The organism is Bradyrhizobium sp. UFLA05-109, from assembly GCF_054185165.1.
The window spans coordinates 57074-112069 of the sequence record NZ_JBBIAR010000029.1 but is presented as its reverse complement, the minus strand read 5'-3'; the positions used below and the strand labels follow the sequence as shown (position 1 = coordinate 112069).

The 54996-nt window shown below is 64.4% G+C and carries 55 protein-coding genes, 1 pseudogene and 1 riboswitch; of the genes and pseudogenes, 28 read left to right on the top strand and 28 right to left on the bottom strand.

The window, feature by feature from the left end:
- Nucleotides 1-90: 90 nt before the first annotated feature.
- Nucleotides 91-474: a RidA family protein gene (locus Q3C01_RS22175; RefSeq protein WP_458147424.1), complete on the bottom strand. Its 384-nt coding sequence runs from the start codon at nucleotides 472-474 to the stop codon at nucleotides 91-93.
- Nucleotides 475-857: 383 nt separating this feature from the next.
- Between Q3C01_RS22175 and Q3C01_RS22170 the strand changes: the two genes are divergently transcribed.
- The gene (locus tag Q3C01_RS22170; protein ID WP_458147423.1) at nucleotides 858-1292 is read left to right on the top strand and encodes a hypothetical protein; all 435 of its coding nucleotides are present in this window, start codon (nucleotides 858-860) and stop codon (nucleotides 1290-1292) included.
- 103 nt (nucleotides 1293-1395) lie between these two features.
- Here Q3C01_RS22170 and Q3C01_RS22165 read toward each other — a convergent pair whose 3' ends face one another.
- Together Q3C01_RS22165 and Q3C01_RS22160 are read right to left on the bottom strand one after the other, a co-directional pair.
- Complete coding sequence (locus tag Q3C01_RS22165; RefSeq protein ID WP_458147422.1) at nucleotides 1396-2088, bottom strand: glutathione S-transferase family protein; 693 nt, start codon at nucleotides 2086-2088, stop codon at nucleotides 1396-1398.
- Between the two features lie 265 nt (nucleotides 2089-2353).
- On the bottom strand, nucleotides 2354-2866 hold the full coding sequence (locus tag Q3C01_RS22160; protein WP_458147421.1) for a mismatch-specific DNA-glycosylase: 513 nt from the start codon (nucleotides 2864-2866) through the stop codon (nucleotides 2354-2356).
- A 201-nt stretch (nucleotides 2867-3067) separates the two neighbouring features.
- Between Q3C01_RS22160 and Q3C01_RS22155 the strand changes: the two genes are divergently transcribed.
- Entirely contained in the window at nucleotides 3068-3613 is a 546-nt protein-coding gene (locus tag Q3C01_RS22155; RefSeq protein WP_458147431.1) for an HD domain-containing protein, read from the top strand.
- Nucleotides 3614-3736: 123 nt separating this feature from the next.
- Here Q3C01_RS22155 and thiC read toward each other — a convergent pair whose 3' ends face one another.
- From thiC to Q3C01_RS22125, 6 genes are all read right to left on the bottom strand, one after another.
- A complete protein-coding gene (gene thiC, locus Q3C01_RS22150) occupies nucleotides 3737-5635 on the bottom strand; it encodes a phosphomethylpyrimidine synthase ThiC (protein WP_458147420.1) in 1899 nt (632 codons plus the stop codon).
- A 230-nt stretch (nucleotides 5636-5865) separates the two neighbouring features.
- On the bottom strand, nucleotides 5866-6495 hold the full coding sequence (locus tag Q3C01_RS22145; protein WP_458147419.1) for a thiamine phosphate synthase: 630 nt from the start codon (nucleotides 6493-6495) through the stop codon (nucleotides 5866-5868).
- On the bottom strand, nucleotides 6482-7264 hold the full coding sequence (locus Q3C01_RS22140; protein WP_458147418.1) for a thiazole synthase: 783 nt from the start codon (nucleotides 7262-7264) through the stop codon (nucleotides 6482-6484). The genes Q3C01_RS22145 and Q3C01_RS22140 overlap by 14 nt, the downstream gene beginning before the upstream one ends.
- A gap of 303 nt (nucleotides 7265-7567) precedes the next feature.
- Nucleotides 7568-7765, bottom strand: a complete 198-nt coding sequence (gene thiS / locus Q3C01_RS22135) for a sulfur carrier protein ThiS (RefSeq protein ID WP_458147417.1) — start codon at nucleotides 7763-7765, stop codon at nucleotides 7568-7570.
- Nucleotides 7766-7772: 7 nt separating this feature from the next.
- Nucleotides 7773-8783, bottom strand: coding sequence for an FAD-dependent oxidoreductase (locus Q3C01_RS22130; protein WP_458147416.1), 1011 nt, complete (start codon nucleotides 8781-8783; stop codon nucleotides 7773-7775).
- Nucleotides 8771-8899: riboswitch (TPP riboswitch) on the bottom strand. It overlaps the preceding gene by 13 nt.
- Nucleotides 8900-9085: 186 nt before the next feature.
- On the bottom strand, nucleotides 9086-9616 hold the full coding sequence (locus Q3C01_RS22125) for a transglycosylase SLT domain-containing protein (protein ID WP_458147415.1): 531 nt from the start codon (nucleotides 9614-9616) through the stop codon (nucleotides 9086-9088).
- 299 nt (nucleotides 9617-9915) lie between these two features.
- On the opposite strand from Q3C01_RS22125, the gene Q3C01_RS22120 reads away from it, so the two are divergent.
- Nucleotides 9916-10113 (top strand): hypothetical protein, encoded by a 198-nt coding sequence (locus Q3C01_RS22120; protein WP_458147430.1) that lies wholly within the window; start codon nucleotides 9916-9918, stop codon nucleotides 10111-10113.
- Between the two features lie 10 nt (nucleotides 10114-10123).
- Here Q3C01_RS22120 and Q3C01_RS22115 read toward each other — a convergent pair whose 3' ends face one another.
- Nucleotides 10124-11452: an ATP-binding protein gene (locus Q3C01_RS22115; RefSeq protein ID WP_458147414.1), complete on the bottom strand. Its 1329-nt coding sequence runs from the start codon at nucleotides 11450-11452 to the stop codon at nucleotides 10124-10126.
- A 16-nt stretch (nucleotides 11453-11468) separates the two neighbouring features.
- Complete coding sequence (locus Q3C01_RS22110; RefSeq protein WP_458147413.1) at nucleotides 11469-12209, bottom strand: response regulator; 741 nt, start codon at nucleotides 12207-12209, stop codon at nucleotides 11469-11471.
- A 181-nt stretch (nucleotides 12210-12390) separates the two neighbouring features.
- Here Q3C01_RS22110 and Q3C01_RS22105 point away from each other — a divergent pair, with 181 nt between their 5' ends.
- Together Q3C01_RS22105 and Q3C01_RS22100 are read left to right on the top strand one after the other, a co-directional pair.
- A complete protein-coding gene (locus Q3C01_RS22105) occupies nucleotides 12391-12981 on the top strand; it encodes a hypothetical protein (protein WP_458147412.1) in 591 nt (196 codons plus the stop codon).
- Nucleotides 12982-13216: 235 nt separating this feature from the next.
- The gene (locus Q3C01_RS22100; protein WP_458147411.1) at nucleotides 13217-13735 is read left to right on the top strand and encodes a PRC-barrel domain-containing protein; all 519 of its coding nucleotides are present in this window, start codon (nucleotides 13217-13219) and stop codon (nucleotides 13733-13735) included.
- Between the two features lie 86 nt (nucleotides 13736-13821).
- Here the strand turns inward: Q3C01_RS22100 and Q3C01_RS22095 are convergent, their stop codons facing one another.
- Nucleotides 13822-15033 carry an ABC transporter substrate-binding protein gene (locus Q3C01_RS22095; RefSeq protein ID WP_458147410.1) on the bottom strand — a complete coding sequence of 404 codons (1212 nt, stop codon included), beginning with the start codon at nucleotides 15031-15033 and terminating at the stop codon, nucleotides 13822-13824.
- Between the two features lie 285 nt (nucleotides 15034-15318).
- Nucleotides 15319-16884, bottom strand: coding sequence for a DUF4403 family protein (locus Q3C01_RS22090; RefSeq protein WP_458147409.1), 1566 nt, complete (start codon nucleotides 16882-16884; stop codon nucleotides 15319-15321).
- Between the two features lie 124 nt (nucleotides 16885-17008).
- On the opposite strand from Q3C01_RS22090, the gene Q3C01_RS22085 reads away from it, so the two are divergent.
- Nucleotides 17009-17293, top strand: a complete 285-nt coding sequence (locus Q3C01_RS22085) for a hypothetical protein (RefSeq protein WP_458147432.1) — start codon at nucleotides 17009-17011, stop codon at nucleotides 17291-17293.
- Nucleotides 17254-17511: an MAPEG family protein gene (locus tag Q3C01_RS22080; protein ID WP_458147408.1), complete on the top strand. Its 258-nt coding sequence runs from the start codon at nucleotides 17254-17256 to the stop codon at nucleotides 17509-17511. Before Q3C01_RS22085 ends, Q3C01_RS22080 begins: the two co-directional genes overlap by 40 nt.
- An 18-nt stretch (nucleotides 17512-17529) precedes the next feature.
- On the opposite strand, the gene Q3C01_RS22075 is transcribed toward Q3C01_RS22080, so the two are convergent.
- Nucleotides 17530-18378: an NAD(P)H-binding protein gene (locus Q3C01_RS22075; protein ID WP_458147407.1), complete on the bottom strand. Its 849-nt coding sequence runs from the start codon at nucleotides 18376-18378 to the stop codon at nucleotides 17530-17532.
- A gap of 125 nt (nucleotides 18379-18503) precedes the next feature.
- Here Q3C01_RS22075 and Q3C01_RS22070 point away from each other — a divergent pair, with 125 nt between their 5' ends.
- Nucleotides 18504-18902 (top strand): winged helix-turn-helix transcriptional regulator, encoded by a 399-nt coding sequence (locus Q3C01_RS22070; RefSeq protein ID WP_458147406.1) that lies wholly within the window; start codon nucleotides 18504-18506, stop codon nucleotides 18900-18902.
- Between the two features lie 87 nt (nucleotides 18903-18989).
- On the opposite strand, the gene Q3C01_RS22065 is transcribed toward Q3C01_RS22070, so the two are convergent.
- Nucleotides 18990-19514, bottom strand: a complete 525-nt coding sequence (locus Q3C01_RS22065; protein ID WP_458147405.1) for a GNAT family N-acetyltransferase — start codon at nucleotides 19512-19514, stop codon at nucleotides 18990-18992.
- Between the two features lie 19 nt (nucleotides 19515-19533).
- The gene (locus Q3C01_RS22060; RefSeq protein ID WP_458147404.1) at nucleotides 19534-20259 is read right to left on the bottom strand and encodes a dienelactone hydrolase family protein; all 726 of its coding nucleotides are present in this window, start codon (nucleotides 20257-20259) and stop codon (nucleotides 19534-19536) included.
- Between the two features lie 129 nt (nucleotides 20260-20388).
- Here Q3C01_RS22060 and pcaB point away from each other — a divergent pair, with 129 nt between their 5' ends.
- Nucleotides 20389-21729, top strand: coding sequence for a 3-carboxy-cis,cis-muconate cycloisomerase (pcaB, locus tag Q3C01_RS22055; protein WP_458147403.1), 1341 nt, complete (start codon nucleotides 20389-20391; stop codon nucleotides 21727-21729).
- A 166-nt stretch (nucleotides 21730-21895) separates the two neighbouring features.
- On the opposite strand, the pseudogene Q3C01_RS22050 reads toward pcaB, so the two are convergent.
- Nucleotides 21896-22616 (bottom strand): annotated as a pseudogene (locus Q3C01_RS22050) (L,D-transpeptidase).
- Nucleotides 22617-22887: 271 nt separating this feature from the next.
- Between Q3C01_RS22050 and Q3C01_RS22045 the strand changes: the two are divergent.
- From Q3C01_RS22045 to Q3C01_RS22035, 3 genes are all read left to right on the top strand, one after another.
- Nucleotides 22888-23940 (top strand): glycosyltransferase family 4 protein, encoded by a 1053-nt coding sequence (locus Q3C01_RS22045; RefSeq protein WP_458147402.1) that lies wholly within the window; start codon nucleotides 22888-22890, stop codon nucleotides 23938-23940.
- Nucleotides 23941-23973: 33 nt separating this feature from the next.
- Nucleotides 23974-24663 carry a class I SAM-dependent methyltransferase gene (locus tag Q3C01_RS22040; RefSeq protein WP_458147401.1) on the top strand — a complete coding sequence of 230 codons (690 nt, stop codon included), beginning with the start codon at nucleotides 23974-23976 and terminating at the stop codon, nucleotides 24661-24663.
- A 124-nt stretch (nucleotides 24664-24787) separates the two neighbouring features.
- Nucleotides 24788-25447, top strand: a complete 660-nt coding sequence (locus Q3C01_RS22035; RefSeq protein ID WP_458147400.1) for a hypothetical protein — start codon at nucleotides 24788-24790, stop codon at nucleotides 25445-25447.
- Nucleotides 25448-25668: 221 nt separating this feature from the next.
- On the opposite strand, the gene Q3C01_RS22030 is transcribed toward Q3C01_RS22035, so the two are convergent.
- Nucleotides 25669-27333 carry an aminotransferase class III-fold pyridoxal phosphate-dependent enzyme gene (locus Q3C01_RS22030; protein WP_458147399.1) on the bottom strand — a complete coding sequence of 555 codons (1665 nt, stop codon included), beginning with the start codon at nucleotides 27331-27333 and terminating at the stop codon, nucleotides 25669-25671.
- 35 nt (nucleotides 27334-27368) lie between these two features.
- Between Q3C01_RS22030 and asd the strand changes: the two genes are divergently transcribed.
- The 9 genes from asd (at nucleotide 27369) to Q3C01_RS21985 (ending at nucleotide 37629) form a co-directional block, all read left to right on the top strand.
- Nucleotides 27369-28304: an archaetidylserine decarboxylase gene (gene asd / locus Q3C01_RS22025; RefSeq protein WP_458147398.1), complete on the top strand. Its 936-nt coding sequence runs from the start codon at nucleotides 27369-27371 to the stop codon at nucleotides 28302-28304.
- Complete coding sequence (locus Q3C01_RS22020; protein ID WP_458147397.1) at nucleotides 28304-28867, top strand: NUDIX hydrolase; 564 nt, start codon at nucleotides 28304-28306, stop codon at nucleotides 28865-28867. Before asd ends, Q3C01_RS22020 begins: the two co-directional genes overlap by 1 nt.
- A 314-nt stretch (nucleotides 28868-29181) precedes the next feature.
- Nucleotides 29182-30657: an FAD-binding oxidoreductase gene (locus Q3C01_RS22015; protein WP_458147396.1), complete on the top strand. Its 1476-nt coding sequence runs from the start codon at nucleotides 29182-29184 to the stop codon at nucleotides 30655-30657.
- A gap of 2 nt (nucleotides 30658-30659) precedes the next feature.
- Nucleotides 30660-31745, top strand: coding sequence for an ABC transporter substrate-binding protein (locus Q3C01_RS22010; RefSeq protein ID WP_458147395.1), 1086 nt, complete (start codon nucleotides 30660-30662; stop codon nucleotides 31743-31745).
- A 21-nt stretch (nucleotides 31746-31766) separates the two neighbouring features.
- Nucleotides 31767-32861 carry an ABC transporter ATP-binding protein gene (locus Q3C01_RS22005; protein WP_458147394.1) on the top strand — a complete coding sequence of 365 codons (1095 nt, stop codon included), beginning with the start codon at nucleotides 31767-31769 and terminating at the stop codon, nucleotides 32859-32861.
- 4 nt (nucleotides 32862-32865) lie between these two features.
- Nucleotides 32866-34674, top strand: a complete 1809-nt coding sequence (locus Q3C01_RS22000; protein ID WP_458147393.1) for an ABC transporter permease subunit — start codon at nucleotides 32866-32868, stop codon at nucleotides 34672-34674.
- A gap of 31 nt (nucleotides 34675-34705) precedes the next feature.
- Nucleotides 34706-35611 carry a 4-hydroxy-tetrahydrodipicolinate synthase gene (gene dapA / locus Q3C01_RS21995; protein ID WP_458147392.1) on the top strand — a complete coding sequence of 302 codons (906 nt, stop codon included), beginning with the start codon at nucleotides 34706-34708 and terminating at the stop codon, nucleotides 35609-35611.
- Between the two features lie 15 nt (nucleotides 35612-35626).
- Nucleotides 35627-36487 carry an IclR family transcriptional regulator gene (locus tag Q3C01_RS21990; RefSeq protein WP_458147391.1) on the top strand — a complete coding sequence of 287 codons (861 nt, stop codon included), beginning with the start codon at nucleotides 35627-35629 and terminating at the stop codon, nucleotides 36485-36487.
- The gene (locus Q3C01_RS21985) at nucleotides 36487-37629 is read left to right on the top strand and encodes an alpha-hydroxy acid oxidase (RefSeq protein ID WP_458147390.1); all 1143 of its coding nucleotides are present in this window, start codon (nucleotides 36487-36489) and stop codon (nucleotides 37627-37629) included. Before Q3C01_RS21990 ends, Q3C01_RS21985 begins: the two co-directional genes overlap by 1 nt.
- Nucleotides 37630-37812: 183 nt before the next feature.
- On the opposite strand, the gene Q3C01_RS21980 is transcribed toward Q3C01_RS21985, so the two are convergent.
- The 6 genes from Q3C01_RS21980 to Q3C01_RS21955 form a co-directional block, all read right to left on the bottom strand.
- A complete protein-coding gene (locus Q3C01_RS21980) occupies nucleotides 37813-38916 on the bottom strand; it encodes an alkene reductase (protein ID WP_458147389.1) in 1104 nt (367 codons plus the stop codon).
- A 196-nt stretch (nucleotides 38917-39112) separates the two neighbouring features.
- Nucleotides 39113-39616, bottom strand: a complete 504-nt coding sequence (locus tag Q3C01_RS21975; protein ID WP_458147388.1) for a DUF1993 domain-containing protein — start codon at nucleotides 39614-39616, stop codon at nucleotides 39113-39115.
- 106 nt (nucleotides 39617-39722) lie between these two features.
- Nucleotides 39723-41021: a lytic murein transglycosylase gene (locus tag Q3C01_RS21970; protein WP_458147387.1), complete on the bottom strand. Its 1299-nt coding sequence runs from the start codon at nucleotides 41019-41021 to the stop codon at nucleotides 39723-39725.
- A gap of 93 nt (nucleotides 41022-41114) precedes the next feature.
- Nucleotides 41115-41678 (bottom strand): hypothetical protein, encoded by a 564-nt coding sequence (locus Q3C01_RS21965; protein WP_458147386.1) that lies wholly within the window; start codon nucleotides 41676-41678, stop codon nucleotides 41115-41117.
- Between the two features lie 168 nt (nucleotides 41679-41846).
- A complete protein-coding gene (locus Q3C01_RS21960) occupies nucleotides 41847-43781 on the bottom strand; it encodes a glycosyltransferase (RefSeq protein ID WP_458147385.1) in 1935 nt (644 codons plus the stop codon).
- Nucleotides 43778-45049 (bottom strand): HlyD family secretion protein, encoded by a 1272-nt coding sequence (locus tag Q3C01_RS21955; protein WP_458147384.1) that lies wholly within the window; start codon nucleotides 45047-45049, stop codon nucleotides 43778-43780. The genes Q3C01_RS21960 and Q3C01_RS21955 overlap by 4 nt, the downstream gene beginning before the upstream one ends.
- A gap of 385 nt (nucleotides 45050-45434) precedes the next feature.
- On the opposite strand from Q3C01_RS21955, the gene htpX reads away from it, so the two are divergent.
- The 3 genes from htpX (at nucleotide 45435) to Q3C01_RS21940 (ending at nucleotide 47579) form a co-directional block, all read left to right on the top strand.
- Nucleotides 45435-46370 (top strand): zinc metalloprotease HtpX, encoded by a 936-nt coding sequence (gene htpX / locus Q3C01_RS21950; protein ID WP_458147383.1) that lies wholly within the window; start codon nucleotides 45435-45437, stop codon nucleotides 46368-46370.
- A 255-nt stretch (nucleotides 46371-46625) separates the two neighbouring features.
- Entirely contained in the window at nucleotides 46626-46802 is a 177-nt protein-coding gene (locus Q3C01_RS21945) for a hypothetical protein (RefSeq protein ID WP_458147382.1), read from the top strand.
- Between the two features lie 135 nt (nucleotides 46803-46937).
- A complete protein-coding gene (locus Q3C01_RS21940) occupies nucleotides 46938-47579 on the top strand; it encodes a tetratricopeptide repeat protein (RefSeq protein WP_458147381.1) in 642 nt (213 codons plus the stop codon).
- A 69-nt stretch (nucleotides 47580-47648) separates the two neighbouring features.
- On the opposite strand, the gene Q3C01_RS21935 is transcribed toward Q3C01_RS21940, so the two are convergent.
- Both Q3C01_RS21935 and Q3C01_RS21930 read right to left on the bottom strand, forming a co-directional pair.
- Nucleotides 47649-48014, bottom strand: a complete 366-nt coding sequence (locus tag Q3C01_RS21935) for a hypothetical protein (RefSeq protein ID WP_458147380.1) — start codon at nucleotides 48012-48014, stop codon at nucleotides 47649-47651.
- A 176-nt stretch (nucleotides 48015-48190) separates the two neighbouring features.
- A complete protein-coding gene (locus tag Q3C01_RS21930) occupies nucleotides 48191-49003 on the bottom strand; it encodes a hypothetical protein (protein ID WP_458147379.1) in 813 nt (270 codons plus the stop codon).
- A 229-nt stretch (nucleotides 49004-49232) separates the two neighbouring features.
- On the opposite strand from Q3C01_RS21930, the gene Q3C01_RS21925 reads away from it, so the two are divergent.
- A complete protein-coding gene (locus Q3C01_RS21925) occupies nucleotides 49233-49526 on the top strand; it encodes an antibiotic biosynthesis monooxygenase (RefSeq protein ID WP_027522803.1) in 294 nt (97 codons plus the stop codon).
- A 141-nt stretch (nucleotides 49527-49667) separates the two neighbouring features.
- Here Q3C01_RS21925 and Q3C01_RS21920 read toward each other — a convergent pair whose 3' ends face one another.
- The gene (locus Q3C01_RS21920) at nucleotides 49668-51113 is read right to left on the bottom strand and encodes a helix-turn-helix domain-containing protein (RefSeq protein WP_458147378.1); all 1446 of its coding nucleotides are present in this window, start codon (nucleotides 51111-51113) and stop codon (nucleotides 49668-49670) included.
- A 235-nt stretch (nucleotides 51114-51348) separates the two neighbouring features.
- On the opposite strand from Q3C01_RS21920, the gene Q3C01_RS21915 reads away from it, so the two are divergent.
- From Q3C01_RS21915 to Q3C01_RS21905, 3 genes are all read left to right on the top strand, one after another.
- A complete protein-coding gene (locus Q3C01_RS21915) occupies nucleotides 51349-52986 on the top strand; it encodes an isocitrate lyase (RefSeq protein ID WP_458147377.1) in 1638 nt (545 codons plus the stop codon).
- A 23-nt stretch (nucleotides 52987-53009) separates the two neighbouring features.
- A complete protein-coding gene (locus Q3C01_RS21910; RefSeq protein WP_283037129.1) occupies nucleotides 53010-53222 on the top strand; it encodes a DUF4170 domain-containing protein in 213 nt (70 codons plus the stop codon).
- A gap of 194 nt (nucleotides 53223-53416) precedes the next feature.
- Nucleotides 53417-53971 (top strand): hypothetical protein, encoded by a 555-nt coding sequence (locus tag Q3C01_RS21905; RefSeq protein ID WP_458147376.1) that lies wholly within the window; start codon nucleotides 53417-53419, stop codon nucleotides 53969-53971.
- Nucleotides 53972-54041: 70 nt separating this feature from the next.
- Here Q3C01_RS21905 and Q3C01_RS21900 read toward each other — a convergent pair whose 3' ends face one another.
- Nucleotides 54042-54926 (bottom strand): metallophosphoesterase family protein, encoded by an 885-nt coding sequence (locus Q3C01_RS21900; protein ID WP_458147429.1) that lies wholly within the window; start codon nucleotides 54924-54926, stop codon nucleotides 54042-54044.
- Between the last annotated feature and the right edge of the window lie 70 nt (nucleotides 54927-54996).

Here is a 54996-nt window from a genome sequence, read left to right as displayed (position 1 = left end):
GTGAAGTGCAAAACTCGTGCGGCAAAAGCGTCCCCGTTGCAAGCCGATGCTGCCATCGTTCACGTATATGTCAGTTGCGATGCGTTCGTGTCACTTCGCCAGCGACGCCACCGCTTCGATCTCGATCAGCATCCTCGGGTCCGGCAGCGCGTGCACCACGCAGGTGGTGCGCGCCGGATAGGGCGGTGGGCCGAACGCGCCGGCATAGAGCGCATTCATCGGTGCGACATCGGAGGCACGGGTCAGCAGCACATTGACCTTGGCGAGATCGTGCACCGTCGCGCCTGCCTCCGTCAGCACCCGCTTGATGTTGATGACGACGTTGGCGAACTGCGCCTCAAAACCCTCGGGCAGCGCGCCATGGGCGTTGAAACCGGGAATGCCCGAGATGAACAGGAGATCGCCGACGCGGGTGGCAAAGGACAGCGGCGGCGCCTTGACGTGCGGCGGCGGTGCGAAATGCTGGATCGGCATGGGTCACCTCGTGTCATGGAGAGTCGCGTAGCCCGCATGAGCGTAGCGACATGCGGGATTTCATCAAGATCCCGGATATCGCTTCGCTCCTCCGGGGGAGGCGGCTCGCCCTGCTCCGACAAAATGTCGAAAACAACCCCATGCAAAGTAGAAATGGACGAAAAGGTGCCATTCGGGAAGACCGAAAAGGCGGTTGACACGTCGGGCAAATCACCAGCACAATTCCACAGTGGCGTTCCGTCCTCCTCTCCCCACCCACGGCGAGAGGGGGCGCACCATGCGCGCTGCTGTCGCCTGCCGAACATTTTGCCGCCGCGATCCATCGGATAGATTCGCGCGTCCTGATTCGCTTATCCCCACCAAACATTTCCGGAGCCGCCCTCATGAAGTTCGCATCCACCCTCCGCGCCGCGCTCGTCGCCGTCATCGCCTTCGCCGGCCTCTCCACCGCCGCGCGGGCCGACAGCGGCTTCGTGACGCTGACGATCTACAAGGCGGGCTGGATCATCGGCGGCTCGGGCGGCTCGGGCGTGCTCAACTTCCGCGGCCGCGCCTATCCGCTCTCGACCGGCGGCCTCGACTACGGCCTCGTGTTCGGCGGCTCCAAGACCGTGCTGCGCGGCCGCGTCTCCAACATCTTCCGCCCCTCCGATGTCGCCGGGGTCTACGGCGCCGCCGGTGCCGGCCTCGCGGTGGGCGCCGGCGCCCGCGCCATCGTGCTGACCAACCAGAAGGGCGCCGTGCTGGAGCTCTCCGGCACGCAAGTAGGCCTGATGGCGAACGCGGACCTCAGCGGTCTTGCGATCACGATGCGGTAGACGAGGTGCGTAGGGTGGGCAAAGGCGCGAAGCGCCGTGCCCACCATCTTTCCTTGACTGAGACAGAAGTGGTGGGCACGCTTTGCTTTGCCCACCCTACGAGCTACGAACCGACCGCCGCATGAATCCGCTCGCAATGCGCGACGAGATTCTCGTGCGCATCGACGAAGGCCTTCAGCGGCGTCGGGATCGGGAAGAAGTGGATGTTGGCGAGAAAGCCGTAGATGCCGGCATCAACGCTGGTCGGCGCCGGCCCGTGCACGAAACCCTGCGCAGGCACGATCTCGGCCAGCACCTCGAGATCGGCGAGCCCCCGCGCATAGGCCTGGTCGGGCGTGTAGCGGCCGATGCCCTGAAAATAATAGCGCTGCGCGTTGTACGCCTTCGCCTTCTCCAGCCCCTCGGCATCCACTTTCGGATGCTGCGTCATGAACGCGTCGCAAAACGCCCCGACATAGCGCTCGTCCTTCCAGCGCGAATAGGACATCACCCAGTAGAGATCATCCAACATGCGCGTGACGAGGAGATTGGTCCGACGCTGTTCCGGTGCGAGGCCGATATCGATCGTCAGGCGATATTTCGCGATTGCGTGCGCGATGATCGTCTCGCTGTCGCCGATCGTCTCGCCGTCGTCGACCACATAGGGTAGCTGCCCCCGCGGCGCGGCGGAGGCATCGAACACATGCTCGTGCACGAACGGCACGCCCGCGAGCTTCAGGAAGGCGTAGACCTTGAGGCCATAGCCGTTGTTGTCGGCGACGCCGAAGAGTTGAGGGTAGGAATAGAGGGTCAGCATGGGTGCAAGCTCTCCATCGATCCGCGGAGCGAGATACACGAGATGCGCAACGCGGGAGCAAAGCTACGTGGCATTTTTGACAGCATTGCGTTGCCAAATCCACAGGTGTCGTCCCGGCGAAGGCCGGGACCCATACCGCGTGATTTATCGACTGCGGGTGGCAGGAGTACCGGGCGACGAATCTTCGCCAAACCGCTCCCTGGGGTTATGGGTCCCGGCCTTCGCCGGGACGACGCCGAGTGTGGGGTGCTATTCCGAACCCACCCTAAGCAGCGATCCACGCCGCAAGCTCGCGCCAAGGCTCCAACGTCCAATGGCCGGATGCGGCGCCGGACGGGGAGGTGAGGACGAACACGTCAGGAAATTGCCCATCAGCCTGCTGCCGCCCGAGCGAGATCATCGCGGACGGCTTTCCGTAGAACAGGCTCGCAGCCTTCTTGCTCGTGAACGCGATCGTCTTCGGACGATACTTCTCCATCTTGCTCCGAAACCCCGCCACGTCGATCGTTTCAGCCTCGATCTGGTAATCCATTCCCGCGCCAGACTTGGAGAGATCGGTGAAGCCGATTCCGAGTTCGAGCAGCGCGGCGAATTCGCCCGGCTGGTAGCGCCGCGGCGTGATGCCGACCTCATGGATCGCGCGCCAGAAGCGGTTGCCGGGATGGGCGTAGTAGTGCCCGAGTTGGGCTGAGCGGGTGCTGGCGGCGGTGCCGACGAAGACCAGGCGGAGGTTGGCGCGAAGCTGGTCGGGGAGGCGGTGGAAGGCGGTCACGGGCAAATCAGAGGTCCATAGGTTTTGTAGCCCGCATGAGCGTCAGCGATATGCGGGGTGGCAGCGAATCCCGGATATCGCTTCGCTCATCCGGGCTACGCTTGCTGTCGGACATCGAAGGGGCCAATGAAACTCGCATGCGGTGGGCGAGCCGGCGGCTCGGACCGACGGCTACCATTTCTACCCTTCGTATCCTATACCTTGGTGATGAACCGTGAAGAATTGGCTGCCGCCTATGCGGCACCCGGCCGCCACTATCACAACCTCGCGCACATAGAGGACTGTCTCGCTGCGCTGGCGCAGGTGGAAGCGCTCTCAGTGCGCGAGCGCGAGATCCTGACGGAGGCGATCTGGTGGCACGACGTCGTCTACGATCCGACCCGATCGGATAACGAAGAGCTCAGCGCCCAACTGGCCGAACGGCACGTCGGCGCCGATATCAGCCTCGAAGTCGGCCGCTTGATCCGCCTGACGAAAACGCACGAGGTCAAGGCGGATGATCGCCTTGGCGCGATCCTGATCGCGATCGACCTCAGCATCCTCGGCGCAGAGCCTGCACGCTACGATGCCTATGCCGCCGCCATCCGGCAGGAGTTCATCCACGTCAGCGATGCCGACTATCGCGCCGGCCGCGCCAGGGTGCTTCGCCGGTTTGCCGCCCGCCCGGTCATCTATCCCGATGCCGGCTTCGCCGCGAAGTACGATCGGCGCGCTCGCGACAATCTCGCGCGTGAATTGGCGTCGTTGAGCTGAAGCAGCGGCGCTCTCACCCGGGTGCATCTCTTTAGGTGGTTAAACAGAAAGCCGGGCTTTCGCCCGGCCTCTTCACTTTCGCTGGATGTTCGGATCAAGCTCGAACACGACGGGCAGAGAGTCTCACAGCGCCCGGTTACTCTCCTTCACCTTCTCCGCATCCAGGTACACGCTCGAGCCCATCTCCTTGAACTTCTCGCTCATCTTGGCCATGCCGTCCTCGATGGTGCCAGCCATCGACATGCCGACATTGTTCGGATCGTTCAGCGTCGCCGCATAGTCGCGCACGTCCTGCGTGATCTTCATCGAGCAGAATTTGGGACCGCACATCGAGCAGAAGTGGGCGACCTTGTGGGCTTCCTTCGGCAGCGTCTCGTCGTGGAAGCTCTTTGCGGTGTCGGGGTCGAGTCCGAGGTTGAACTGGTCGGTCCAGCGGAATTCGAAACGGGCGCGGGAGAGCGCGTCGTCGCGGAGCTGGGCGGCCGGGTGACCCTTGGCGAGATCGGAGGCGTGGGCCGCGATCTTGTAGGTGATGACGCCGGTCTTGACGTCGTTGCGGTCGGGGAGACCCAGATGCTCCTTCGGCGTGACGTAGCAGAGCATGGCGCAGCCGAACCAGCCGATCATGGCGGCGCCAATGCCTGACGTGATGTGGTCATAGCCCGGCGCGATGTCGGTGGTCAGCGGCCCAAGCGTGTAGAACGGCGCCTCGCCGCACTCCTTGAGCTGCTTGTCCATGTTGATCTTGATCTTGTGCATCGGCACGTGGCCGGGGCCCTCGATCATGACCTGGCAGCCCTTGTCCCACGCGATCTTGGTGAGCTCACCCAGCGTCTCGAGCTCGGCAAACTGCGCGCGGTCGTTGGCATCTGCAATCGAGCCCGGACGCAGGCCGTCGCCGAGCGAGAACGAGACGTCGTACTTGCGCATGAGGTCGCAGATCTCGTCGAAATGGGTGTAGAGGAAGCTCTCCTTGTGATGCGCCAGGCACCACTTCGCCATGATCGAACCACCGCGCGACACGATGCCGGTGACGCGGTTGGCGGTGAGGTGGATGTATTGCAGGCGCACGCCGGCGTGGATCGTGAAATAGTCGACGCCCTGCTCGCACTGCTCGATCAGCGTGTCCTTGTAGAGCTCCCAGGTCAGCTTGACGGGGTCGCCGTCGCATTTCTCCAGCGCCTGGTAGATCGGCACGGTGCCGATCGGCACCGGCGCGTTGCGCAGGATCCATTCGCGGGTGGTGTGGATGTTGCGGCCCGTGGAGAGGTCCATCACGGTGTCGGCGCCCCAGCGGATCGCCCACACCATCTTCTCGACCTCTTCCTCGACCGACGAGGTCACCGCCGAGTTGCCGATATTGGCGTTGATCTTGGTCATGAAGTTGCGGCCGATGATCATCGGCTCGAGCTCGCTGTGGTTGATGTTGCTCGGAATGATGGCGCGGCCGCGCGCGATCTCGGAGCGCACGAACTCCGGCGTGATGAAGGCGGGCACCGCGGCGCCGAAGCTTTCGCCGTCGGCAAGCGCCGCTTCCGCGCGCTCGAGCTGCTGCTTGCGGCCGAGGTTTTCACGCGCGGCGACGTAGATCATCTCCTTGGTGATGATGCCGGCGCGGGCAAACTCGAGCTGCGTGATCTTGTGGCCGTCGAGGCCGCGCAGCGGCTTGTGATAGGCACTGAACGCACGGGCGGCCTTCTCGGCGGAGACGCCGCCATTGTCCTCAGGCTTGATCGTGCGGCCCTCATACTCCTCGACGCCGCCGCGCTCCAGCACCCAGGCCTTGCGATTGCGGGAGAGGCCCGCGTTGACGTCGATCGTCACGCTCGGATCGGTGTAGGGGCCCGAGGTGTCGTAGACCGGCAGGTTCGGCTCGCCGGCGCCTTCGGAGAGGATGATCTCGCGCAGCGGCACGCGCAGATCGGGCGCTGCCTCGGGCGAAGCAAAGATCTTGCGCGAGGAGGGCAGCGGGCCGGTGGTGACGGCGGGGATGGTTTTTTCAGGGTTGGAGCGGATGTTCATGAAAGATCCTCCTTACTAATTCGTTGGTATCGCTGCTTCGTTGGTATCGCTGCGCGAAAGACAAATGCCGCTGTCATCCCCGCCACCGGGTCTCGCCTTCGGCGAGCCCGATGACAGGCTCCAGCGGGGATCCAGTATTCCAGAGGCCGTACCGTAATACGGAGAAGCCGCGGCGTACTGGATCGCCCGGTCAAGCCGGGCGATGACGGCGGTGTGTGTAACGAGATGCATCACGCAGCCTCCTTGCTACTAAGCCCGAGCCATTGTTTGACCCGCGCATCCGGGTCGGCATTCTGCGTGACGTCGCTGACGACGGCGATGGAATCCGCGCCCGCTGCAAAGATCTCCGCGGCGTGCTCGAACTTGATGCCGCCGATCGCAACCAGCGGGATGCTGCCGACGCGCTTCTTCCATTCGGTGATCTTTGGAATGCCCTGCGGTTCGAAGCGCATCGATTTCAGCGTGGTGAAGAAGATCGGCCCCAGCGCGACGTAGTCGGGCTCGGCCGCGAGCGCGGTCGCAAGCTCTGCGTCGTCATGGGTGGAGATGCCGAGCGTCAGGCCGGCATCGCGGATGGCCTTGAGGTCGGCGTCGACCAGGTCCTCCTGACCGAGATGCAGATGCTTTGCACCGGCGACGATCGCCGCGCGCCAATAGTCGTTCACGACGAGTTTTGCCGGCGTGCCGTTCGTCACCGCGAGCGCGTCGGTAACGATCTGGAGCGCTTCGGCGTCGTTCAGATTCTTGGCGCGGAGCTGGATCGTGCCGACGCCGAGCTTGGCCAGGCGCTCGACCCAGGCGAGGCTGTCGACGACGGCGTAGAAGGGATCAGGATACGCGTTGCGATCAGGATACGGCATGCCAGAACGGGGTCCCAACGACAGGGGTTGACGGGGAGGCGAAGTCGCGGGCGTCCATCAGCCCGGCCTCGTAAGCGGTGCGGCCGGCCTCGACGCCGAGGCGGAAGGCATTCGCCATCGCGACGGGATCGGCGGCTTTTGCGATTGCAGTGTTGAGCAGCACGGCGTCATAGCCGAGCTCGAGCGCATGGGCGGCGTGGCTCGGAGCGCCGATGCCGGCGTCGACCGCCAGCGTGACGTCGGGCAGTCGCTCGCGCAGCAGTTTCAGGGCATCGCGGTTGATGATGCCCTTGGCGCTGCCGATCGGCGCGGCCCACGGCATCACCACCTTGCAGCCGGCGTCGACCAGCCGGTTCGCGACGGAGAGATCTTCGGTGCAATAGGGGAAGACCTCAAAGCCGTCCTTGATCAGGATGGTGGCGGCTTCGACGAGACCGACGACGTCGGGCTGAAGCGTGTCGTTGTCGGCGATGACTTCGAGCTTGATCCAGGACGTCCCGAACAATTCACGCGCGAGCTTTGCGGTGGTCACAGCCTCGCGCACACTGCGGCAGCCGGCGGTGTTCGGCAGCACGGTGACGTCGAGCTCGCGGATCAGGTTCCAGAAGGTGTCCCCGGTCTTGCCGCCGGCCGCCTCGCGCCGCAGCGATACGGTCACGATGTTCGAGCCAGATGCGCGGATCGCGGCCTGCATGATCGCGGGCGAGGGATAGAGCGCGCTGCCGATGAGCAGGCGGGAGGCGAAGGATTTGCCGTAGAAGGTCACCATGTCTGAGGTGTCTCCTCAATAGACTCTGTCGTCCCGGCGAAGGCCGGGACCCATAACCAAAGGCCGTTGTTGTGACAGTCGATCGTTCCCCTAATGCAGCTGTCATCCCCGCCACCGGGCCTCGCCTTCGGCGAGCCCGATGACAGGCTCCAGCGGGGGTCCAGCATTCCAGAGGCGGCGCGGCTAGAACCGAGAGGCCGCGGCGTACTGGATCGCCCGATCAAGTCGGGCGATGACAGCGGAGTATGTGGCGTGTGCTCGCGCAACATCAGCGGTGTGGCCGGCGTGTGTGCCTTCATCACCTCATCCTCCCTGCCGCGGCGTGATGATCTCGATCTCGTCGCCGTCCCTGAGGCTCGTCTCGGCCCAGCGGCTTTTCGGCACCACGTCGTAGTTGAGCGCGATGGCGAAATGCGTGCCTTCGTAGTCGAGCTCGGTGAGTAGCGCGCCCACGCTCGCCGAATTCACCTCGCGTTGCTCGCCGTTGATTGTCAAACGCATTGGACGTTCACGCGCATTGCATCACCTCATTGTCGATCTGGCCGCGCTCGACGTAAGCGAGCGTCAGCTCGGCGAGCGCCGGCGCGAGCAGGAAGCCGTGGCGGTAGAGGCCGTTGACGGCGATCCAGTCGCCGCGAACGCCGATGCGCGGCAAATTGTCGGGGAAGGCGGGTCGAAGACCGGAGCCGAATTCGACGATGCGGGCTTCGCCGAAAGCGGGGTGCACGGCATAGGCCGCGCCGAGCAGCTCCAGCGCGGAGCGGACGCTGACGCCGGTGTCCTCCGCCTCGATCGAGGTCGCGCCCAGCATGAACAGGCCCGCCTCGCGCGGGATCACGTAGAGCGGCCAGCGCGGATGGATCAGCCGGACCGGGCGGGCAAGCTGGACCTCGCTGGTCTCGATCAGGATCATCTCGCCTTTGACGCCGCGCAGCTCCGATTGTTCCTCTCGTGCGGCAAGCCCGCGGCAGTCGATCACGATGCCATCGAGATCGTTGGCGCTGACGTCGCTGGAAAACTTGATGGTGCCGCCGGCGGCGCGGATGCGCTCGTGCAGCTTCGGCAGCACGCGACGCGGCTCGACATGGCCCTCGGTCGGGAAGAACAGCGCCTCGCGGAAGCGCCCTTCGAGCGACGGCTCGAGCGCCGCAAGGCCGGCGGCATCAAGCCGCCGATGGCCCTGCGTCATCCTCGCAAAACGCTCGAAATCGTTGCGCTCGCGCGGGAGCGCCACGACCAGCGAGCCGTTGAATGGCGTATCCGGCAATTCGCGCCGCCAGATGTCGAGGGAGCGCAGGCCGAGCCGGCTGATGATGGGCTCGGCGACCTCGGCCTCGCAATAGGGCGCGAGCATCCCGCCGGCCCAGTGGCTGGTGGCGTCCGTCATTGCCGCGTCACTGCGCTCGTGCAGAGTGACGGCGTGGCCGGCCTGCGCGAACAGCAGCGCCTGCCAGGCCCCTGCGATGCCTGCGCCGATGATGGAAACCGGTGAATCCGGTCGTTTGGTCGTCTGGTACATCCCTGTCCCTTCGCCGGCATGACCCGGATCAGGTTCAAAGGGTCACCGCGGTCCTGGGCGTTCCCACCCATTTAGCGGTATCTCAGCTCCTCCTCGGAGCACCCCTCGGAACAACGCTAATGTATGCCAGTGACGCTGTGTGTCAACGCGTATCCCCAAATCGTACCCCGGACGCGGCGCAGCGCGATCGCGGTGCGCCGCAGAGCCGGGGCCCAGATAAGGAGACATGAGGTCGGAACCGGCATGGGTCCCGGTTCAGCACTGCGGCACTTCGCGCCGCAATGCGCCCGGGACACGAGAATCTATTTCTGGGCCTGCGCCCTCGCGTTGGCGACGTTTCGCGCCAGCCGCTTGTGCGGCGCGAACATTGGCTGCGGGTTGCCGTTAGGCTCTAGCCAGGCATTGCCGACCGCATCCGCCTGCTGCGCCATCTGCATCCGCTGCTGCTTTGCGGCGTAGTAATAGCCGCCTGCATAATAACGAATAGCTCGGCCGTAATCGCCATTCGCGGCGCGATAGGCGCCGGCGAGGTATTTCACGGCATAGGTGAGGTTGGTCTCGGGATCGCGCAGGCCTGCGGCATCCCCGCCGTAGCCGACCCCGCGGGCGGTCGCGAGCTTGATCTGCATCAGCCCGATCGTGCCGCCATGGCCGATCAGATGCGGCTGATAGCGGCTTTCACGCATGATGACGCGGTGAACAAGCGCTTCCGGCACGCCGTTCGCGCGCGCATGCGCGGCAACCATCTCGGAATACTCCGCTTCGCCCGCGACTGCAGCGTGCGACAATGACACTCCGGCCGTAATTGCGGCGGCAACGATTAAAGCTTTCATCGAATATCTCTCGGTCGAATTGACCTGCCTGTTCGCGTTAGGCCCGTGGAACACGGCGATGATGTGGCGAAACGTCGCCGTCAAAAATTTCCGGGCGCGCCGTCGTCTTTACGACTTAAACATGCGTTAAGTTGGCTCCAGGTGAGGTGCAGCAGGCTGAGGCCGCACGCGACAGCGGGCCTGTCCATTCGCGCATCTGCCGAAGAATGGCTAAAAAAGCACAAATCAAAAAAACACGTATCGGGAGACGTGCCATGACCAGATCAGATTTGATTCAATCAGACCTGACGCACTCTGACCTGATTCAAGCGGACATCGGCGACATCCCCAAGCAAAACCCCTGTGCGCAATGCGGCACGCGGATCGCGCATCCCGACTGGATCGAGCCGGGCAATGGCCGGGTTTCCTATCTGTGGAAATGCCGCGCCTGCGGATATCGCTTCGAGGCGATCGCGATCTACGACGAGCCGGCTCCCGAGCACGCGCTCGCCGCCTGAAGCATTCGCATTACGCCGCCAGGCGGTTCGGTTGCCAGATCGGCAACTGCATGCGCACGATCAGGCCGTTCGGCTGGCGATCGTGCAGCGACAACTCGCCGCCATGGGCGATCGCGATCGCGCGTGCGATGGAAAGGCCGAGCCCGAAGCCGGTGGTGTCGTCCATGTTGCGCGCGTCGTCGCCGCGCACGAATGGCTCCAGCATCTCCTGCTTGCGCTCGTCGGAAATGCCGGGACCGTCGTCTTCGACGTCGATGGTGAGCCTGGTGCCGGCGACGTCGAGGCGGATCGTCACCTCGGCGCCGAAGCGCACCGCGTTCTCGACGAGGTTGGTGATGCCGCGATGCAGATCGTCGGGACGCGCCGCGGCGGTCGCCTGGGCGGGACCATCGTAATGCACGGTGTAGCCCATGTCGGCGAACTGGTCGGCGATCAGTTGCAGCGTGCTTGCGATGTCGACCAGCGTCACCGCTTCCATCCTGCGGTCGTTACGCAGGAGTGAGAGCACCGATTCCAGCATCGACCGCATCTGGTCGAGGTCGATCAGCATGCGCTTGCGATGCGTCTCGTCCTCGATGAACTCCGCGCGCAGGCGCAGCCGCGTGATCGGTGTGCGCAGGTCATGGCTGATCGCCGCCAGCATCCTGGTGCGGTCGGCCATCAGCCCCGCGATCCGCTCCTGCATGCGATTGAGCGCGCGAGCGACGGAACGGATCTCTTCAGGCCCGCGCTCCGGCAAGGGCTCGGCAGTGCCGTCTAGGCTGAAGCCTTCGGCGGCGCGCGCGAACGATGACAGCGGGCGGGCCAGCGCATGTGCGGCCCACAGGCCCAGCATGGTGACGCTGATCAGCGCGAACAGCAGCGTCATCATCCACGGCCCGCCCCAGAACCGCGGCGGCCGCGGTCCCGGCTCGACGCGGCCGGCAATCATCGTGCCGTCGGGCAACTGGATGCCGACCCGGTGCTCGTCGCCGTCGGGCGACAGCGCCATCACCTTGTAGCCGTGACCGAGGTGTCGGCGGATGCCGTGCAGGTGCTGGCCTTCGGTGTCCTCGATCGCAGTGGCCGTGCCTGGCGCGAGCTCGACGATGTCGAGTGAGGGGAACGCGCGGGCGATGTCGGCGATGAGCCGCGGCCGCTCGCTCGCGCCGGAGCTGCCGAGCAGCAGCGCGGCATTGGCCAGTTGATGCGAGCTATCCGGCGGCATCTCGGCGCGGTCCGGCCTGCTGATCAGGAAGCTGGCGGTGAGGATCAGGTGAAGCGCGATGATCGACGCCACGACGAGGGCGGCGATCTGTCCGCCGATGCTCCTGAGATGGAAGAACCCGAACAGATTCATGGCAGGCCGCTTGAGGTCAGCTGTTCAGGGGCGCCGTAACCGCTTCCGTCCTCGGCGTGAACAGATAGCCGCCCGAGCGCACCGTCTTGATGATGGTGGGATCCTGCGGGTTGGGTTCGATCTTGCGGCGGATGCGGCTGACCAGCACGTCGATGGAGCGCTCGAACGAGCCGGTGGCGCGGCCCTGCGTGAGATCCAGCAGACTGTCGCGCGACAGCACGCGGCCGGGTCGCTCGCAGAAGGTGCGCAGCAGGTCGAACTCCGCGCTCGTCATCGCGACGCGCGCGCCGTCGGGGTTGCGCAGCTCGCGCAGTCGCAGGTCGATGCGCCAGCCCTCGAAGGCCAGCGTGCTCGCGCCTTCGATCGAGCTGGCGGCCTGCGCCGCGGCCTGCCGGCGCAGCACCGCGTTGATCCGCGCCAGGAGCTCGCGCGGATTGAACGGTTTCGGCAGGTAGTCGTCCGCGCCCATCTCGAGCCCGACGATGCGATCGACGTCCTCGCCGCGCGCGGTCAGCATGATGATCGGCGTCTGCGCCTCAGAGCGCACCTTGCGGCAGAGGCTCAAGCCGTCCTCGCCGGGCAGCATGACGTCGAGGATGATCAGGTCGACGCGATGGTCGGCCATCGCGCGCGTCATCTCGCGGCCGTCGCTGACGGCGGTGACGTTGCAGGCGTTGTTGCGCAGGTATTTCGCAATCAACGTCCGAGTTTCGCGGTCGTCCTCGACGACCAGGATGTTGGGCGAAGGAATAGCCATGTGCTCTGTTTGTCGGAGATTCGGTTTGAAGGGCGAAGTTTTTTGTTTCCGGATGTTTCTGAAGGCGCTTTCCGCAACGTCCGGTAACGTCCTGAAAGGGTGACGGCAAGGTCTCGTTAAGCCCGTTAACCATACCGTGGCGCCGTAAGTTAAGGAACCCCGCAAAACCCACGGAGCCATCATGACTTCGATCTCGGCGGCCTCCGCCGGCACCTATCAGTCGCCGCTGCAGCGGTTGCAGCAGGAATTGCAGTCGGAGGTCTCGGCCGGCACGATCTCGTCGTCGGATCAATCCGCCCTGTCGACCGCGCTCACCGACATCGATTCGGCGATCCAGCAGAGCCGATCGAGCGATTCGTCCAGCGACACCACATCCTCGCCGGAGGACATGAAGTCGAAGATCGACGACCTCATCGCCAATGAGGTCTCGAACGGTACGCTGACCTCCGACCAGGCCACCGAGCTGAAGGGCGTGTTCCAGTCCACCTTCGCCAACGGCCCAGGCGGCGCCGGTGGCCCGGGAGGCGCAGGCGGACCGCCGCCCGGCCCGCCACCGTCGGACGACAGCTCCTCCACCTCGTCCAGCTCCTCGACGGACTCGACCAGCAGCAGCTCGAGCGACAGCACCACCGCCGAGATCCTCCAGCAATTCCTCCAGGCACTCCAGCAATCGATGTCGTCGTCGACCTCGTCTTACGGCGCTTCCGGAAATGCGAACAGCTCGTCGAGCAGCTCGCAGATCTCCGCATTGCTCATCGACTACAAGACCTGACCGCGACGCCAGGTCGGCGCAGTCCCCGTCGTCTCTCGCGCGTCTCCCAGGACGCGTGACGAGTCGGCGGGGAACTGTGCGCGGCCTTCGCGTTCGATTCAAAATCTCTTCGTTGCGGAACTTGCGTCGCGATGCAACGCGCGCGAAGCGTGCAACGAAATTGCCGCAGGTTTGGAACTGCCGCCCGACATGCGAGGTTCTCTCCGCACGAGTTTTCGATGAAGGAGAGGACATCATGTTGATGAAATCGATCGCGGCCGGCCTTGCCGGTTCCGCGTTGCTTGTAACTGTCGCGTTTGCCCAGAATCCGACGACCACTGACAAGGCATCGAACGCGGCAACCACGACGACGTCGTCGGCATCGGGTGACTGGCGCGCGTCGAAAGTGGTGGGCCTGAAGGTCTACAACGACGCCAACGAGAGCGTCGGTTCGGTCAATGATCTGTTGATGGACAAGAGCGGCAACATCAAGCTCGTCGTGCTGGGCGTCGGCGGCTTCCTCGGCATGGGCGAGCACCTCGTCGCTGTGCCGTTCGACAAGGTGAAATTCTCGACCGAGCCGGTCTCCTATAGCGGCACGGCCAGCAACACCAAGCCGCCTGGCAGCCCGCCATCAAGCACGACCACGGGCGCCGCGCCGAGCACCAGCAAGTCTTCGACCTCGTCTTCGTCGAAGTGGTATCCGGACCACGCCGTGTTCAACGCAACCAAGGACGATCTGAAGAAGATGCCGGAGTTCAAGTACTCGGAGTAATGCGGTTCAATTGACGTTCAAACGCAACGCGCCCGGCTGGTCCGGGCGCGTTGTCGTGTCTTCGTCATTGCGGAGCTTGTGAAAGCTCAATGCCCCACCAGCGGGCAGCCACCCTTGTCGAGCGGACGGAATGCCTCGTCGCCGGGCACGGTGGCGATCAGCTTGTAGAGGTCCCACTCGCCCTTGGACTCCTCGGGCTTCTTGACCTCGAACAGATACATGTCGTGCACCATGCGGCCGTCGATGCGGATCTTGCCATTCTTGGCGAAGAAGTCGTTGATCGGGGTGGCGCGCATCTGCTCCATCACCTTCGGCGCCTCGTCGGTCTTGATGGCCTCGATCGCCTTCAGATAGTGCATGGTCGCCGAATAGAGCCCGGCCTGGATCATGGTCGGCATGTGTCCGACCTTGTCGTTGAAGCGCTTTGAGAAGGCGCGCGTCTCGTCGTTCATGTCCCAATAGAAAGCATCGGTGACGATCAGGCCCTGCGTCGCCTTGATGCCGAGCGAATGCGTGTCGGTGATCTCCTGGAGCAGCGCGATCATCTTCTGCCCGCCTTGCGTGAGGCCGAACTCGGACGCCTGCTTCAGCGCGTTGGTGGTATCGCCGCCGGCATTCGCCAGCGCCACGACCTTGGCCTTGGAGGCCTGTGCCTGGAGCAGGAAGGATGAGAAGTCGGAGGAGTTGAGCGGATGGCGGACGTCGCCGAGCACCTTGCCGCCGCTCTCCTTCACGACGTTGGCGGCGTCGCGCTCCAGCGCCTGGCCGAAGGCGTAGTCGGCGGTGACGAAGTACCAGGTGTCCTCGCCGCGCTTCACCATCGCCTTGCCTGCGACGTTCGACAGCGCATAAGTGTCGTAGGTCCAGTGCACCGTGTTGGGCGAGCATTGGGCGCCCGTGATGTCGGACGAGCCGCCGCCGGAATTGATGTTGATCTTGTTCTTCTCGCGCGTCAGCGCCGAGATCGGCAGCGCCACCGACGAGGTCGGCACATCGAAGATCGCGTCGACCTTCTCGTTGTCGTACCAGTTCCGCGCGATATTGACGCCGACGTCGGGCTTGTTCTGATGGTCGGCAGCGACCACCTCGACCGGCTTGCCGGCGACCTTGCCACCATAATCGGCTACTGCCATCTGCACCGCGGCGAGCGAGCCCTTGCCGGTGGCGTCGGCGTAGAGGCTCGACATGTCCGTGAGCACGCCGATCTTGACGACGTCGTCGGAAATCTGCGCCTGCGCCGCGCTGCCACTGGCCGCAACAGCAAGACCCGCCGCGACGGCGGCAAACAGTTTATGCATGGTTTGTTCTCTCCCTGGGCGTTGTTTCTTTGGGCTTCGTTACGGGAATGGTTCTAGCGGCAATCGGTGGCCGCAGCTAAGCGATCCCCGTCATAGCGGAATGCAAAAAGGGAAGGGGCGGGCGCTGTTCCTTCGCCTCTCCCCGTAGGAACGGAAAGAGGAGCAGCGCCTGGATTAGTAGCCCGCATGCAGCGTAGCGGAATGCGGGACCGGTGGTCCCGGATTGCGCTGCGCTCCATCCGGGCTACTGCAGTTGCGCATGTGAGAAGCTTCGAGACGAACTTCTCACATCCCCGATAGCTTCGTCACGTACACGTTCAGCGAGCCGCCGGCTTCCGCGATGATGCGGAGCGTCTTGGAATCGAACGCGATGTCGGCGAGCGTCAGGCTGTCGATATTCGCCTCGACGCGCAGGCCGTCCTCGGTCTTCTGGTAATCGGCGATCGCGGCCGCGATCTTGTCGCGTGCGTTGGCGGCGATCGGCTTGAGGTCGAGCGTCGCCTTCTGCACCAGCGCCTGCTGCAAATGCGGCACCACGGCGCGCGCCGCGGCGCCAAGGAGCCCGAATGCGGCCTCGGACTCCACCGCGAGCTGGATGTCAGCGAGCCGCAGCGTCTGCTGCGCCTGGTCGAGCATCGGCCGCCCCCAGATGTGCACGGTTGCCTCGGCACCGAGGCCGAACCAACTCTTCTTCTCCTTGGCGCGCACCAGAAGCGAGATCAGCAGCCGGTCGCCCGAGGGAACCACGTTGACGCTCTTCACGGTCACGTCGACCGGACCCGAGCCGTCTTCCGGATAGGTATGGCCGACCATCTGAGCAGCGATGAGCTTGTTGATCTCGGTGAAGGGCACGTCGATCGGCACGCCGATGTTCACGCCGGTGCCGGTCGGCGGCACGATCGAGATCTTTTCGGGGAAGGGGCACTCGGGCTTGGTCTGGGTCGTGGTGACGCGGGTCTCGGCCTCGATGCCAAGCAGGAGTGTCACGGCCTGCGCATCGACGCGCGGCTGCGCCGCGATCGCACGGATCGGCTTCATCTCCAGCCACAGCGGCGGCAGTGCGGCCGAGGATCCCGAGCCCAGCGGCATCGAGCGGCAGGCCTTGATCCACTGCGCTTTCGCATTCTCGCGCAGGCTCGGATCGTTGCGGATACGTTCGGCGACCACGTTGAGCTGATCGCCAACGGTTTTGTCGATCAGCGGATTGACCTGCGCCGGCACGTTGACCTTGGCGCCGGCGACCGAGAGGTTGGTGTCGCCGAGATTGACCTGCGCCCCGAGATTCGGCTCGAGGTGCCAGTTGGTGGCAAGTTTCGGGCGCGAGGTGATGACCACGTTGCCCTTGATCTCGGCGCTGGCATTCAGGTTCTTGATGTTGACGGCGCCAATCTGCTTGGCGGCGTTGTTGCCGAGCACGCTGCCGAGCGCCTCGCCGAGCGCGCCGGTCGCTTTCGAGGACAGCGATCCCGTGACGTTGAGCTTGCCGCTGATCGGCGTCGACAGCGTCAGCACGTCCTTGTCGCCGCTCGCGGCAATCGGCCCGCGCGAAGCCGTCCAGCCGATATCGGCGTCCTGCAGGATCTGCGAGACCGGATTGTCGGCCTTGCCGGTGAAATTGCGCGCCGCGCTCTTGTCGGCAGCCTCGCGGATCGCCGACAGCGAGATCGCAACCGGCGCCACCACGATCGAGCTCTTCGAAACCGGTGGCAGCGGCGGCAACTGCGTGACCGCGGGCGCTGTTCCTGCGCCGCGCGGCGACAGCCAGTCCATGGCCTTCAGGCTCGCGAAAAACGACACCGCGATCACCGCGATCGCGACCAGAATAGTCTTCAAGTTCAACGTCAGACCCATCAATCCCCCAAACCGGCCCCGGCTTGCGAGTCTACAGGGCGGGGGAACGCGGCGCCAGAGTGGCCGAAACCGGGCGGAGATGCACCGCGGCGGCGGGATCGACCTCACTGTTGCGCACGATCGAGTGATCAAGAAAACCGCCCGGCGCTGTCGAACCGGCGCCGGCCCGTACGTCTGGATAGGGCCGACCGGCCACATCGCGCGGCTGGCGGCATCCTTCCAGGAGGCGCAGATGACGACCGACCTCAAATATCTCGTGTTGACGGCGATGCTGACCGCCGCCTTGTGGATTCCCTATATCGTCTGCCAGGTTAGACCAACGGCCCGCTCGAGCCGAAGAATTATGCCGATCCTGCTCTGCCGCGGCCGGTGCCCGCATGGGGCCAGCGTGCGAACCGCGCCCACCTGAATGCGATCGAGGTGTTCGCGCCGTTTGCAACATTGGTCATCGTCGCGCAACTTGCGGGCCAGGCCAATGCAACGACCGCGTTCTGTGCCGCAAGCTTCTTCTATCTGCGGCTTGCCCACGCCGTCGTCTACCTGGCCGGCGTTCCCTATGTGCGAACCATCCTGTTCACGCTCGCATTCGTGGCGGAGGTCGTGATCTTCTGGGAGGTGATCAGGTAGCCTGTTTGGTGCGGTCCGTTATCGGAGGGTGGCGGTAAGGACCTCGCGCAACAACCGCGGTTCGCGGCCTGACAGACGTTCCACGTCGCCGGTCACGATATTGAAGTCGCCCGCCGCGAACCGCCTTTCGATATCGACCATGGCGTCAATGTACTCCGGGGGGATACCTGCCTGCAAAAGCCCGCCGCGAAGTTGCGCTTCGTCCAGCACCAAGAAGCGTAAGGGCGTTCCCGTGATTTCAGATATAAGGGCGGCGCGTTCCGCGCCGGTCAGTGCCGCGCGACCCGTCGTACTGTAAATGGCTCCGGCGTGACCCTCACCAAGCAGCGCGCCTGCTGCTGCGGCCGCGACGTCCTCCCGGGACACGAAGGCGACGCGGTTCTCGCCGAGGCCTGGCAGGCCCCCCGATCCGAGCGCCATCGCTGCCACCTGCGCAAACGACTCGGCGTAATAGTTCATCCGCAGAATGGTCCAGCGCGGCGCCGTCCTCATCAAGTGCTGCTCACCCGCCCAATAGGCAGCGTACATCTCGCGTGCAGGCGCCTCGCGGGTGGCGGCCGAGGACATCAACACGATATGCTTGACTCCGGCGCCCACCGCAGTGTCGATGGCCGTAATGAAATGACGATCGCGCAGGCCCGGGCGGACGTCGGCGCTTGGGATGATGAGCAGTCGCTCGATCCCTTCATAGGCTTTGATGAGCGTTTCCGGCCGATCGTAGTCGCCGAGGCGCCCTGCCGCGGGAGGCTGTACAGTCTCCGGGGTACGCGAGATGCCCACGAGCTCCTGGTGCGGGTCCCTTGCCAGCAGTTCTGCCAGGACGGACCTTCCGAGCTGTCCGCTAGCGCCGCTGATTCCGATCTTCATTGCGATACCTTTCCTATCGTTACGCACATTATGTTCGTGACGATATGTTCGATATCGATTAGCTTCGCAAGAACGCACAATTTGGTGCGTTCGCGATCATCTTTGTTCGCGGTCAGTGAGATGAGATGAAAGCGTCAGCGAAGAAAGCCGAATGGGTCGAGCCGGGCTGGGAAGACCACGATGATTGTCGCGCGGTCTTGCAGGTTCTGGATCGCGTCGGCGACAAGTGGACGGTGATGGTCGTCGGTGTATTGTCGAAGGGGCCAATGCGCTTCAACGCGACGATGCGCCTCATCGACGGCATATCGCATCGGATGTTGACGTTGACGCTCCGCGGCCTCGAACGCGATGGGCTGGTCAAGCGCACGGCCCATGCAACGATTCCGCCGAAGGTCGAATATGAGCTGACAAGGCTCGGGCGTTCCCTGATCGAGCCGCTGAAGACGGTTGCCGCCTGGGCCAGGCGAAATCGCAGGACGATAGAGGCAGCGCGAGTGCAGTTCGATGTGAGAAAACCGGGGTAACGCCGGGCAATTTTTTTGATTGACCGGGCATGGAGCTTGAGTACGGCGGGATGCGGCCCGTTGCTGGTGCGGTTAGTTGCGGTTCACTCATTCGCTGCTCCCGTCCAGGAACAGCTTCATCAGGATCTCATCGAAATATTGGCCGTCCTGCTTGAGCGCCTTCGGTTCGCGACCGTATTCGATGAACCCGGCGCTGAAATAGAGACGCAAGGCGGGTTCGTTGTCGCTGACGACTGACAACTGAAGCTGTTCGACTCGTTGCGCCGCATGCGCCACGACGGCGTCGACGAGACGACGTCCCACACCGAAGCGGCGCGCCGCTGGCCGCACATACATGCCCCAGAGCATTGCCTTGTGCCCGGTCTTTGTCCCCTCCTGCCGGCGAAAGCCGGCGACGCCGCATAACTCCTGTTCGATGAAGGCGCCAAAAACGTCAGAGGCCGCGAGGCGCTCCTCGAACCAGGAAAGTGCCATCTCGTTCTCGCGCACAAACACGCTGGCGTAGGCCCCCGGATGCGCCTCGAGCGCCTCCAGCCTGATCTGTCGATAACTCGCCGCATCGGCCGGCGTGAGCAGTCTGACGGCGGCAGTGTTGTGGTCAACTGAAGGCATGTCCTGCTTCGTCTCCAATTCAACGCATCGCCGTTGCAAAGACGTCCTCGAACAGGTCGAGCATTGCGGCCCAGGAGCGACGATCCGCGTCGGCATGATAGGCGTGGTTCGGTACGCTTTCGCCAATGAGCTCGGGGTTGGTGAAGCCATGCGCCGCACCGCCATAGACATGGGCCTGCCAGTCGACGCTGGTCGCGCGCATCTCGCGCGCGAAATCCGCAAGCTGCGTCAGCGAAACCAGCGTGTCGGCGGCACCGTGACACACCAGGACTCTCGCCTTGATGTTCGCGGCATCCTCCGGCCGCTCGCTCGGGAAGCCGCCATGAAAGCTCACGACGGCCGCAAGGTCCGCACCAGTCCGCGCCAGCTCCAACGCCGTGCTGCCGCCGAAGCAATAGCCGATCGCGGCGAGCCTGGTGGCATCGACCATGTCATGCCCGGCAAGGGCCAGGCGCGCCGCCTCCGCCCGCTCGCGCCAGCGCGCAGTGTCCGCGCGCAAGGCATTCATCAGCTCGATCGCCTGCGGCACGTCAGGGGCCGTCTTGCCGTTGCCGTAGAGATCGGCCACGAGCACGACAAAGCCAAGCGCGGCCAGTTGCTCCGCGCGCGCGATCGCATGCGTGCCGATGCCGCGCGCGTCGGGGAACAGCACCACGCCGGGGCGGAGGCTGGCGGCTTCATCGGCAACGAGAATGCCCTGAAGCTCGGAGGCGCGATCGCGATATCCAAGAACAGTCTTTTTCATCCTGATGCTCCTCGTCGGACAAACTGACCACACGGATTGCACCTGGACAACCCTTGATTGTCACTCGTTTCGCTGGATGCCACTATGTTGAATGTATAAGTCCATGCACGAACACAATGAAGGAAACTCATGGCGAGCACCGTCTTCGATTCCGCGCTGTTCCGCGACATGTTTGGCACCGCCGAGATGCGCGCGGTGTTTTCAGATGACGCGCTGGTCGGCCGCTACCTGGAAACCGAGGCGGCGCTCGCCCGTGCCCAGGCTCGCGCCGGCGTGGTGCCGAAGGACGCCGCGGCCGCGATCGACGCCGCCTCGCGCAACATCAAGCTCGATTTCGACAAGCTCCGTCACCAGACCGAGATCGTGGGCTATCCGATCCTGCCGCTGGTCCATCAGCTCTCCGAGGCCGCCGGCGAGGCCGGCCGCTATGTCCATTGGGGCGCGACCACGCAGGACATCATGGACACCGCCAACGTGCTCCAGATCCGCGCGGCGCTCGACATCGTCGCGCGCGACCTGAAGGAGTTGCGCACGATCCTCGCCGACCTCGCGCGCAGGCATCGTGATACGCCGATGGCCGGCCGCACCCATCTCCAGCAGGCGCTGCCGGTGACCTTCGGCTACAAGGTCGCGATCTGGCTGTCCTCGATCGACCGGCACATCGAGCGCGTCGACCAGTCGCGGCCGCGCATCCTGCTCGGCGAGTTTTCGGGCGCGGCCGGCACGCTCGCCTCGGTCGGCGACGGCGGCCTCGAGATGCAGCGCCTGTTTTGTGAAGAACTGGGGCTGCACCAGCCGCCGATCACCTGGCACGTGGCGCGCGACGGCATCGCGGAAGCGGTGACGCTGCTCGGCCTCATCACCGGCACGCTCGGCAAGATCGCTACCGACGTGATGCTGATGTGCGCGACCGAGTTCGGCGAACTCTCCGAGCCGTTCGTGCATGGCCGCGGCGCCTCGTCCACCATGCCGCAGAAGCGCAACCCGATCTCCAGCGAGCTGATGCTCGCCTCCGCCAAGGCGGTGCGCCAGCATGTCGCCACCATGCTCGACGGCATGATCCACGATTTCGAGCGCGCGACCGGTCCCTGGCATCTCGAATGGGTGTCGCTGCCGGAGAGTTTTTTGCTCACGGCGTCCTCGCTTGCCAATGCGAAGTTCATGCTGGCGGGTCTGGTCGTGCACGAGGACCGCATGCGCGCCAATCTCGGCCTGACGCACGGCCTCATCGTCGCCGAAGCCGTCATGATGGCCGCGGCACCGAAGCTCGGCCGGCAACACGCGCATGACGTCGTCTACGACGCCTGTCGCAAGGCGATCGAGGGCGGCGGCGATCTTGCCGGCATCCTCTCCGGCGTTCCCGAGATCGTGGCTGCGCTCGGCGGCGTCGATGCCATCCGCCGTCACTGCGACCCCGCGAACTATCTCGGCCTCTCCGGCCAGATGGTCGACCGCGTGCTCGGAGGGTGACCTGTAGCCCGGATGAGCGAAGCGACATCCGGGGAGTTGGCCCCGCATATCGCTTCGCTCATGCGGGCTACGACGGCGCACGCTTGGAAGCCGCGGTCTTCGGCGCAAACGAGAGCGGCCCCCAAGGTTGCCGGGGCCGCTTGCTTTGCAGTTTTTGTCTCAGCGTCTACCGCGTTGCGCTACCGCAGCTCGGCGCGGCGGTCGGTCATCGGAAGCACGACGACCTTGGTGCCGACGCTGACGCGGGAGTAGAGGTCGGTGACGTCTTCATTGGTCAGCCGGATGCAGCCGGAGGAGACGTGCTTGCCGATCGTCTCGGGGGCGTTGGTGCCGTGGATACGGTAGATGGTGCCGCCGAGATACATGGCGCGGGCCCCTAACGGGTTGCCGGGACCGCCGGCCATGTGGCGCGGAAGATAAGGCTGGCGGGCGATCATTTCCGGTGGCGGGGTCCAGTCCGGCCACTCCGCCTTCTTGGTCACCGACTGGGTGCCCGACCAGGTGAAGCCGTCGCGGCCGACGCCGATGCCGTAGCGCACGGCCTGGCCGTTACCGAGCACGTAATAAAGATAGGTGTTGGGCGTATCGATGATGATGGTGCCGGGCGCCTCGCGCGTTGCGTAAGCGACGACCTGGCGGCGGAAGCGGGCGGGCATCTCGACGCTGTCCTGATCTTCCGACGGTGCGGCCTGATAGGACGGCGCAGGCTGATAGGGCTGATAGGGTTGCAGCGGCTGCGGTACAGCAAAGCCGGGCGGCGGTGTGAAGAAGGGGAAGAGCTGCACGGGTGCGGCATGTGCCGGACCGGCAAACGCGACTGCGGTGATCGCAACTGCGCTGAGCGCAACAGCGCGCGAATACGTCTTGAACGTGTCCAGATTGAACATTGATCGCCCCTGTTGGATCGGATTTTTGATCACCGCGGCGCCTTGCGGTGTTCCGTTGCCCAGACTCGTAATGGCGAAAAGTTTCGGGACGTTTGCGCGGAAAACCGAAAACGGTTTCGTCGCGGCAAGGATTGTTTCATGACAGTTTCGTGGCCGTGCCGACCTGTTAACGAACAAAACAGTGGGCCGACACTTCTGTGACGTCACACGCCTGAAATATCCTTCGTTGATGGTCCTAAGCCGAGAATCATCAAACTCTCGGGATTTCCCCATGCGGGTATTAATCGCGACTGACGCCTGGCATCCGCAGGTTAACGGTGTGGTGCGGACGCTGACCTCGCTCGCCAGCGCCGCCAAGGCGCTCGACGTCGAGATCGAATTCTTGACGCCGGATGGCTTTTCTTCGCTGCCGTTGCCGACCTATCCGGGCCTGCGCATCGCGCTGCCCAGCCGGGCCGAGATCGCACGGCGGATCGAAGCGGCTGCGCCCGAAGCACTGCACATCGCAACCGAAGGCCCGATCGGCTGGGCGGCGCGGGCCTATTGCCGCCGACGCGGGCTCGCCTTCACCACCTCCTACACCACGCGCTTCCCGGAATACGTTTCGGTCCGCACCGGCATTCCGGACAGCGTCGGCTACGCCGTGCTGCGGCACTTCCACGATGCCGCCGCCATGACGATGGTGGCGACGCCGTCGCTGCGCCAGGAACTGTCCGAGCGCGGCTTCAAGCGGCTCGGCTTCTGGACCCGCGGCGTCGACACCACTCTGTTCCATCCCGATGGTCCGGCAAAGCTCGACCTGCCGCGGCCGATCTTCATGACGATGGGCCGCGTGGCGGTGGAAAAGAATCTCGAGGCGTTCCTCTCGCTCGATCTGCCCGGCACGAAGGTCGTGGTCGGCGATGGCCCGCAGAAGGCGCAGCTCGAGAAGAAGTATCCGAACGCCGTCTTCCTCGGCGAGAAGAAGGGCGCGGATCTCACCTCGCATCTCGCAGCCGCCGACGTCTTCGTATTCCCGAGCCTTACCGACACCTTTGGCGTGGTGCAGCTCGAGGCGCTCGCCTGTGGCACGCCGGTCGCGGCGTTTCCGGTGACGGGCCCGAAGGACGTCATTGCCGATCATCCGATTGGCGCGATCGATGACGATTTGCGCGCCGCATGCCTGCGCGCGCTGACGATGTCGCGCGAGACCTGCCGCAACTTCGCGCTGGCACGCTCCTGGGAAAACAGTGCGCGTCAGTTCGTCGGAAATCTCACCTCACTCCAGCCCAGCCGCTCGCTGCGCCCGACGCCCGTCATGGCGCGGCGGCCGGTGCGGGGTTGATTTGGAACATCTGAACCAAACGGGACTTTGCTAATGGCCAAAATCATGAAGTTTGAAGATTCGCAGCAGCTCGACCTCGACCGCGGCACGGTCGAGCAGGCCTATGACCGGTGGGCGCCGGTCTACGACCTCGTGTTCGGCGGCGTGTTCGCCAAGGGCCGGCAGGCCGCGATCACGGCGACCAACAAGCTCGGCGGCCGCGTGCTCGAAGTCGGCGTCGGCACCGGCATCTCGCTGCCGATGTACGCGCCGAACGTCCGCATCTTCGGCACCGATATTTCGGAGGCCATGCTCGACAAGGCGCGCCGCCGCGTCTCGGAGCTGAAGTTGAAGAACGTCGAGGGCCTCGCGGTGATGGACGCCGAGAAGCTCGAATTTCCCGACAACTCCTTCGACGTCGTGATGGCGCAATATGTCGTCACCGCCGTTCCCAACCCGGAAGTTGCGCTGGACGAGTTCGCACGCGTGCTGCGTCCCGGCGGCGAATTGATCATCCTGACCCGCGTCAGCGCGGATGCCGGCATGCGCCGCTTCATCGAGCAGAAGCTCCAGCCGGTGGTGCGTCACCTCGGCTTCCGCACCGCCGAGTTCGCCTGGTCGCGCTACGCGAAGTGGCTCGCGGGTGCGCATGGCATGGAGCTCGCCGAGCGCCGCCTGATTCCGCCGCTCGGTCACTTCTCGCTGGTCCGCCTCCGCAAGGTTCAGGTCGCCAAAGCAGCCTGAGCCAGCGGCTCCACGCGTTCATGCGTCACCGCGTCGCGCACATCGTCATATGACAAAATGATGATGTCACACGCCCTACATCGAATCCCTATATCTCCTTAGCCGAAGCCTTTTGGGGGAAAGAATGATCAAAGAATTCCTTGAGCAGCTGCGCATCCAGCGCTGGGACGACCACCGCTACTATCACCACAGCCGCATCAATCAGAGCCTGCACTTCGTCAGCGCGGCGAGCTTCCTGTTCGCCTATCTCTGGCTGTTCGTCGATCCCGTGGTCTCGGCGCTGGTTGGCTGGCTGGTCTCGATGACCTCGCGTCAGGCTGGTCACTTCTTCTTCGAGCCGAAGGGCTACGACCACATCAACCAGGCGACGCACGAGCACAAGGAAGAGATCAAGGTCGGCTACAACCTTCAGCGCAAGGTCGTGCTGATGGCGATCTGGGCGCTGTCGCCGCTGGTTCTGTTCGCCGATCCGACGCTGTTCGGCCTGTTCAAGCCATTCGCGAGCGCGACCGACTTCTGTCGGCAGGTCGCAAAGATCTGGCTCGCGGTCGGCGCCGGAGGCTTGCTGTTCCGCACCGTGCACCTGTTCTTCATCCGCGATGTCGAGACCGGCCTCGTCTGGATGACCAAGATTTTGACCGACCCGTTCCACGACCTGATGCTCTACCGCAAGGCGCCGCTCGCGCTGATGCGCGGCGAGCTGATGGACCCGGGCCTGCATCTCGTCCCCGAGCACACGCTGGGCTTCATCGCCGAGCCTGAGCTCAGCGAGCAGCACGCCTGAGCGCGCGGCTCTCACCAAACACTCCGATGTTCAAAGGTTACGTCATGCCCGGGCTCGTCCCGGGCATCCACGTCTTGGGGGCTACCTCAAACACCGTCATTCCGGGGCGGCTCGAAGAGCCGAGCTATGGTGCGCCATTGCGCACCAGGGAATCTCGAGATTCCGGGTTCGCGGCTGCGCCGCGCCCCGGAATGACGTTGGACGTGGGTGAAGAACGGCCCTCAGCGCGCGAAGCGCTTGGCCAGCATCTCCTTAAGGATCTGCCGCTTGATGCGCTTGTTGGTCAGCGCAGCATCGTGCCACCAGAAGCCGTCGGCCTTCATCTTCTGCGCGGCGCGGACGAAGCGTTCGGCGACCTCGGTGAAATCGGCGTCGGTGTAATTGAGGCTGAAGATCAGCCGTCCGGTGCCGACCCAGCTCAAGGCGAGGCCCTCGGCGCGCAGGTAGTATTGCAGCATCCAGTTGTATCGGGAGGGCTCGGTGTACTTCACCGTCCAGATCGAGGACAGGTTGGCGACGCGCACCGGCAGATCGGCCTCGCTCAGCATCTGGTTGAGCTTTTGCGCGCGGCCGTCCCAGATCGCATCCAGCCCGTCATAGATGGCGCGGAAGTTCGGGCTTGCGAGCCGGCTCAAGAACTCGTCCATCGCCGTCATGACGTAGGGATGCGAGTTGAAGGTGCCGCGGGCGAAGCAGACGTCGGCGGGACGATCGTCGCGGAAGCGGCGCATCAGGTCCTTGCGGCCGCAGACCACGCCGACGGGAAGGCCGCCGGCGAGGCTCTTGCCGTAGGTCACCATGTCGGCGCGCACGCCGAAATATTCCTGGGCGCCGCCGGGAGCGAGACGGAAGCCGACGAAGACCTCGTCGAAGATCAGCACGATGCCGCGCTCGGTGCAGACCTCACGCAGCTTCTTGAGCCAGGCGGTATAGGCGTCGCGGTCGAAGTTGCCACCGCGCGAACTGTCGACCAGCGAGGAATCGCCGGGCGCGTTCGCGTTCGGATGCAGCGCCTGGAGCGGATTGACCAGCACGCAGGCGATGTCGCGGCGCGTGCGCAGGACATGCAGCGTCTTTTCGGACATTTCGGCGAGCGTGTAGGTCTCATGCGCGGCAATGGGGTTGCCGACGCCGGGCTGCACGTCGCCCCACCAGCCATGATAGGCGCCGGCAAAGCGCACCAGATGCGTGCGCTTGGTGTGGTAGCGCGCGAGGCGGACGGCCTGCATGACGGCTTCGGTGCCGGACATGTGGAAGGAGACTTCGTCGAGGCCCGAGATCTGGCAGAGCCGCGTCACGTTCTCGGCGATGACGGGGTGGTAGGGGCCGAGTACAGGCCCGAGCGCCTGGGCGCGCTTCTCGCCCTCCCCGATGCACTCCTTGTAGAAGTCGTTGCCAAAGATGTTGACGCCGTACGAGCCGGTAAGATCGTAGGAGACGTTGCCGTCGAGATCGGTGACGGTGACACCGTCGGACGACTGCATGAAGCTCGAGGTGCCCAGGTTCTCGCGCACGAGACGGGAGAACTGGAACGGCACACGGTAGCTTTCGGTGAATTGCAGGTCGGAGATTCTTTTCGCCGCCTCGTTCGTCAGCGCACGGCCCTTGGCGTAGCGCGTGGCATAGAGACCGGCGAGGCGAAAGAAGCCGTCGTGGCGCTGGGCCGCGATATTCGCCGGCGCGCCGTCACAGGCGAAATAGTCGTCGCCCTCGAACTCGTAGAACGGGATCAGCCGCGCCACCCTTCGCGACATCTTGGAATGCCCCGAGAGCGAGCGGTGTTTTGCGCGGGACAGCTCGATCCGCGCCTTGATCTTCGGGAAGGCGGCGGCAGCAGACGCTGCGGCGGCCACGGACAATGAGAGAATCGGGAGTGTCGTTTCCATGACAACAAGCGCTAATCCTACCTGCTGACAGATTCATGACAGTCAAAGCCCTCATCGCCTCTTTCACCCAGCAGGAAGACCTCAATTTCCTGCTGACCAACCGCATTCCGCGTGCGGCGCTGACCCGCTTCATGGGCTGGTTCTCCAAGATCGAGAACCCGCTGGTGCGGGACGGCTCGATCGCGCTGTGGAAGCTGTTCTCCGACCTCGATCTGTCGGAGGCGCGCAAGACCCATTTCAAGAGCCTGCACGACTGCTTCACCCGCGAGCTCAAGCCTGGCTTGCGTCCTTTCGATCCGGAGCCCGCGATCGTTGCCAGTCCCTCCGACGGCATCGTTGGCGCGCACGGCAAGATCGCCGACACCGAGCTCTTCCAGGTCAAGGGCGCGCCCTATTCGCTGCTCGATCTCCTCGGCGATCCCGCCCTGGTCGAGCAGCATCGCAACGGCTCTTTCGTCACGCTGCGGCTGACCTCGAGCATGTACCACCGCTTCCATGCGCCATACGACGCGCATGTCGAGCGCGTCACGTTGATCCACGGCGATGTCTGGAACGTCAACCCGATTGCGCTGAAGCGGGTCGAGCGTCTGTTCTGCAAGAACGAGCGCGCGGTGATTCGCACGCATTTGTCGACCGGCGAGGCGGTGACGCTGGTGCCGGTGGCGGCCATCCTGGTCGCGAGCATCCGGCTGCACTTCCTCGACATGGTGCTGAACGCGCAGACCCGCGGCCCGGTTAATTTCCCGTGCGACGTCAATGTGAGGAAAGGCGAGGAGCTCGGCTGGTTCGAGCACGGCTCGACCATCATCATCCTGGCGCCCGGCGATTTTGCCTTCTGCGAGGGCATCGCCGAGGGCACGTGCATCCGTGCGGGACAGGCGCTGCTGCAAAAAAGTAGCCTTCAATCCGCCGTGTCGGCGGCCTATATCGTTCCCGGGGACGATTCGGTCGACACGACGGGTATTGAGTGATGGCGCGGGCGCCGGTTCTGGCGGCAGGTGGAATTGTGCTGCGGCGTGATGCGCCGCTGATCGCGGTGGTGCGCCAGCGCAAGCGCAATGAATGGGTTTTGCCCAAGGGCAAGCTCGACGATGACGAGACGCTGAGGGAAGCCGCGCACCGCGAGGTGCTGGAAGAGACGGGCCACGACGTCGCCATCCACGAATTTCTGGGCACGCTCGCCTATCCATCCGGTGGGCGCTCCAAGATCGTGCATTTCTGGCGCATGGAGGCGAACGGCGGGCCCGTCCGCAAGCTGATGAACGACATCAAGGCGGTCGACTGGCTGCCGCTGGAGGATGCGGTCGCGCGGCTGTCGCGCGAGTATGAGCGCGCATTCCTCTTGCATGTCGGCCCGATCGCGCTCGCCGCCGCCGGCCTCGCACCGGCCGATATGGACGTTACGCCGCCACTCGCCATGGACGACGTCGATGCCGTGATGCAGACATTGACGCCCGCGGAGGCGGCTTCGGTCGAAGAGTTGCGCCACGGCCTGTTGCGGAAAGTGAAAGCCTGGCTCCGCGGCGAGCCGTGACGGAAGCGTAATGCTGGAGGATCAGGCCGGGCCGGCTTGACCGAAGATCCGCCTTGCCGGCGACGAAAGGCGGTCGATGAGCGTTATCATCTCCGCGGCCGGACCATCGCTACATACTTGCCACCATCATCTCCCCAGCTCGGACCGCGGCTCTCATCGGGACTTGGCGTCTGACCAAATCCCGGCGCCGACCCGCTTGACTCCGCTCGGCCTCAAATCCATGATCAGCATAATGCGATTGAAGTAATCGCATAGCAATTAACAATGAAGTGAGCGGTCGGGGCCACTGGCGGTCCCATCCGGGAGGCCGGTTGATGGCATTGATCGAGGCGTTCAAGCGCTTGCTGGGCGACACGGCCGTGCTCGTTCGCGAGGAGGATCTCGCGGGCCTCACCGAGGATTGGCGCGGCCGCTATCAGGCGCCCGCACTCTGCGCCGTTCTGCCGTCCACGACCGAGCAGGTTGCTTCCATCGTTCGCCTCTGCGTCGAGAGCGGCACCCCCGTGCTGCCGCAGGGCGGCAATACCAGCCTGTGCGGTGCCGCGACGCCGACCGGGCAGGGCAAGCCGCCGGTCATCATCGCGCTGACCCGCATGCGACGCATCAGGTCGATCGATCCCGTCAACAACACCATGGTGGTCGATGCCGGCTGCGTGCTGGCCACGATCCAGGAGACCGCGGCAGCCAAGGGGCGGCTCTATCCGGTGAGCCTCGGTGCCGAAGGCTCCTGCCAGATCGGCGGCAACATCGCCACCAATGCCGGCGGCACTGGCGTGCTGCGCTATGGCAATACGCGCGACAACGTGCTCGGTCTCGAGGTCGTGCTGCCGGATGGCACCATCTGGGATGGCCTCTACGCGCTGCGCAAGAACAACACCGGCTACGACCTCAAGCATCTCTTCATCGGCTCCGAAGGCACGCTCGGCATCATCACCGGCGCGGTGCTGAAGCTGCATCCGCTGCCGACCGCCGAAGCCGTCGCCTGGCTCGCCGTCGACAGCCCGCAGCAGGCGCTCGATGTGCTCGGCCTGTTCCAGGCTTCCTGCAATTCGCGGCTTTCCGCCTTCGAGCTGATGAACGCCAAACAGATCCGGCTCGTGCTCGAGCAGGTGCCGGGCCGCCGCTGCCCGGTCGCGCAAGTCGACAGCTGGCATGTTCTCGTCGAGCTGTCCGATACCGGCGATGCCGAGGCGCTCAACGCGAGCATGCAGGCCGTCCTCGAGCGCGCGCTGGAGGCCGGCTTGATCAGCGATGGTGTCGTCGCCGCGAGCGAAGCCCAGCGCAAGGCGATGTGGCTGGTGCGTCACAGCGTGTCGGAAGCCAACAAGAAGGCCGGCGTCGGGCTGACGTCGGACAGCGCCGTTCCGGTGTCGGCCGTTCCTGCCTTCATCGCGCAGGCCATGAGCGAGGTGCACGCCATCATTCCAGATCTGCCGTTCGTGATCGTCGGCCATATGGGTGATGGCAACATCCATCTCATTCCCTTCTTTGGCTTTGCCGAATGGGATGCCTTGCGGGACCGCGACGCTGTCGGGGAACGTATCCGTCATGCCGTCAACGACGTTGCGGCATCGCTCCGTGGCACCTTCAGCGCCGAGCACGGTGTCGGCCGCACCTTGATGGAGCAGATGACCCGCTACAAGCCTCCGATCGAACTCGCGCTGATGCGCGCCGTGAAGCAGGCTTTCGATCCCTTGGCTCTCTTCAATCCCGGCCAGGTCCTGCCGCCGCCATCTGCGCAGGCGCACGTTTCTTCGCCATCCATCGCAACATCGCATAGAGGGGACTGACCATGACGCATCTTCCGAAGATCATCACCTCCCGCCGTAGCCTGCTGCTGGGCGCAGGTGCCGGCGCCGTCGCACTGGCTGCTCCCGCGATCTGGTCGCCGTCCCGTGCCGCAGGAAAACGCATCGTGGTGCGCGACGACGGCGGCATCTACACCAAGGCCTATGGTGCGGTGTTCTACCGTCCGTTTACGGAAGCCACGGGCATCGAGGTGGTCGGGGTGCAGGCCAATGCCGAGCCGGTCGCACAGATCAAGACCATGGTCGATACCAAGAACTACACCTGGGACATGGCCAAGATCAGCTGGCCCGCGATCCTGCTGCTGACCACTGGCGGCAAGCAATATCTCGAAAAGCACGGCCTCGAATCCGAGCCCGTCATCAAGTCGATCCCTGCCGAATTCATGTCGCCCTATGGCGTCGGCACCAACGTCTACACGACCGTGCTGGCTTATCGAACGGACGCCTTCAAGGGCCGCAAGGCGCCGCAGTCCTGGGCCGATTTCTGGAACGTGGCGGAGTTTCCGGGGCGCCGCGCCGTGCGCAAGCATCCGTTCGACACGATCGAGGAGGCCTTGATGGGCGCCGGCGTGCCGACTGCGCAGGTCTATCCCTGCGATCTCGACAAGGCCTTTGTCTCGCTCGACAAGATCAAGTCGCAGGTCGCGGTGTGGTGGACCAGCGGCGCGCAGGTCGAGCAGATGCTGACCTCGGGCGAGATCGACCTGCTGCCGACCTGGGTGTCGCGTCCCCAGGCCGCGCAGGCGGCCGGCGCACCGGTCGAGATCGTCTGGAATCAGGGCATCTGGGGCGGCGACAACTGGTCGATCCTCGCCGGTACGCCGAATGCGGATGCCTGTCGCGAGTTCATCAAGTTCGCCTCCGATCCGAAACGCCAGGCAGCGCTTATGGAGTATTTCCCCGCCGGCCTCACGCAGCCGGAGGCCTTCAACTACGTCAAGCCGGAGCTCGCCAGGAACTGTCCGACCTATCCGGACAACATCAAGGCGGGCCTGAAGATCGATGCGAAGTTCTGGTACGACAACCAGGCCGCCGTCATCGAGCGCTTCAATAGCTGGATCCTGGCTTAAGCCTCGCGATTGGAGCAGGGCATGACATCGTCGAGCTTGCGCGTCAAAGGACTTACCAAGCGTTATGGTGACTTCGTCGCGCTGGCGCCGACCAGTCTCGACGTCGCGAAGGGTGAATTCCTCACGCTGCTCGGCCCTTCGGGGTCGGGCAAGACGACGCTGCTCAGCCTGATCGCGGGACTCGCGCATCCGGACGAAGGTCAGATCCTGGTCGACGATACCGATGTGACGCACAGTCCTGCCTTTGACCGGGACATCGGCGTCGTGTTCCAGAACTACGCGCTGTTTCCTCACATGACGGTGGAGGACAACATCGCGTTTCCGCTGAAAATGCGGAAGGTCGCCGCCGCCGACGCGCGCCGGCGCACCGCGGAGGCGCTGGAGACGGTGCGCCTGCCGCATGTCGCAAAACGCTATCCGCGCGAGCTCTCGGGCGGCCAGCAGCAGCGCATTGCGCTCGCGCGCTGCATCGTCTACCGGCCCGCGATCATCCTGATGGACGAGCCGCTCGGCGCGCTCGACAAGAAGCTGCGCGACCAGATGCAGCTCGAGATCAAGCGCATCCATCGCGAGCTCCGCACCACGATCATCTACGTCACTCACGACCAGGAGGAGGCGATGACCATGTCCGATCGCATCTGCCTGATGAATGCAGGCGCGATCGAGCAGCTCGGCACGCCGGAGGATCTCTACTTCCGCCCGCAATCGATCTTCGTCGCGGACTTTCTCGGCGAGTCCAACCTGCTCAGCGCAACGGTGCGGCAGGTCGATGCGCAGGGGCTCGACATCGTGCTGGCCGACCAGACGGCGGCCTCGCGCGCCGTCGGCAACGGCGCGAGCTTTACGGCCGGCGAGCCGGTCAAGCTGATGGTCCGCCCCCAGAACCTTCATGTCGCAGATGCGGCGAACGGCAAGCTCACCGGCAGGCTGGTCGACGTGATGATCAGCGGCAGCATGACGCGGCTCTACATCGCGCCCGAAAAGGCCGACATGCCGCAGCTCGTCGCGGCCTATCCTACGCGATCGAGCGCGGCGCCTTACGAGATCGGCCAACGCGTCTCGCTCGGCTGGAATTCCGCGGATGCCGTCGCGATTCGTGACGGCGTGGGACACTGACGCCATGGCATTGGCCAAAGCGCCCGCGATCGAGCCGGGCCAGCTCCGGACCACGACGCGCGCGCGTGCCCGGTCGCAGGCCTGGACCTGGGTTGCGATGGGGGGCCCGCTCGTCCTGCTGCTCGTCTTCTTCCTGGTCTACCCCGTCGGCCAGTTGCTGCTGCTCAGCATCTACAACGACAGCGGATTCACGCTTGCGCCGTACCGCCAGCTCCTCGCCTCATCCGTCTATATCGATGTCCTCCTCATCACGCTGAAGATCTCGCTGGTGACGACGCTGGTGTGCGTCGTTACCGGCTATCCGATCGCCTATCTGATTTCCGTCGTCGGCAAGGATCGGAAGGCGACGCTGCTGTTCTGGGTGCTGCTGTCGTTCTGGACGAGCTTCCTGGTGCGCGCCTTCGCCTGGATCGTGCTGCTCGGGCGCAACGGCGTCATCAACAAGCTCCTGCTGTCGCTCGGCATCATCTCGAGCCCGGCGAGCCTGCTCTATAATTTCGGCAGCGTCCTCGTCGGCATGGTGAACGCGTTGCTGCCGCTTGCCGTGCTGACCATGCTCTCGGTGATGGAGAACATCGACCGCAACCTGCCGCGCGCGGCGGCAACCCTCGGAGCGCGGCCGGGCATGGCGTTCTGGAAGATCTATTTTCCGCTCTCGCTGCCCGGCGTCGCCGCGGCCGGCATCATGGTGTTCGTCACAGCGATCGGCTTCTTTATCGTGCCGGCGCTGCTCGGCGGACGCCGCGAGACCATGATCACCCAATTGATCATCGACCAGGTCCAGCAGACGCTGAACTGGGGATTTGCCGGCGCGATCTCCGTGCTTCTCCTGATCGTCGTGCTCATCGTCTTTGCGGTCTACGACCGGCTGCTCGGCCTGTCGACGATGACGGGCGCGGCCGCGCCGCGCAGCGCGGCGCCCTCGCGCCTCGCCGCGCCTGTCCAGAGGATCGGCGACACCGTGCTGACGCTGCTCGGTGTGATCTCCGATCGCATCATTCTCGCGCTGCCGTCGCGCCGTCGCGACCGCAATCCGGACCGAGCGGGCCTCGGTTTGCAGGCGTTCGTCTGGACCATGCTCATCATCATCAGTGCGCCGACGCTCCTGATGATCCCGCTGTCGTTCGGCACCGGCGGCCTCAACTGGCCGCCGCAGGGATTTACGCTGCATTGGTATGAGACCGTGCTGCATTCGCCGGTGTGGACGCAGGCGTTCCTGCGCTCGCTGCTGGTCGGCCTGGGGACGGGTGGGCTCGCCATGCTGATCGGAACGCCGGCGGCGTTTCTGCTGGTGAGGAGCAATATCCCCGGCAAGGCCGCCTGGCTCGCCTTCATCCTGTCGCCGATCGTCGTGCCGCGCATGATCATCGCGGTCGGCATGTTCTACGTGTTCGCGAGCATGGGCCTCGTCGGCAGCGCCTTTGGTCTCATTCTCGGACATACCGTCGTCGCGGTGCCCTACGTCGTCATGACCATGATGGCCGTGCTGCGCAACTACGACACGCGGCTCGACCATGCCGCGCAAAGCCTTGGCGCGCGGCCCTTCTCGACGCTGCGCTACATCACCTTTCCGATTCTCGGCGCGGGCATGTTCTCCTCGTTCCTGTTCGCCTTCGCGACCTCGTTCGACGAGCTCACCATCGCGCTGTTCGCGACCGGCGGGCTCAACGCCACGCTGCCAAAGCAGTTCTGGGACGAGGTAACGCTTCAGGTCTCGCCCGTAATCGCCGCCGTCTCCACCTGCCTGTTCATGTTCATGGGGCTCTTGATCTTCGTCGCCGAACGCCTGCGTCGGCGCGCTGCCGCAAGGTAGTCATCCCGCGTTCTAACCAGAGGTTCTCGTCATGCTCACTGCCAATCGCCTTCGTGGCCTGCTCCCCGCCATTCCGACCCCGGTGAAGGCCGACGACACGATTGACGACCAAGCGGTCTCGGCGCTGTTTGCCTGGCTGCTCAAGCAGGGCATCGACGGCGTAGTGCCGCTCGGCGGTACCGGCGAATATGGCGCGCTGTCGCGCGCCGAGCGCATCCGGATGGCCGGCCTGTCGGTGAAGGCCATGGCGGGCAGGGGGCCGGTGATCGCCGGAGTCCTCGACACCGGTTTCCACGACGCTCTCCAGGCCGGCAAGGAATTCGCAGCCGAGGGCGTGGACGGCCTCCTGGTACTTACGCCATATTATACCAATCCGACTCAGACCGGAGTTCGCGACTATTTCCTGCGCTATGCCGATGCCTCGCCGGTGCCCGTCCTGATCTACGAGATTCCCTACCGCACCCGGATCGCGATCGAGCCCAGGATTTTGCATGAGCTCTCGAAGCATCCCAACATCATCGGCATGAAGGCCTGCAATCTCGACATGTATCATTTCCTTCAGGTCGTGGCCGGCGTCGACGACAGCTTTGCAGTGCTCAGCGGCGAGGACAGCCTGTTCCCGCTGCATCTGGCGGCCGGCGCGACGGGCGGCATCATCGTCACCGCCTGCCTGTTGCCGCGCGCCTGGCGACAGATTTACGAGATGGCGATTGCTGGTCGGACGGCGGAGGCACTGAGCCTGCACCGCCGTCTGATCCCGTTCATGAACATGGCGTTTGCCGAGACCAATCCGGGGCCGATGAAGGCGGTGATGGACATGGTCGGCGTTGACGCGCCGCGGATGCTGGCGCCGCTGGTACAGCCGGCGCCGGCGCTGGTCTCGGCCTTCCGCGCCGAGTTCGGCAAGCAATTGGCGATCTCGGAAGGGATTGCGTGAGGCAAGGGATGGCAGATGACGCGTAGTGGCGAGGGCGGCACGAAGAGGGTGCGCAAGGCCGGGAGCGCTGGGAAGAGTACCGGGAAGAGCGCCGAGCCGGCGCGCTCGTCGCTGTTCGTCGGCTCGACCGAGAAGGCCTTTCAGGTCCTTCACGTCTTCGACGGGCCACGACGCTTCATGACGCTGGCCGATATTGCGCGCGCGGCCAATCTCGACCGTAGCGCCACCCAGCGCCTGGTCTACACGCTGGAGACGCTCGGCTATCTCAAGCGCATCGAGGGCACGCGCAATTATGGCCTGACCTCGAAGGTGCTGCAGTTCTCTCACAGCTATCTCAAGGCCAACGAACTCATCGACAAGGCCTCGCCTTATCTGCTCGACATGAGCCGTAATCTCGGCGAGACCTGCAACCTGCACGAGCTCGACGGCCACGAGGTCGTGTTCGTGGCACGCTTTCCTGGCCGGCACCTCATCCATATCGATTTCGTGATCGGAAGCCGATTGCCGGCCTACTTCACGGCGTCCGGCATAGCCATCCTGTCGGCTCTTCCCGATGAGATGCGGCAGGATTTGTTGAAGCGTACGCAACTCGAGCCGCTGACGCCGTACACGATTACGGACCCAGACCAGCTTCTGGAGCAGGTGCGCGTCGCCACCACGCGCGGCTATTCGATCCAGATCAACCAAAGCGTCATGGGTGACATTTCCGTCGCGGCGCCGATCATCGACGAGCATGGCCGCGCGGTCGCCGCGGTCAACATCTCGGTACCGACCACGCGATGGACCAAGGAGCGCGCCGAGGCCGAACTCGTGCAGCATGTCCATGTCGCCGCGACCTCGATCTCGAAGTCGAAATTCAACCGCTACGCCGCCTGATGCGGATGCTGCTGAATACCGACGACTACCGCAGCCGTGCGCAAAAATTCCTGCCGCGCGGCCTGTTCGACTATATCGATCGCGGCACGGAGGATGAGGTCGCGTTGAGGCGCCTGCGCGCCTCGCTCGATGAGATCACGCTGACGCCATCGGTGCTGACCGGGCACGATGGGCGATCGTTCGACACGACGGTCCTGGGACAGCGCCTCGCAGTACCCCTCGTCGTGGCGCCGACCGCGCTCGCCGGTCTCGTTGCGCATGATGGTGAGACCAAACTGGCGCGCGCGGCCTCGCGCATAGGCATTCCCGTCTGCATCTCGACGCAGTCGGTGACGACGGTCGAAACCATCCGGCGCGGCGCACCCGACGCGACGCTGTGGTTTCAGCTCTATGTCTGGCGCGATCGGGCGCTGGCGGCAACGCTTCTGGAACGCGTCCGCGCCTGCAGCTGCGAGACTCTGGTCGTCACGGTCGATACGCCGGTTTCACCCAACCGCGAGTACAACAAGCGCAACGGCTTCGGCATTCCGTTCGTACCCAGCCTGCGCAGCACGATCGACGTCGCATTGCATCCGCGCTGGCTCGTCAGCGTTCTCGCGCGCTACGTCCTGAGCGAAGGCATGCCGACCTATGGACACTATCCGGACGAGTTCCGCACGGCGATCACCCGGCCGAGCATCGCGGAGGCCGTGCGCCTCGACCATCGCCTCAACTGGGACGACGTGCGATGGCTGCGCCAGATCTGGCCAGGCAAGCTGATCATCAAGGGCGTTCTGGCCGTCAAGGATGCGGAGACCGCGGCCGAGCTCGGCTGTGACGCCATCGTGGTTTCCGCGCATGGCGGACGCAATCTCGATTGCCTGCCTGCACCGGCGGAATGCATTGCGGCCATCGCGGATGCCGTGAAGGGACGGCTGACGGTGCTCGCCGACAGCGGCGTCCGTCGCGGCACGGACGTGCTGAAATATCTCGCGCTCGGCGCCGAGGCGGTCCTGCTCGGCCGCCTGCCGCTCTGGGGCCTCGCCGCCGGTGGCGAGGCTGGTGCGGAAGCGGTCTTGCGCATGGTCGTCGGCGAGATGGATACGGCGATGGCGTTTCTGGGTGCGGAGCGCGTCGCGGAGTTACGGGCGACGCTTCGATAAGACAAAGGCCGGAAGCGATCCCGGCCTTTTCTGTTGCGCACTGCGCTCCCCACTTTTCTCCGCCGTCATCGTCCGCGAAAGCGGACGATCCAGTACGCCGCGGCCTATCAGTTGAATTTCGCTGCTGGTGGCTACTGGATGCTCCGCCTTCGCGGGGCATGACGACGACACAGGAGAAGGAAACTACTCCGCCGCGTCGGCCGCCTCCAGCCTCGGATAATCCGTGTAGCCCTTGGCGCCGCCGCCGTAGAAGGTGTTCTTGTCCCACTCGTTGAGGACTGCGCCCTTCTTCAACCGCTCGACCAGGTCGGGGTTGGAGATGAACGGCTTGCCGAACGCGATGAGGTCGGCCGCGCCGGCATCGAGTACCTTCGTCGCCAGCTCGAAATCGTAGCCGTTGTTGGCGATGTAGGCGCCGGAGAAGCGCTTGCGCAGGTCCGCATAGTCGAACGGCGCGAAATCGCGCGGGCCACCGGTCGCGCCTTCGACGACATGCAGATAGACGAGCTTGAGGGCATTGAGCCCGTCGACGATATGGTTGAACAGCGCTTGCGGATTCGAATCGGTGATGTCGTTCGCCGGCGTCACCGGCGAGATGCGGATACCGGTGCGCTCTGCGCCCGCCTCGGCGGCGACGGCTTTCGAGACCTCCAGCATCAGCTTCGCGCGGTTCTCGATCGAGCCGCCGTAGGCATCGGTGCGCTTGTTGGCGCCGTCTTTCGCAAATTGATCGAGCAGATAGCCGTTGGCACCGTGGATCTCGACGCCGTCGAAGCCGGCTTCCAGCGCATTCTTCGTGGCGCGCTTGAAATCGTCGATGATATCAGGAATTTCCGCCAGCTCGAGCGCGCGCGGCTCGGAGACGTCGGCGAAGGTGCCGTTGACGAAGGTCTTGCCCTTTGCGCGGATCGCGGACGGGGCGACCGGCGCGCCGCCATTCGCCTGCAGCGCGGTGTGCGAGATGCGCCCGACATGCCAGAGCTGGATGAAGATGCGTCCGCCGCGCTCATGCACGCGATCGGTGACCTTGCGCCAGCCGGCGACCTGGTCTTTCGAGTAGATGCCGGGCGTGTCCTGATAGCCCTGGCCCTGCTGGGAGATCTGGCTTGCTTCGGTGACCAGGAGCCCGGCGGAGGCGCGCTGACCGTAATAGTCGGCCGCAAGCGGGCTCGGCACGAAAGTTCCGGGCGCTGCGCGATTGCGCGTCAGGGGCGCCATCACGAAGCGGTTGGCCAGCGAGATCGGGCCAAGCTTATAGGGCTCAAACAATTTGGTCGGACGGCTCATGGGAGGTTTTCCAGCAGTGACGGGTAGACGAAGAGTTGTGCATCGCCACACGCCGCGCAAGGGCGCAGTCATTCCGAAAGCGCAGGCGAGCTGCGCGAAGAGCCGGTGAGGGTGCTGAAAGAGGTCAGTTTTTCTTCAATTTCGTCCGCGGCAGCGGAGTTGATCTCCGTGCCGCGGAAAAAATGGATCACAAATCTCAGTTCATGCCGAGGAAATCGCGCTTGCCGATCTCGACACCGTTGTGACGCAAAATCCCGTGTGCGGTCGCGGCATGGAAATAGAAGTTCGGTAGCGAGACCGAGCTGAAAAATTGCTGCCCCTCGAGCGTCACGGTCCGGTCGGGGCCGGCCGGGAATGTGACCTCCCTGACATCGGCGCCGTCGAACTGCTCCGGCTTGAACGCCTTCACGAAGTCGATTGTCTTCGCCAGCCGCTGTTTCAATTCCGCGAACGTCGTCTCGGTATCCGGCATCGACGGCACCTCGGTGTGCGTGAGCCGTGCGCAGCCCTTGGCCGCGAAGTCGCTGACGAGCTGGATCTGCTTGCCGAACGGCAGCATGTCCGGGAAGAGCCGCGATCCGATCAGCACGCTGGGCTCGATCTTCTTGGCCGCGCAATGGGCCTCCGCCTTGGCGAGCAGGCCGGTGAGGCTGTTCAGCATCTGCAGATAGGCAGGGACGACGGCGTCATAAAAGGACATGTGATGCTCTTTTCTCGTTGGGATGTCAGGAGGTATCCTGATCCCAAGACATGGGAGCATCAAAGGAAAATACAATCGCCGAGGTGGCGTCTGCGGAATGAAAATTCTACCGCACCACGCCAGCCGGTTGCGCCTGCGCAGTGCCGCCGCGCATGCGTGCGAGCAGTTCCGCCGTCGGCCAGGAGTCTGCGGGCAGGCCATACTTGATCTGCATCGCCTTCACCGCACTGCGGCTCTGCTGGCCCAGCACGCCATCAACTTTGCCGACGTTGAAGCCAGCGCGCACCAGAAGCTGCTGCAATTCCTTCAGCTCGTTGAACGGCAGTTGCGCCACCGGCTGCGCCGGCCTGCGCATGGGAGCCGCGCCCGCGATGCGTGAGGCGAGGTACCCGGCTGTGGTGGAATAGATCAGCGAATTATTCCACTCGGTGTAGGCCGCGAAATTCGGATAGGCCATGAAGGCCGGCCCCGTCCGCCCCATCGGCAGCAGCACGGAGGCGGCGAGATTGTCGTTCGGCAGCGGCCGGCCGTCGGGATAGGTCACGCCCAGCTGCGCCCATTTCGCGCGCGGCTGCTGCACCGAGAGGTCGGTCTGCTCCCAGGGCAAATTTGCCGGCACCTTGATCTCTTCCAGCCACGGCTCGCCGCGCCGCCACTTCAACCCGTTGGCGATGTAGTTCGCGGTCGAGCCGATCACGTCCGGTCCGCTGCGGAGCAGATCGCGCCGGCCGTCGCCATCATAGTCGACGGCGTAGTTGACGTAATGCGTCGGCAGAAACTGCGTCTGCCCGAGCTCGCCGGCCCAAGAGCCGATCATCTCGCCAGGGCTGAGATCGCCGCGGTCGATCACCTTCAGTGCCGCGATGGTCTCGCCAACGAACATCTCCGAGCGGCGGCAGTCATAGGCCAGCGACACCAGCGATTTCAGCGTCGGCAGATTGCCCATGTTGGCGCCGAAATCGCTCTCCAGTCCCCAGAACGCGGCAATCACCGCCGGCGGCACGCCGTATTCCTTCTCGGCGCGCGCGAACGCCGCCGCGTATTGCCTGATGTGCTGCTGGCCGTTCTGCATGCGATAGGTCGCGGCCATTCGCCCGGCGAATTCGGTGAAGAGCTGGCCGAACACGCGCTGGCCGCGGTCGCGGTTGACGATGCCCTGGTCGTAGACGAGGTAGGGCGAGGCTTCCGCAATCGCGCGTTGCGACACGCCGGCGGCGATCGCCTGTTGCTTCACCTCAGTGAGAAATCGGTCGAAGCTCGCGCCATTGTGGCACGAGGCCGCACGCGGCGCGGTCGACCTCGGCGCGGCCTGCGGCTTTCCGGGCGGCGGCAGCAACTGGGCGGATGCGGTGGCAGAGAGTGCGAGCAGCGAGGCGGCCGCGATCACGAGTCGGGTCTGGAGCATGGGGTTCCGGAAGAGGGCAGGGCTGCGTGGAATCCTCCGAATTCTAGGCGAATTGCACGTCGCAAGCTATCCCCGAGGACGCTCAGCCCAACGCTAATCCCCTTCCGGAATCATCGCCTTCAGGAACGCGTCCGCCTCCTCGGCATATGCCGTCGGGAACGACACCTCCTGTCCGGGCGATCCCGCGATCCGGCTCGCCCCTTCGCTGATCTCGAACAGCACCGTGTAGTATCCAGGATTGAAGAGGAAATCATAGACGAGCAGGACGTCGGTGCCCGGCCGGTCCTTGAAACGATCGATCGCGCGCAGCAGCGGCAACCACGCGAGGAAATCCCGATAGTTGTGTGCGAACTGCATCAGGCCCAGGCGCCAGGTCTCGGTTGCTTCGTCATAGACCGAACGACCAATCGACAACTCGTCGCCGGCCTCGGCAGCGATCCGGGACTCGATCTTTTCGGCCACCGGCACCTTGTCGGTATCCTCGCCGATCTCGACGATGTCTTCCGGCGCGATCCCCGGACCATACATTTCGGCGTGGCTGATCCAGTCCATCCAGTCGGAGAAGTCGCGCGCATCACAGCTGATGCTGTCGAGATAGCGTTGGTACGCCTGTTTCGAAAGCCGCACCCGGAGATATAGCGAATCGAGCTCTGCCATGTACGGCTCCCAGCGTCATGGATTGGCGGCCGGACGCGACCTTCACTGAGCAACCCATGCCGTTGTCGGACGGCGCGTCGCTGGTATCGGTTCAATCGGAAGCGACGAGAATCCAGATGTGAGGACAATCGGCTGCGTCGCTGCGGCCCGCTGCCGGCGCGACGAGAGCTAGCTGAACAACCGCAACATCAGGGCTTTCCCGACTGGCAGCGCCCTGATGCCGCGGTAGGCGCGCACATATTCGCCGGCATAGAACGCCCGGACTGCGTGCACGCGCGTGTCCATGCCCTCTTCGAACCGCACGGCAAAGCCGTTGGTGGTCCGCCGCACCACGGTAGCCGCGATGGAACGGCCATAGATCTGGCATTCGATCGCGCTGCCGATCGCAGGTGGGTCGGGATCGATCAGCCGAGCGCCGGTGATCGAGATATCGGCAAGGCGGGCGAGGTGCGACTTGCCGACCTGGCGCACCAGGATGGCCTCGTTGCGGACGAAGCGTTCGGCCTTGCGCTTGCGCGGCTGCTCGATGCAGACGAAGCAGACGACGGTGAGGATGAACGCGTTGTAGAGGCTCCAGGCCAGCGCCAGCCCGCCATAGGCAATGCTCTCGCCGCGCAGGTGCAGGATGAAGGCATAGGCGATCGCCGCGAGCGTGATCAGAAGCGCGGTGCCGTAGAGCCGCAGTAGCGGCCATTCGACGAATTTCTTGTCGCGGTCGCCGCCTTTGGCCGTGACCTTGAACTTGTGCCCCTTGGGTCTCAGCAGGCCGGTGGTGACGGCCTTCAGCACAGCGGGCGCCGCGACGAGCTGTGACACGTCCGTCATCATGGCAAGCGAACGGCCGTGCGACAGCCACGCCATCGTCAGTCCGTGCCAGACATAGAACGGCAGGAAGAAGTGCAAGAGCTCGGCGAGGTCCGCCTGCACCGCCTTGATGCCGAACAGCAGGAACAGCCAGGGCACGACCAGCCCGAACATCTTGGCGAAGTAGACTGTCGTCCAGCTCATGAAAGCGTCGACCAGCGAGAGCCGGTCGATGAGCCCCAGCTTCGATGTCCGCGACAGCGGACTGCTGCGGCCGCGCGCGATCTGCATGAAACCGAGACACCAGCGGCCGCGCTGGGTGATGTATTCCTTGAGCCCCTCCGGCGCGAGCCCGATCGTCAGCCGCTCATTGAGATAGACGGTCTTGAGGCCGCGCTCCTTCAGGCGCAGGGTCACGAGATAATCCTCCGTCACCGAGTCCGTCGGGAAGCCGCCGATCTGCATCAGCCCGGAATAGCGGATCAGGGACGAGGTCCCGCAGCAGAACGCGACGCCCCAGGCATCCTTGGCCGGCATCAGGATGTCGAAGAAGAAGCGCTGCTCGTCGGGCCACACGTCCGACGCGGCGAGGTTGGTCTGGATCGGATCGGGATTGATGAAATGCTGCGGCGTCTGCACCACGCCGACGGATGCATCGTCCATCAAGCTGATGGTCCGCGCGAGAAAATCCGGACGCGGCACGAAGTCCGCATCGAGGACGGCGACGAAGTCCGGCCGTTCCGGCAGTCCGCCGACATACTTGAGCGCGTGGTTGATGTTGCCCGCCTTGGCATGTCGGTTGTCGGAGCGCGTGAGATAGTGGCAGCCAAGTTCGCTCGCGAGGTGCCGCAGCCACAGCCGGCGACCGTCATCGAGCACCCAGACGCGGTAATTGCCGTACTCCATTCCGGTGGCGCCGATGATCGTGCGCTCGAGGATCGATCGCTCCTCGTTGTAGGTGCAGATGAAGACGTCGATCAGCGGCGCCTTCGGATCGGTTGCGCGACTGTCGACCTCGGTGGTGCGTGTGGTGGTGCGGCTGAGGAACAAGAGCGACAATGCAACCGCGACCATCGAAGCCGCTTCCGCCAGCATGAAGGGAAAGCCGAAGAAAAAATCCACCGTCAGTCCCGGTGGAGGCAGCGTCTGGGTGACGCGCCAGTAGAAGTAGCGCAGTAGGAGGACGAACGACACGCCGGTCAAGAGCGAGCGGGCCAGCGTGTTGTCACGCCGGAGAAGCGGCACCATCGCCATGAAGGCGCCAAGCGCGAGAAAGCCTGGCGCCAGTGCCGCCATCATGGCGTGGTCTCGCGCCTGGCAAATACGACGCGCCCGGTTCGGCCGACCGTGCAGTCGTGGGCGGCGGTATCGGCCGGGGCCACCGTCACGCGATAGGGCTCCTTGTTCAGCGCGTCGGGATTGATGGCGAGATTGGCGGGCGCACCGGCCGAGCCGGTCAGATTGACGACGGTGCCGGAGATCGGCTCGCCGCCGTCACTCGGCTCGAAGGTGGCGTGGTCGCCGAGCAACAGCCGGTTATAGACGCTCTCGGTGACGTTGGCGGTGATGACGGCGCCGCTGCAATCGAGCACCTTGAGCAGCGGCTGGCCCGCCTGCACATCCTCGCCCGGCGAGGTCATCATCTCCCAGACGCGGCCTGCGACCGGCGTCTTGATGTTGGCCTCTGAGAGGTCGGTGAAGCGGATCTCCTCCGTGATGATCTCGTTCGCAACCCAGGCGATCTCTGTGTCGATACGCATCAGATCGGCTTCCAGGTCCTTGGCGCGCTGGCGCATCTCCTCTTCGCGCTGGACCGAGCTTGGCCGGTCGTTATAGCTGTCGCCGAGGAACGAGCCGCTTTGCGCCGCGGTCAGCTCGACCTTGGCCGCGTCCAGCCGCTTGCGCGCACCGAGCTCGGTCTGCTGCGCCACCGAAAGCTCGCGCGTCAGCCGCGCGAGCTCGACGGTGGAGATGTTGCCGGATTTCGACAGCGATGAGGCGCGATCCACCGCTGCGCTCGCTTCCTCGCGTCGCGCCGCTGCGGCCTCGATCGAGGTCTGGATCTCTGCGATGCGTGCCTCGAGCTGCAGGACGCGTCCATTCTTGAACTGCTCGGCCTGCCGCGCGAGGTCCTGCTGTGCCGCCTGTGCCGTCGCCAGCTTGGCCGCGAGAGATGGCCGCTCGTTTTCCAGCCGCGATTTCTGCCGCCGGAGGTCATCCAGTCGCGTTCGATCGCTGCGCGGGTTGATCACCCGCAGCACGAGCGCGCCGGCATCAAGCCGTGCCCGATCCTTGATGGGATCGGAGGCTGCGACGATACGCCCACCGATCGGCGCACGCAGCGTGACGAGGCGGGAGTTCAGCACGGCTTCGACGCTGGAATTTTGCAGCATGGCGCGCAGTGGTAGCCAGCCGAACACGGCAATCACGGCAAGGCCTGCTGCGATCTTCAAGCCCCGCCACAAATAAGGCCAGCGCGACGCCGGTTCCGCGGCCTCCATCCGCGCTGCAGGTTCCTGCAGATGTTCCTCGTCGGCAAACAGGCGTTCCTGCAGCGCGTGCTGCAAGGCCCTGGCATCCGAGCTTCTGGCTTCGGGGGCACTTTCTGCCTCGCGCGCGGGGGACGGAGATGTATTGCCGGCGGAAATCGCTCGAGATCGGTCCATCATGGGCAGTCACCTTGCTGACTGGAGGCAATGGAACCGAGTAATGCCCAGGCAGGCCTGGGGTGCCCGGTTGCCCTCGATTAAGCGGCGGCTGCCTTTCCAACGGGTAAACTTCGGCGTGGGGCTTGGTGCAAATGCGCCGTAAGGTTTACGAGTGCCGAATTTGCCCTCGCCCGCACCCGCCGCGGCTCTCCGACGCGGCGGGTGATCTTGCGGCGCGACCGCGTCGCCATACTTTGATTGCGCCGGCTGAAGGCTTGCCCACGGCCGGCTCACGGAGGCGGCCATGAACTATCTTCGCACGGCAATTCTCCTCGCAGGCCTCACCGCCCTGTTCATGGGCGTCGGCTATCTCATCGGCGGTGCCGCAGGTGCTATGATCGCGCTGGTGGTTGCGGCGGCCACCAATCTCTTTGCCTACTGGAACTCCGACCGCATGGTGCTCTCGATGTACGGCGCCCATGAGGTCGACCGCGCCAGCGCGCCGGAACTGGTCGGCCTCGTCGCCGAGCTTGCGGGCCGTGCCGGGCTACCGATGCCCCGCGTGTTCGTGATGGACGAGGCCCAGCCCAACGCGTTCGCCACGGGTCGCAATCCGCAGAATGCCGCGGTTGCCGTCACCGCCGGCTTGATGCATCAGCTCAGCCGCGAGGAGCTCGCCGGCGTGATCGCGCATGAGCTTGCGCACGTCAAAAACCACGACACGTTGCTCATGACCATCACCGCGACGATTGCCGGCGCGATCTCGATGCTGGCGCAATTCGGCATGTTCTTCGGCGGCCATCGCAACAGCAATTCCGGTCCCGGCATCGTCGGCTCGATCCTGATGATGATCCTGGCGCCGCTCGCTGCAATGCTGGTCCAGATGGCGATCAGCCGCACCCGGGAATATGCCGCCGACGACCTCGGCGGACGCATCGTCGGCCAGCCGATGTGGCTCGCATCCGCGCTGGTCAAGATCGAGAATGCCGCGCATCAGGTGCCTAACTTCGACGCGGAGCGCAATCCCGCGACGGCGCACATGTTCATCATCAACCCGCTGTCGGGGCACGGCGTCGACAGTCTCTTCGCAACCCATCCCTCGACGCAGAACCGCATCGACGCGCTGCAGCAGCTCGCGGCCGAGCTCGGCGCGAACGGGGCCCCGTCGCTCGGTGCCAACGAAAACTACCCGCCGCAAAGTCCATGGGGCCGCTCGTCCTCGCGCGGACCGTGGGGATGAGACGTGCAGAAGCCGCAGGAAACGTACTTGCGGCTTCGCAATTGAAACGGAAATTTCTGGGGCAACGTCGCAGTGTTCACGCCATTCGCGTCAGCGTCAGGATGCGATTTGCGCCTATAGTTGTCCAAAAGGACTCTTGCGCTTCGTCTCGCATTGATTCACACAAGTGCGAGTCGCCTTTTTCGGCGAGTCGCAGGCCGGACCGACGGCTTGGCGAGTTTGAGAATTGTTTAAACAGAATTGCCGGAGGTGCACATGTTGCACGTGAACCGGGCCGTGCGGGACGGGACAGCGTCGCACGAGAGCTTTCTGGTCAATGCGGAAGGCGCGCTCCTTCTGACGTCCTTCGCGCTTGCCGCAATCGGCTGGTGCTGTCTGCTGGCAATGTGGCTGACGAGAGCGCTGTCCTGGGCGTCCGACTGGGCGACCTGAAGGCCGGCGCAGCCGGGATTGTGGCCGGCTTTGTGAGCTGGCGCACACAAGATCGTCCCCGCCGGTGCTAATCCGGTCAGACCTCAAGCGTCTGAAAGGGGATGCGTGGCCGGCCTGTGCCGGCGACGGCCGGCGATGACCAGATTAACTGCGCCATTGTTGATCGTGTCGGGCATTCTCGTTGGATTGTCGTTGCACACCGTCGTCAATTGCGGCGATGCCAACGAGCCCGACGTCTGCTCGGCCGTGATCGGCTTCAGCCCGTTCCGCGGCTCGCTGATCGCATTCGCCTATGAGGGGCGCGGCCGCATCGCGCTGCGGCACGGTGACGCCAAACGGGCGATCGCGGATTTCGACCAGGCCATTCATCTCAATCCGAACCGTGCCGCCGCCTTCCGCGACCGCGGCCAGGCTCACCGGCAGAACGGCGAGTTCGACCTCGCAATTGCCGACTACGACCAGGCGATCGCGCTCGATCCGAGGCTCGCCGCGTCCTATTCCGAGCGGGGGGTCGTGCTTGCGGCCAGGGGCGATCTCCAGCGCGCCATTTTGAGCTACAGCACCGCCATCCGCCTCGCGCCCCACGATGCGGACGCGCGCGTCAATCGCGGCCTTGCGTTGCTTGCGAGCGGGCGAGCGGAGGAAGCCCGGGCCGATTTCGAAGCCGTCCTCGCGCTGCCGGAGCGTCCAGACGGCGCCGCCCATCAGCTTGCCCGCGCCAAGCTCGGCGAGCTGGGCGAACCAAGGCCGACCAACATCTCCGCCCCGCTGCGGTGAGATCCTTGTGCCGCATCGACGGCGCTCCCTTTCCCTTGCAGGAGAGAAGTGGAGGCAGCGTTGCGCGCCTTATGCTTTCTTTTTCTTCTTCGTGGGCTTGGTCTTGGCGGCCGGCTTCTCCTTCGCCGGCTTCTTCTCCGCCGCCTGCTTCGTCTCGGCCATCTGCGCTGCGGCGGCGCTGGCTGCGAGGCGCATCGACCTTGCATAGCTGTCGGCGACGTTGTCGGCGGACATCTGGAGGCGCTTGGCGGCAGTTGTGGCCTGCTCCATGGTGTTCTTCGCGATCAGCTTGTAGCGCTCGCGGGCATCCTTGCCCTTGGCCTTGGCCGCGAGGGCGTTGAAGCGATCCCGCCGCTCCTTGGCGCGGCCCATCAGGCTCGAATGCAGTTGTCTGGCCAGTTGCCGGATCACAACATCCAGGTCGGCGTCCGCCATGTTCTTCTATCCTCTTCGAAACAGTCACCAAATTGATGCGCGGGACTATGCAGATCGGGCCCCGCCTTGGCAATTCCCGGCTGTGCGCCATCCGCATCTTCCGGTTTACAAAACAAAAAAGGCCGCGCTCATCGCGCGGCCTTGGCGTGGTTTGGCGCAGGAGCGCTATTTCTGCCTCACTTCAGCGAGGCAACCGGTCCGCTTGAAGCAGCCTGCGGGTCGGGGTCGAAGCCGAAGACGCCGACCAGATATTTGTAGTAGTCGGGCATCTTCTCCTTGAGCGCTTCGCGAGTTTTGGGATCCTGGAAATCGCTCTTTCCGGCCAGGAAGATGCTGGCGGTCACGGCAAAGAATTCCATGTGATTCTTCATCGCATAGGCTTCCTTGGGCAGCAGATCCTTGGACTTGGCATAGGCGTAATAGCTGATCACGCCCTTGTTGGCGTAGCCGTCCGGCAGCAGCCGCGCGTGATAGGCGTGCAATAGCTCGTGGAGCAGCACGGCCTCCTTCTCGTAGCGCATCATGTCGGGCCGCAGCATGATCACGCCAAGTCCCGAATCGACTGCGAGGTCGACGGCATTTGGATTGGTCCATCGCTGCTTGTCATGGTCCCAAACCGTCAGCGTGCGCGGGACGTGGCGCTCCACGTTCGGGGTGACCCGGCCGTAACACGCAGTTGCGGCGCCTTCGTCGAGGCAGGCCAGTTCGCTCGCGATGATCGGGACGGTGTGGAAGAAGCGCAGCACGCGCGGGGAGAGGCCGACACCTTCGACGACGTCGATCTGGCGCTTCAGATTGTCGGTGAGCTTGTCGACGTCCTTGCGGTCGGAGTTCTCCGACAAGTCGAACATGTAACCGCGGTAGCTCTGGAAGTTGGGTGGCAACGCCTGCGCTGCGTCCGCGGACGCAGCCTCGAGCGGCCCGGCATTGGACGGATTGGCGAAGAGCGCGCCGACAATGGTCGCGGTCAGCAGCAACGCGATGCGCATGATGAACCCCCTGATGTCACTTCACGCGCCAGAATAGGCCATCGTTGTTTGCGAAAAGTGATTGGGGTGAGACTAAGGCGCCGATGTTGAGGCGTACTTAATCTTTCGTTGCAGACCGCGCCGATCGGGTTAGTCCCGGGTTAACCAAGGTGTAGATCGGCCCCACGCTTCGGCGTAACATCGCCGTAGGGCACCAGGCCCTGCATCAGCGAGCCGGAAGGAGGATTCCATGTATGCCGCCATCCGTCAGGCCAAGGCGAAAAGCGGGAGCGCGGAGGAGCTGGCGCGCCGGATCAAGGAAGGCGCCGTTCCGATCATCAGCGATGTCGACGGCTTCCGCGCCTATTACGTGGTCTATGCCGGCGACGACACGGTGACCGCGATCTCCATCTTCGACAAGTTCGAGCAGGCCGAGGAGGCGAACCGGCGCGCGATCGCCTGGATCGAAAAGGACCTGGGCCCGCTGCTCGCGGGCCATGCCAGTGCCGCCGCAGGCCCGGTGATCGTGCATACGCTGGCGTAGGAGTTGGGCGGTTCGCCCGCGCCACATCCTCCGTCGTCATGCCCGGGCTTGTCCCGGGCATCCACGTCTCTCCTCATCCGCCGCTGCGCGTGGATGGCCGGGACAAGCCCGGCCATGACGGCGGTGCGTATGGCGCCGCCCTCACAATTCTCGCGCGTTGCTAAACGCGAACGAACTGACCCGCCGCGTCGTCTCGTCCAGGATCAGCGTGCGCGTGATCGGCGGCTCGGCGCGCTGGGCGCAGTTTTCGCGCTCGCAGAGGCGGCAGTTGACCCCGATCGGCGTGCCCTCGGCCTTCTCGAGATCCATGCCGGCGGCGTAAACGAGCCGCGAGGCGTGGCGGATCTCGCAGCCCAGGCCAATCGCGAAGCGCGGCTGCGGCAGAGGGTGGGGTGCAACGGGCCGGCGCACCATCTGCGCGATCGAGAAGTAGCGCGTGCCGTCCGGCAGCTCGATGACCTGCTTCAGCAGCCGGTCCGGCGTGTCGAAGGTCGAATGCACGTTCCACAGGGGGCACGTGCCGCCGAACTTCGAGAACGGGAAGGTGCCGGAGGAAAAGCGCTTGGAGACGTTGCCGGCATTGTCGACACGCAAGAGGAAGAACGGAATGCCGCGCGCGTTCGGCCGCTGCAACGTCGTCAGGCGATGGCAGACCTGCTCGAAGCCGGAATTGAAGCGCTGCGCCAGCACGTGGATGTCGTAGTTCAGCGCATCGGCCGCCGCCAGGAACGGCTGGTAGGGCATCATCACGGCGGCGGCGAAATAATTGCCGAGCGTGATGCGGAACAGGCGCCGCGGCGCATCGTCCAGCGGCCCGGCGCGGCCGATGATGGTTTCGAGATGCTGGGCGCATTCGCCGAGCCCAAGCTGGAAGGCGAGCTGGAATGCGCGGCCGGGCGGATCGACGAGCTCGGAGATCAGGAGCTGGCGACGATGGCGGTCGAAGCGCCGCAAGGTCTCGCGCATCACGTCGACCGGCATGATGCGGGTCTGAACCGAATGCTTTTCGCGCAAGCGCGTCACGAGGGCGGCGTAAAGCCCTTCGGCCGGGACGTTCAATTCGTCGCGCAGGGCTTCGGCGGCCTGCTCGAGCTCAGGGAAATAATTGCGGTTGGCCTCGATCAGCTCGCGCACGCGCTCGACCGGATTGGCCTCAAAGCGCGTGCCGACGTCGCGATCGGCCATCTGCGCCGCGGCCAGCGTCTCGCCCTGGCGCGCCTCGGTATAGGCGGCGTAGAGCCGTTGCAGCGCATGGGTAACGCCCGGGCAGAGCTCGGCGAGGTCGCGCAGCTCCTGCTTGGGAACGTCGATCTGGCGGAACAGCGGATCGGAAAAGATCTCGTTCAGCTCGGCGAAGAAGCGGTCCTCGTCGGCTGTCGCGAGGTCGCGCAGGTCGAGGTCGTAGGTCTCGGCCAGCCGTAGCAGGATCTGGGCGGTCACCGGGCGCTGGTTGCGCTCGATCAGGTTGATGTAGCTCGGCGAGATCCCGAGCCCCTCGGCGATCTGAGTCTGTGACAGTCCCAATTGCTGCCGGATCCGCCGGAAGCGCGGGCCGACAAAGAGCTTTTTCCCGGCATCGGCGGGCATTGCAGGTCTCCGCAGCGGTTAAGGACAGGTTCCTTGACCTATGACTTTTACAATTTTTACAAAATAACATCTGTTACATGTTCTTATGTTACATGACATCACCAATAAAAAACAAGGCATCTATACGAAGTTTCCTTTTTCGCGTTTAGCTCTTGCCACGCATTTCGCAATGCACTGTCAAGAATGTCGATAAATCAACCGCTGCAGATTTGTCGCCACCGAAGGGATCACGACTATGAATTTCCAACCGCGTGAGATCAGCGACCGGGCGATCCAGGGACCGGCTTCCTATCAGAGCGAGATTGAGGCGGCCGAAGCGCTCCTCAAGACCAAGGAGACCTGGAACGGCGTGACCGCCGAAGCCGTGGCGCGCATGCGCCTGCAGAACCGCTTCAGGACCGGCCTGGACGTCGCCCGCTACACTGCGGCGCTGATGCGCGCCGACATGGCGGCCTATGATGCTGACAGCACCAAGTACACCCAGTCGCTTGGCTGCTGGCATGGCTTCATCGCCCAGCAGAAGCTGATCTCGGTCAAGAAGCACTTCGGCAACACCGATCGTCGCTATCTCTATCTCTCCGGCTGGATGATCGCGGCGCTGCGCTCCGAGTTCGGGCCGCTGCCGGACCAGTCGATGCACGAGAAGACCTCGGTGCCCGCCCTGATCGAGGAGCTCTACACCTTCCTGCGTCAGGCCGACTCCCGCGAGCTCAACGACATCTTCCGCAGCCTCGACAAGGCTCGCAAGGAAGGCGACAAGACCAGGGAGAAGGAGCTGATCGCGAAGATTGACAACTTCCAGACCCACGTCGTGCCCGTCATCGCCGACATCGACGCCGGCTTCGGCAATGCCGAGGCGACCTATCTGCTTGCCAAGAAGATGATCGAAGCGGGCGCCTGCGCGCTCCAGATCGAGAACCAGGTCTCGGACGAGAAGCAGTGCGGTCACCAGGACGGCAAGGTCACCGTGCCGCACGAAGTCTTCCTGGCGAAGATTCGCGCCTGCCGCCACGCCTTCCTCGAGCTCGGCGTCGAAGACGGCATCATCGTGACCCGCACCGACTCGCTCGGCGCCGGCCTGACGCAGCAGATCGCCGTCAGCCACAAGCCCGGCGACATCGGCGACCAGTACAACAGCTTCCTGGATTGCGAGGAAGTGACGGCGGCGAACGCCCGCAACGGCGACGTCATCATCAACCAGAACGGCAAGATGATGCGTCCGAAGCGGCTGCCCAGCAATCTCTACCAGTTCCGTCCCGGCACCGGTGCAGATCGCTGCGTGCTCGACTGCATCACCTCGCTGCAGAACGGTGCCGACCTGTTGTGGATCGAGACCGAGAAGCCGCATATCGAGCAGATCGCCAGCATGGTGGACCGGATCCGCAAGGTGGTTCCGAACGCGAAGCTGGCCTACAACAACTCGCCGTCGTTCAACTGGACGCTCAACTTCCGTTGGCAGGTCTATGACGCGATGAAGGAAGCCGGCAAGGACGTCAGCAAGTACAACCGTGCGGAGCTGATGAAGGCGGAGTACGACGACACGCCGCTGGCGAAGGAAGCCGACGAGCGGATCCGCACCTTCCAGGCGGATTCGGCCAAGCGCGCCGGCATCTTCCACCACCTGATCACGTTGCCGACCTATCACACGGCGGCGCTCTCGACCGACAATCTCGCACGCGAGTACTTCGGCGAGCAGGGCATGCTCGGCTATGTGAAGAACGTCCAGCGCGCCGAAATCCGCCAGGGTATCGCCTGCGTGAAGCATCAGAACATGGCGGGCTCCGACATCGGCGACGATCACAAGGAGTACTTCGCCGGCGAGGCTGCCCTGAAGGCGGGTGGCGCCCACAACACGATGAACCAGTTCGGCTAACGGTGGAATTGAGGAGACTGACAATGACCAAAGGCAGCAATTTCTGGGTGATCGGCGGCGAGTTCGGCTCGATGAACTTCCACAAGCTCGTGGAAGGCTCGGCCCAGGTCAAAGGCCCCTTCAAGTCCCGCAAGGAGGCCGAGGACTGCTGGCGCGAAGTGTCGGAAGAGAACCGCCACAAGGCCGGCGTTCGTTTCTCCATCGTCGAAGAGCCGCACCGCGCTCCGGCAGCCTAAAGGCGTTGCTGCCGGCCCAATAGAAGAAGACGTCCAAGGACGGACGGTCCCATCCGGGCTCTACCCCGGGTGGGATCGTCTGTTTTTGGGACAGGGAAAACTCTGCTCCGGGCTCGTAAGTGTCTGGAATTGTACGGCCTTTGCGGCGATCATGGTTGCTGATAGGTTAACGGACCTCGTCCAGGAGCCGAACCATGTCTGAGCCCGAGATCGCCGGGACCAATGTCCCTCAACCGCGCACCGTGCGGCTGCGCGATGCGCTGCTCCGGGCGCGGATCGAGGCCGCCGACCGGACCGGCGTCGTGGTCGACCTGCGCGACGCCGAGGTTGCGCGTCTGGAGATCCTCAACGACGCGCTCGATCCCCTGTTCTCGCAGGTCCCGGAGCAGATCGACCTGTTCGACCGCGGCATCAGCCAGGGCGATACGCCGCGGCTGTGGATCGACGTCGTCGCCCAGATCATGATGGGACGCGACAAGCGGATGTACCGCTTCGTCCAGGATACCCGCTTCGGCCGGATCGTGCTCGCCGAGTCGCACGACACGGCTGACATCGTCGATGCGGTGACGGACTACGTCGCCCGCCGCATGATCGAGCGTGAGCGCGCGATGGTGGTGCCGCCCGACCCCAAGGCGGCGGAGCCGGAGAAGCCGCCTCGCTCACGCATCTGGCCGTTCGTTTTCGGCTTCATCCTCGGCGCCGCGGCCCTGTTCGGCGTCGCGCTGTACGCGAGCCTGCAAAGTTGGTGAAGGCGCGCGCGAATCCTTCCCATCGTCATTCCGGGCTCGTGCTTCGCACGCCCCGGAATGACAGTGTCCATCATACCAGCCGCACGTGCTTGATCTGCCGAACCTGCAATCCATGATCCAGGCTGCGCACGGTCTGCTCGCAGCGCCAGCCGGCGTTGTCCTTTTCGATGGCAAACAGATTATACGCCGCCGCCGGGTAGCGCCCATGCGCCAGCGCCGAGGCCGACGGCACGCCGACCGCGGGCACGTTGCCGTTGGGGCCTTCGAACCACATCGTCGAATGCACGTGGTCGTGGCCGTGCAGGATCAGCTCGACGCCGTGCTGCCTGATCAGCGCGAGCAACGCATCCGAATCGGTCAGCCGCTTGTGGCGCGACTTCGACCTGAGTGGATGATGAACCAGGAGAATGCGAAACACGTCCTCGTGCGAAAGCCGCGCCAGCACCTCTGCGAGCGCTGCGAGCTGGTCGCGGCCGAGCGTGCCCGTCGCCATCAAGGGCGCTGTCGGCACCGCCGTCGACAGGCTGATCAGCGCCGCCGGTCCGCGCCGGCGCACGGCGGGAAAGAAGCTTGCCGCAGGCTCGTCGCCGGCAATGTAGTCCAGGAAGGTTTCGCCAAAAAGCTGGCGTGTCGCACTGACATAGGCGTCGTGATTGCCTGGGATCGTGGTGACGCGATCCGGCGGACCGACGCCTTCGAGCCAGGCCAGCGCTGGCGCGAACTCCGCCTTCAGCGCCAGGTTGACGAGGTCTCCGGTCACCGCGATGTGGTCGGGGCCTTGCGCTTTCATGTCCGTGACCAGCGCGTCGAGCACCTCGCGGCGCTGGTATTTGTGGCGGTTGCGCGCCCAGTTTGCGTAGCCGAGCGCACGCTTGCCAGCAAGCTCGATCAGCCTGGGCCGCGGCAGCGGCGCTAGATGCGGGTCGGACAGATGCGCGAGTGTGAACGGTGCCATCAGATGCGCGATTGCCTCGCTATTCCCGTGCTGTAATGGCAAGGTCTGCCGTGCGACGCAAGGAACTTCA

Excerpts from the sequence above, each read along its gene's own strand:
- Q3C01_RS22020 (WP_458147397.1), top strand. The coding sequence starts at position 28,304 with ATGGCGCGGGCGCCGGTTCTGGCGGCAGGTGGAATTGTGCTGCGGCGT.
- Q3C01_RS21910 (WP_283037129.1), top strand. The coding sequence starts at position 53,010 with ATGACCAAAGGCAGCAATTTCTGGGTGATCGGCGGCGAGTTCGGCTCG.
- Q3C01_RS22010 (WP_458147395.1), top strand. The coding sequence starts at position 30,660 with ATGACGCATCTTCCGAAGATCATCACCTCCCGCCGTAGCCTGCTGCTG.
- Q3C01_RS21915 (WP_458147377.1), top strand. The coding sequence starts at position 51,349 with ATGAATTTCCAACCGCGTGAGATCAGCGACCGGGCGATCCAGGGACCG.
- Q3C01_RS22155 (WP_458147431.1), top strand. The coding sequence starts at position 3,068 with ATGAACCGTGAAGAATTGGCTGCCGCCTATGCGGCACCCGGCCGCCAC.
- Q3C01_RS22060 (WP_458147404.1), bottom strand. The coding sequence starts at position 20,259 with ATGAAAAAGACTGTTCTTGGATATCGCGATCGCGCCTCCGAGCTTCAG.
- Q3C01_RS22130 (WP_458147416.1), bottom strand. The coding sequence starts at position 8,783 with ATGTACCAGACGACCAAACGACCGGATTCACCGGTTTCCATCATCGGC.
- Q3C01_RS21965 (WP_458147386.1), bottom strand. The coding sequence starts at position 41,678 with ATGGCAGAGCTCGATTCGCTATATCTCCGGGTGCGGCTTTCGAAACAG.
- Q3C01_RS22045 (WP_458147402.1), top strand. The coding sequence starts at position 22,888 with ATGCGGGTATTAATCGCGACTGACGCCTGGCATCCGCAGGTTAACGGT.
- Q3C01_RS22035 (WP_458147400.1), top strand. The coding sequence starts at position 24,788 with ATGATCAAAGAATTCCTTGAGCAGCTGCGCATCCAGCGCTGGGACGAC.
- Q3C01_RS22175 (WP_458147424.1), bottom strand. The coding sequence starts at position 474 with ATGCCGATCCAGCATTTCGCACCGCCGCCGCACGTCAAGGCGCCGCCG.
- Q3C01_RS21900 (WP_458147429.1), bottom strand. The coding sequence starts at position 54,926 with ATGGCACCGTTCACACTCGCGCATCTGTCCGACCCGCATCTAGCGCCG.
- Q3C01_RS22145 (WP_458147419.1), bottom strand. The coding sequence starts at position 6,495 with ATGCCGTATCCTGATCGCAACGCGTATCCTGATCCCTTCTACGCCGTC.
- Q3C01_RS22105 (WP_458147412.1), top strand. The coding sequence starts at position 12,391 with ATGACTTCGATCTCGGCGGCCTCCGCCGGCACCTATCAGTCGCCGCTG.
- Q3C01_RS22110 (WP_458147413.1), bottom strand. The coding sequence starts at position 12,209 with ATGGCTATTCCTTCGCCCAACATCCTGGTCGTCGAGGACGACCGCGAA.
- Q3C01_RS21960 (WP_458147385.1), bottom strand. The coding sequence starts at position 43,781 with ATGATGGCGGCACTGGCGCCAGGCTTTCTCGCGCTTGGCGCCTTCATG.
- Q3C01_RS21980 (WP_458147389.1), bottom strand. The coding sequence starts at position 38,916 with ATGAGCCGTCCGACCAAATTGTTTGAGCCCTATAAGCTTGGCCCGATC.
- Q3C01_RS22070 (WP_458147406.1), top strand. The coding sequence starts at position 18,504 with ATGAAAGCGTCAGCGAAGAAAGCCGAATGGGTCGAGCCGGGCTGGGAA.
- Q3C01_RS22040 (WP_458147401.1), top strand. The coding sequence starts at position 23,974 with ATGGCCAAAATCATGAAGTTTGAAGATTCGCAGCAGCTCGACCTCGAC.
- Q3C01_RS21925 (WP_027522803.1), top strand. The coding sequence starts at position 49,233 with ATGTATGCCGCCATCCGTCAGGCCAAGGCGAAAAGCGGGAGCGCGGAG.
- Q3C01_RS22075 (WP_458147407.1), bottom strand. The coding sequence starts at position 18,378 with ATGAAGATCGGAATCAGCGGCGCTAGCGGACAGCTCGGAAGGTCCGTC.
- Q3C01_RS21985 (WP_458147390.1), top strand. The coding sequence starts at position 36,487 with ATGCGGATGCTGCTGAATACCGACGACTACCGCAGCCGTGCGCAAAAA.
- Q3C01_RS22000 (WP_458147393.1), top strand. The coding sequence starts at position 32,866 with ATGGCATTGGCCAAAGCGCCCGCGATCGAGCCGGGCCAGCTCCGGACC.
- Q3C01_RS21920 (WP_458147378.1), bottom strand. The coding sequence starts at position 51,113 with ATGCCCGCCGATGCCGGGAAAAAGCTCTTTGTCGGCCCGCGCTTCCGG.
- Q3C01_RS22065 (WP_458147405.1), bottom strand. The coding sequence starts at position 19,514 with ATGCCTTCAGTTGACCACAACACTGCCGCCGTCAGACTGCTCACGCCG.
- asd (WP_458147398.1), top strand. The coding sequence starts at position 27,369 with ATGACAGTCAAAGCCCTCATCGCCTCTTTCACCCAGCAGGAAGACCTC.
- Q3C01_RS22005 (WP_458147394.1), top strand. The coding sequence starts at position 31,767 with ATGACATCGTCGAGCTTGCGCGTCAAAGGACTTACCAAGCGTTATGGT.
- Q3C01_RS21930 (WP_458147379.1), bottom strand. The coding sequence starts at position 49,003 with ATGCGCATCGCGTTGCTGCTGACCGCGACCATTGTCGGCGCGCTCTTC.
- pcaB (WP_458147403.1), top strand. The coding sequence starts at position 20,389 with ATGGCGAGCACCGTCTTCGATTCCGCGCTGTTCCGCGACATGTTTGGC.
- Q3C01_RS21970 (WP_458147387.1), bottom strand. The coding sequence starts at position 41,021 with ATGCTCCAGACCCGACTCGTGATCGCGGCCGCCTCGCTGCTCGCACTC.
- dapA (WP_458147392.1), top strand. The coding sequence starts at position 34,706 with ATGCTCACTGCCAATCGCCTTCGTGGCCTGCTCCCCGCCATTCCGACC.
- Q3C01_RS22095 (WP_458147410.1), bottom strand. The coding sequence starts at position 15,033 with ATGCATAAACTGTTTGCCGCCGTCGCGGCGGGTCTTGCTGTTGCGGCC.
- Q3C01_RS22015 (WP_458147396.1), top strand. The coding sequence starts at position 29,182 with ATGGCATTGATCGAGGCGTTCAAGCGCTTGCTGGGCGACACGGCCGTG.
- Q3C01_RS22100 (WP_458147411.1), top strand. The coding sequence starts at position 13,217 with ATGTTGATGAAATCGATCGCGGCCGGCCTTGCCGGTTCCGCGTTGCTT.
- Q3C01_RS22090 (WP_458147409.1), bottom strand. The coding sequence starts at position 16,884 with ATGGGTCTGACGTTGAACTTGAAGACTATTCTGGTCGCGATCGCGGTG.
- thiC (WP_458147420.1), bottom strand. The coding sequence starts at position 5,635 with ATGAACATCCGCTCCAACCCTGAAAAAACCATCCCCGCCGTCACCACC.
- Q3C01_RS21905 (WP_458147376.1), top strand. The coding sequence starts at position 53,417 with ATGTCTGAGCCCGAGATCGCCGGGACCAATGTCCCTCAACCGCGCACC.
- Q3C01_RS21935 (WP_458147380.1), bottom strand. The coding sequence starts at position 48,014 with ATGGCGGACGCCGACCTGGATGTTGTGATCCGGCAACTGGCCAGACAA.
- Q3C01_RS22030 (WP_458147399.1), bottom strand. The coding sequence starts at position 27,333 with ATGGAAACGACACTCCCGATTCTCTCATTGTCCGTGGCCGCCGCAGCG.
- Q3C01_RS22165 (WP_458147422.1), bottom strand. The coding sequence starts at position 2,088 with ATGCTGACCCTCTATTCCTACCCTCAACTCTTCGGCGTCGCCGACAAC.
- Q3C01_RS22140 (WP_458147418.1), bottom strand. The coding sequence starts at position 7,264 with ATGGTGACCTTCTACGGCAAATCCTTCGCCTCCCGCCTGCTCATCGGC.
- Q3C01_RS21990 (WP_458147391.1), top strand. The coding sequence starts at position 35,627 with ATGACGCGTAGTGGCGAGGGCGGCACGAAGAGGGTGCGCAAGGCCGGG.
- Q3C01_RS21975 (WP_458147388.1), bottom strand. The coding sequence starts at position 39,616 with ATGTCCTTTTATGACGCCGTCGTCCCTGCCTATCTGCAGATGCTGAAC.
- Q3C01_RS22125 (WP_458147415.1), bottom strand. The coding sequence starts at position 9,616 with ATGAAAGCTTTAATCGTTGCCGCCGCAATTACGGCCGGAGTGTCATTG.
- Q3C01_RS22170 (WP_458147423.1), top strand. The coding sequence starts at position 858 with ATGAAGTTCGCATCCACCCTCCGCGCCGCGCTCGTCGCCGTCATCGCC.
- htpX (WP_458147383.1), top strand. The coding sequence starts at position 45,435 with ATGAACTATCTTCGCACGGCAATTCTCCTCGCAGGCCTCACCGCCCTG.
- Q3C01_RS22115 (WP_458147414.1), bottom strand. The coding sequence starts at position 11,452 with ATGAATCTGTTCGGGTTCTTCCATCTCAGGAGCATCGGCGGACAGATC.
- Q3C01_RS21940 (WP_458147381.1), top strand. The coding sequence starts at position 46,938 with ATGACCAGATTAACTGCGCCATTGTTGATCGTGTCGGGCATTCTCGTT.
- thiS (WP_458147417.1), bottom strand. The coding sequence starts at position 7,765 with ATGCGTTTGACAATCAACGGCGAGCAACGCGAGGTGAATTCGGCGAGC.
- Q3C01_RS21945 (WP_458147382.1), top strand. The coding sequence starts at position 46,626 with ATGTTGCACGTGAACCGGGCCGTGCGGGACGGGACAGCGTCGCACGAG.